The sequence below is a fragment of the Micrococcus antarcticus genome (assembly GCF_044872765.1).
Lineage (GTDB): Bacteria > Actinomycetota > Actinomycetes > Actinomycetales > Micrococcaceae > Micrococcus.
On the sequence record NZ_CP085253.1, the window covers coordinates 171,940 to 227,651 of the forward strand.

Annotated in this window: 55 protein-coding genes, 1 tRNA gene and 1 other RNA gene (2 of these 57 only partly in view); 36 read left to right on the top strand and 21 right to left on the bottom strand. The window is 73.5% G+C overall.

The genetic code is table 11. The annotated features are described in order from the left end of the window. The 3 genes from LG274_RS00805 to LG274_RS00815 form a co-directional block, all read right to left on the bottom strand. On the bottom strand, positions 1–295 hold the 5' portion of the coding sequence (locus LG274_RS00805) for a hypothetical protein (protein WP_343282376.1). 1,046 nt of this gene lie to the left of the window's left edge; the window shows 295 of its 1,341 coding nt (coding positions 1–295); it begins with the start codon at positions 293–295; the stop codon falls past the left edge of the window. A 446-nt stretch (positions 296–741) separates the two neighbouring features. Continuing rightward, a complete protein-coding gene (locus tag LG274_RS00810; protein WP_404464861.1) occupies positions 742–1,614 on the bottom strand; it encodes an ABC transporter ATP-binding protein in 873 nt (290 codons plus the stop codon). An 80-nt stretch (positions 1,615–1,694) separates the two neighbouring features. After that, entirely contained in the window at positions 1,695–2,576 is an 882-nt protein-coding gene (locus tag LG274_RS00815) for an ABC transporter permease (RefSeq protein WP_343282378.1), read from the bottom strand. A gap of 166 nt (positions 2,577–2,742) precedes the next feature. Between LG274_RS00815 and wecB the strand changes: the two genes are divergently transcribed. Then, entirely contained in the window at positions 2,743–3,888 is a 1,146-nt protein-coding gene (gene wecB, locus LG274_RS00820) for a non-hydrolyzing UDP-N-acetylglucosamine 2-epimerase (RefSeq protein ID WP_343282379.1), read from the top strand. A gap of 42 nt (positions 3,889–3,930) precedes the next feature. On the opposite strand, the gene LG274_RS00825 is transcribed toward wecB, so the two are convergent. Next, positions 3,931–5,238: an MFS transporter gene (locus LG274_RS00825; RefSeq protein ID WP_404464864.1), complete on the bottom strand. Its 1,308-nt coding sequence runs from the start codon at positions 5,236–5,238 to the stop codon at positions 3,931–3,933. A gap of 39 nt (positions 5,239–5,277) precedes the next feature. On the opposite strand from LG274_RS00825, the gene ftsY reads away from it, so the two are divergent. The 5 genes from ftsY (at position 5,278) to LG274_RS00850 (ending at position 10,661) form a co-directional block, all read left to right on the top strand. After that, entirely contained in the window at positions 5,278–6,519 is a 1,242-nt protein-coding gene (gene ftsY / locus LG274_RS00830; protein ID WP_298984562.1) for a signal recognition particle-docking protein FtsY, read from the top strand. A gap of 235 nt (positions 6,520–6,754) precedes the next feature. Further along, positions 6,755–8,044, top strand: a complete 1,290-nt coding sequence (locus LG274_RS00835; protein ID WP_298984559.1) for an ammonium transporter — start codon at positions 6,755–6,757, stop codon at positions 8,042–8,044. A gap of 107 nt (positions 8,045–8,151) precedes the next feature. Further along, complete coding sequence (gene ffh, locus LG274_RS00840) at positions 8,152–9,738, top strand: signal recognition particle protein (RefSeq protein ID WP_248115070.1); 1,587 nt, start codon at positions 8,152–8,154, stop codon at positions 9,736–9,738. Between the two features lie 237 nt (positions 9,739–9,975). Then, positions 9,976–10,419 (top strand): 30S ribosomal protein S16, encoded by a 444-nt coding sequence (gene rpsP, locus LG274_RS00845; protein ID WP_248115069.1) that lies wholly within the window; start codon positions 9,976–9,978, stop codon positions 10,417–10,419. Between the two features lie 2 nt (positions 10,420–10,421). Then, on the top strand, positions 10,422–10,661 hold the full coding sequence (locus LG274_RS00850; RefSeq protein WP_248115313.1) for an RNA-binding protein: 240 nt from the start codon (positions 10,422–10,424) through the stop codon (positions 10,659–10,661). An 88-nt stretch (positions 10,662–10,749) separates the two neighbouring features. Here LG274_RS00850 and LG274_RS00855 read toward each other — a convergent pair whose 3' ends face one another. From LG274_RS00855 to LG274_RS00865, 3 genes are read right to left on the bottom strand one after another with little or no spacing between them, the layout of a single operon-like run. After that, entirely contained in the window at positions 10,750–11,436 is a 687-nt protein-coding gene (locus LG274_RS00855) for a response regulator transcription factor (protein ID WP_248115067.1), read from the bottom strand. Then, the gene (locus LG274_RS00860; RefSeq protein ID WP_298984551.1) at positions 11,433–12,929 is read right to left on the bottom strand and encodes a cell wall metabolism sensor histidine kinase WalK; all 1,497 of its coding nucleotides are present in this window, start codon (positions 12,927–12,929) and stop codon (positions 11,433–11,435) included. Before LG274_RS00860 ends, LG274_RS00855 begins: the two co-directional genes overlap by 4 nt. A gap of 35 nt (positions 12,930–12,964) precedes the next feature. Further along, positions 12,965–13,558 carry a hypothetical protein gene (locus tag LG274_RS00865; protein WP_404464868.1) on the bottom strand — a complete coding sequence of 198 codons (594 nt, stop codon included), beginning with the start codon at positions 13,556–13,558 and terminating at the stop codon, positions 12,965–12,967. A gap of 164 nt (positions 13,559–13,722) precedes the next feature. Between LG274_RS00865 and LG274_RS00870 the strand changes: the two genes are divergently transcribed. The 17 genes from LG274_RS00870 (at position 13,723) to LG274_RS00950 (ending at position 29,697) form a co-directional block, all read left to right on the top strand. Continuing rightward, the gene (locus tag LG274_RS00870; RefSeq protein ID WP_404464870.1) at positions 13,723–14,925 is read left to right on the top strand and encodes a DUF1611 domain-containing protein; all 1,203 of its coding nucleotides are present in this window, start codon (positions 13,723–13,725) and stop codon (positions 14,923–14,925) included. Between the two features lie 8 nt (positions 14,926–14,933). Next, positions 14,934–16,724 (top strand): ABC transporter ATP-binding protein, encoded by a 1,791-nt coding sequence (locus LG274_RS00875; RefSeq protein WP_298984543.1) that lies wholly within the window; start codon positions 14,934–14,936, stop codon positions 16,722–16,724. Next, positions 16,721–18,229, top strand: coding sequence for a sensor histidine kinase (locus tag LG274_RS00880; RefSeq protein WP_404464872.1), 1,509 nt, complete (start codon positions 16,721–16,723; stop codon positions 18,227–18,229). Before LG274_RS00875 ends, LG274_RS00880 begins: the two co-directional genes overlap by 4 nt. Before the next feature lie 92 nt (positions 18,230–18,321). Further along, entirely contained in the window at positions 18,322–18,984 is a 663-nt protein-coding gene (locus LG274_RS00885) for a hypothetical protein (protein WP_298984537.1), read from the top strand. After that, positions 18,981–19,874, top strand: a complete 894-nt coding sequence (locus tag LG274_RS00890; RefSeq protein ID WP_298984534.1) for a hypothetical protein — start codon at positions 18,981–18,983, stop codon at positions 19,872–19,874. The genes LG274_RS00885 and LG274_RS00890 overlap by 4 nt, the downstream gene beginning before the upstream one ends. Before the next feature lie 34 nt (positions 19,875–19,908). After that, on the top strand, positions 19,909–20,493 hold the full coding sequence (gene rimM / locus LG274_RS00895) for a ribosome maturation factor RimM (RefSeq protein WP_298984531.1): 585 nt from the start codon (positions 19,909–19,911) through the stop codon (positions 20,491–20,493). A gap of 7 nt (positions 20,494–20,500) precedes the next feature. Continuing rightward, a complete protein-coding gene (gene trmD / locus LG274_RS00900; RefSeq protein WP_248115059.1) occupies positions 20,501–21,238 on the top strand; it encodes a tRNA (guanosine(37)-N1)-methyltransferase TrmD in 738 nt (245 codons plus the stop codon). Between the two features lie 209 nt (positions 21,239–21,447). After that, a complete protein-coding gene (gene rplS, locus LG274_RS00905; RefSeq protein ID WP_298984527.1) occupies positions 21,448–21,801 on the top strand; it encodes a 50S ribosomal protein L19 in 354 nt (117 codons plus the stop codon). A gap of 37 nt (positions 21,802–21,838) precedes the next feature. After that, positions 21,839–22,600: a signal peptidase I gene (gene lepB / locus LG274_RS00910; protein ID WP_298713255.1), complete on the top strand. Its 762-nt coding sequence runs from the start codon at positions 21,839–21,841 to the stop codon at positions 22,598–22,600. Then, positions 22,593–23,366, top strand: coding sequence for a signal peptidase I (gene lepB, locus LG274_RS00915; protein WP_298984524.1), 774 nt, complete (start codon positions 22,593–22,595; stop codon positions 23,364–23,366). Before lepB (LG274_RS00910) ends, lepB (LG274_RS00915) begins: the two co-directional genes overlap by 8 nt. Further along, entirely contained in the window at positions 23,363–24,121 is a 759-nt protein-coding gene (locus tag LG274_RS00920; RefSeq protein WP_298984521.1) for a ribonuclease HII, read from the top strand. Before lepB (LG274_RS00915) ends, LG274_RS00920 begins: the two co-directional genes overlap by 4 nt. Positions 24,122–24,250: 129 nt before the next feature. Next, positions 24,251–24,574 (top strand): DUF2469 domain-containing protein, encoded by a 324-nt coding sequence (locus tag LG274_RS00925; RefSeq protein ID WP_298713260.1) that lies wholly within the window; start codon positions 24,251–24,253, stop codon positions 24,572–24,574. 118 nt (positions 24,575–24,692) lie between these two features. Continuing rightward, on the top strand, positions 24,693–25,112 hold the full coding sequence (locus LG274_RS00930; protein WP_298984519.1) for a YraN family protein: 420 nt from the start codon (positions 24,693–24,695) through the stop codon (positions 25,110–25,112). Then, positions 25,109–26,725: a YifB family Mg chelatase-like AAA ATPase gene (locus LG274_RS00935; RefSeq protein WP_404464877.1), complete on the top strand. Its 1,617-nt coding sequence runs from the start codon at positions 25,109–25,111 to the stop codon at positions 26,723–26,725. Before LG274_RS00930 ends, LG274_RS00935 begins: the two co-directional genes overlap by 4 nt. Beyond that, positions 26,722–28,077, top strand: a complete 1,356-nt coding sequence (locus tag LG274_RS00940; protein ID WP_298984514.1) for a DNA-processing protein DprA — start codon at positions 26,722–26,724, stop codon at positions 28,075–28,077. Before LG274_RS00935 ends, LG274_RS00940 begins: the two co-directional genes overlap by 4 nt. Further along, positions 28,074–29,066, top strand: coding sequence for a tyrosine recombinase XerC (locus LG274_RS00945; RefSeq protein ID WP_298984511.1), 993 nt, complete (start codon positions 28,074–28,076; stop codon positions 29,064–29,066). The genes LG274_RS00940 and LG274_RS00945 overlap by 4 nt, the downstream gene beginning before the upstream one ends. 127 nt (positions 29,067–29,193) lie before the next feature. Then, positions 29,194–29,697 carry a DUF3145 domain-containing protein gene (locus tag LG274_RS00950; protein ID WP_298984508.1) on the top strand — a complete coding sequence of 168 codons (504 nt, stop codon included), beginning with the start codon at positions 29,194–29,196 and terminating at the stop codon, positions 29,695–29,697. Positions 29,698–29,774: 77 nt separating this feature from the next. On the opposite strand, the gene fabF is transcribed toward LG274_RS00950, so the two are convergent. The 6 genes from fabF to aceE form a co-directional block, all read right to left on the bottom strand. After that, positions 29,775–31,019, bottom strand: a complete 1,245-nt coding sequence (fabF, locus tag LG274_RS00955; protein ID WP_298984506.1) for a beta-ketoacyl-ACP synthase II — start codon at positions 31,017–31,019, stop codon at positions 29,775–29,777. 143 nt (positions 31,020–31,162) lie between these two features. Beyond that, positions 31,163–31,408: an acyl carrier protein gene (locus LG274_RS00960; RefSeq protein WP_248115047.1), complete on the bottom strand. Its 246-nt coding sequence runs from the start codon at positions 31,406–31,408 to the stop codon at positions 31,163–31,165. A 61-nt stretch (positions 31,409–31,469) separates the two neighbouring features. Next, the gene (locus tag LG274_RS00965) at positions 31,470–32,522 is read right to left on the bottom strand and encodes a beta-ketoacyl-ACP synthase III (protein ID WP_248115046.1); all 1,053 of its coding nucleotides are present in this window, start codon (positions 32,520–32,522) and stop codon (positions 31,470–31,472) included. A 52-nt stretch (positions 32,523–32,574) separates the two neighbouring features. Next, positions 32,575–33,492, bottom strand: a complete 918-nt coding sequence (locus LG274_RS00970) for an ACP S-malonyltransferase (RefSeq protein WP_298984503.1) — start codon at positions 33,490–33,492, stop codon at positions 32,575–32,577. 79 nt (positions 33,493–33,571) lie between these two features. After that, a complete protein-coding gene (locus LG274_RS00975; protein ID WP_298713281.1) occupies positions 33,572–34,762 on the bottom strand; it encodes a CdaR family transcriptional regulator in 1,191 nt (396 codons plus the stop codon). Between the two features lie 139 nt (positions 34,763–34,901). Further along, positions 34,902–37,652, bottom strand: coding sequence for a pyruvate dehydrogenase (acetyl-transferring), homodimeric type (aceE, locus tag LG274_RS00980; RefSeq protein WP_298713284.1), 2,751 nt, complete (start codon positions 37,650–37,652; stop codon positions 34,902–34,904). Between the two features lie 268 nt (positions 37,653–37,920). Here aceE and LG274_RS00985 point away from each other — a divergent pair, with 268 nt between their 5' ends. From LG274_RS00985 to LG274_RS00995, 3 genes are all read left to right on the top strand, one after another. Next, a complete protein-coding gene (locus tag LG274_RS00985; protein WP_298713285.1) occupies positions 37,921–38,352 on the top strand; it encodes a DUF3052 domain-containing protein in 432 nt (143 codons plus the stop codon). Next, positions 38,345–38,890 carry a redoxin domain-containing protein gene (locus tag LG274_RS00990; protein ID WP_298713288.1) on the top strand — a complete coding sequence of 182 codons (546 nt, stop codon included), beginning with the start codon at positions 38,345–38,347 and terminating at the stop codon, positions 38,888–38,890. The genes LG274_RS00985 and LG274_RS00990 overlap by 8 nt, the downstream gene beginning before the upstream one ends. Beyond that, positions 38,881–38,954 (top strand) — tRNA-Val (locus tag LG274_RS00995). The genes LG274_RS00990 and LG274_RS00995 overlap by 10 nt, the downstream gene beginning before the upstream one ends. A gap of 69 nt (positions 38,955–39,023) precedes the next feature. Here the strand turns inward: LG274_RS00995 and LG274_RS01000 are convergent. After that, positions 39,024–40,148 (bottom strand): C40 family peptidase, encoded by a 1,125-nt coding sequence (locus LG274_RS01000; protein WP_404464882.1) that lies wholly within the window; start codon positions 40,146–40,148, stop codon positions 39,024–39,026. Between the two features lie 280 nt (positions 40,149–40,428). Here LG274_RS01000 and LG274_RS01005 point away from each other — a divergent pair, with 280 nt between their 5' ends. Further along, complete coding sequence (locus tag LG274_RS01005) at positions 40,429–41,262, top strand: AzlC family ABC transporter permease (protein WP_298713296.1); 834 nt, start codon at positions 40,429–40,431, stop codon at positions 41,260–41,262. Beyond that, entirely contained in the window at positions 41,259–41,618 is a 360-nt protein-coding gene (locus tag LG274_RS01010; protein ID WP_248115038.1) for a branched-chain amino acid transporter permease, read from the top strand. The genes LG274_RS01005 and LG274_RS01010 overlap by 4 nt, the downstream gene beginning before the upstream one ends. Positions 41,619–41,709: 91 nt before the next feature. Here LG274_RS01010 and LG274_RS01015 read toward each other — a convergent pair whose 3' ends face one another. Then, entirely contained in the window at positions 41,710–43,098 is a 1,389-nt protein-coding gene (locus LG274_RS01015) for a YncE family protein (RefSeq protein WP_298713299.1), read from the bottom strand. Positions 43,099–43,387: 289 nt separating this feature from the next. Here LG274_RS01015 and LG274_RS01020 point away from each other — a divergent pair, with 289 nt between their 5' ends. The 3 genes from LG274_RS01020 (at position 43,388) to gndA (ending at position 46,646) form a co-directional block, all read left to right on the top strand. Next, positions 43,388–43,891, top strand: coding sequence for a hypothetical protein (locus LG274_RS01020; protein ID WP_298713304.1), 504 nt, complete (start codon positions 43,388–43,390; stop codon positions 43,889–43,891). Positions 43,892–44,094: 203 nt separating this feature from the next. Then, complete coding sequence (gene ppk2, locus LG274_RS01025; RefSeq protein ID WP_298713307.1) at positions 44,095–45,009, top strand: polyphosphate kinase 2; 915 nt, start codon at positions 44,095–44,097, stop codon at positions 45,007–45,009. A gap of 80 nt (positions 45,010–45,089) precedes the next feature. Continuing rightward, the gene (gene gndA, locus LG274_RS01030) at positions 45,090–46,646 is read left to right on the top strand and encodes an NADP-dependent phosphogluconate dehydrogenase (protein ID WP_298713310.1); all 1,557 of its coding nucleotides are present in this window, start codon (positions 45,090–45,092) and stop codon (positions 46,644–46,646) included. A 72-nt stretch (positions 46,647–46,718) separates the two neighbouring features. Here the strand turns inward: gndA and epsC are convergent, their stop codons facing one another. From epsC to msrA, 3 genes are all read right to left on the bottom strand, one after another. Next, positions 46,719–47,306: a serine O-acetyltransferase EpsC gene (epsC, locus tag LG274_RS01035; RefSeq protein WP_298713313.1), complete on the bottom strand. Its 588-nt coding sequence runs from the start codon at positions 47,304–47,306 to the stop codon at positions 46,719–46,721. Positions 47,307–47,367: 61 nt separating this feature from the next. Beyond that, positions 47,368–48,303: a cysteine synthase A gene (gene cysK / locus LG274_RS01040; RefSeq protein WP_298713316.1), complete on the bottom strand. Its 936-nt coding sequence runs from the start codon at positions 48,301–48,303 to the stop codon at positions 47,368–47,370. A gap of 70 nt (positions 48,304–48,373) precedes the next feature. Then, positions 48,374–48,952, bottom strand: coding sequence for a peptide-methionine (S)-S-oxide reductase MsrA (gene msrA, locus LG274_RS01045; RefSeq protein ID WP_298713319.1), 579 nt, complete (start codon positions 48,950–48,952; stop codon positions 48,374–48,376). A gap of 103 nt (positions 48,953–49,055) precedes the next feature. Here msrA and LG274_RS01050 point away from each other — a divergent pair, with 103 nt between their 5' ends. From LG274_RS01050 to LG274_RS01060, 3 genes are all read left to right on the top strand, one after another. Beyond that, a complete protein-coding gene (locus LG274_RS01050) occupies positions 49,056–49,997 on the top strand; it encodes a Nif3-like dinuclear metal center hexameric protein (protein ID WP_298713321.1) in 942 nt (313 codons plus the stop codon). Continuing rightward, complete coding sequence (locus tag LG274_RS01055) at positions 49,994–50,728, top strand: zinc ribbon domain-containing protein (protein ID WP_298713324.1); 735 nt, start codon at positions 49,994–49,996, stop codon at positions 50,726–50,728. The genes LG274_RS01050 and LG274_RS01055 overlap by 4 nt, the downstream gene beginning before the upstream one ends. Before the next feature lie 127 nt (positions 50,729–50,855). After that, the gene (locus LG274_RS01060) at positions 50,856–51,803 is read left to right on the top strand and encodes a reverse transcriptase-like protein (RefSeq protein WP_298713327.1); all 948 of its coding nucleotides are present in this window, start codon (positions 50,856–50,858) and stop codon (positions 51,801–51,803) included. A 7-nt stretch (positions 51,804–51,810) separates the two neighbouring features. On the opposite strand, the gene LG274_RS01065 is transcribed toward LG274_RS01060, so the two are convergent. Next, a complete protein-coding gene (locus tag LG274_RS01065) occupies positions 51,811–52,617 on the bottom strand; it encodes a YaaA family protein (protein ID WP_298713333.1) in 807 nt (268 codons plus the stop codon). A 152-nt stretch (positions 52,618–52,769) separates the two neighbouring features. Here LG274_RS01065 and LG274_RS01070 point away from each other — a divergent pair, with 152 nt between their 5' ends. Next, entirely contained in the window at positions 52,770–53,084 is a 315-nt protein-coding gene (locus LG274_RS01070) for a hypothetical protein (protein ID WP_248115017.1), read from the top strand. A 162-nt stretch (positions 53,085–53,246) separates the two neighbouring features. Here the strand turns inward: LG274_RS01070 and rnpB are convergent. After that, positions 53,247–53,630, bottom strand: an RNA gene (rnpB, locus tag LG274_RS01075) — RNase P RNA component class A. 143 nt (positions 53,631–53,773) lie between these two features. On the opposite strand from rnpB, the gene LG274_RS01080 reads away from it, so the two are divergent. Next, positions 53,774–55,219 carry a glyceraldehyde-3-phosphate dehydrogenase gene (locus LG274_RS01080; protein ID WP_298713336.1) on the top strand — a complete coding sequence of 482 codons (1,446 nt, stop codon included), beginning with the start codon at positions 53,774–53,776 and terminating at the stop codon, positions 55,217–55,219. A gap of 90 nt (positions 55,220–55,309) precedes the next feature. Here the strand turns inward: LG274_RS01080 and def are convergent, their stop codons facing one another. Continuing rightward, positions 55,310–55,712: the 3' portion of a peptide deformylase gene (def, locus tag LG274_RS01085; RefSeq protein ID WP_298713339.1), read on the bottom strand. The gene runs 233 nt beyond the window's last position; only the last 403 of its 636 coding nucleotides appear in the window; the start codon falls outside the window, past its right edge — the gene reads right to left on this strand; it ends in the stop codon at positions 55,310–55,312.

Sequence of the window (55,712 nt, forward strand, 5' to 3'; positions counted from 1 at the left end):
GTGGGGTGAGCGGAGTCCCTCTCCGGACCAGCTCGAGCCGTGCCGCGCGTCCGCGGGCTGCCAGGACGGCGGGCGGAGCGGCGGCGTCCGCAGGGCTCAGGAGCGCGCGCCCGGCCGCGGCTGCGAGGTCTCGCAGTGCAGGGGACGACCGTTCCGGGTGCGGCACCACCACGGCGTCGACCAGCGAGAGCGCCTCGGTCCAGCGTCCCGGCGCGTCCGTGCCGGCGACGGCTCCGGGGACCACGAGGACGCCGGGAACCTGCCGGCCGTGGGCTCGGTGGAGCAGCCGCGCCATCCGCGGACCGCAACGCCGCGTGTCAGTCACCACGGTGTGCAGGCCCCCACCCTTCAGAGACCGGGCACGGGAGGCGGCCAGCGCGACGGCGTCTTCGGGCCGCCACGTTCCGGGCTCGGCGGGGTCCACGGGCAAGAGCAGGACACCGGGGGACCGGGGTGTCCTCGGTCCCAGGGGGTTCCACGCGTCGAGCGAGAGTCGACGGGCTCCGGTGACCGCGCGCGTGAGCCGGGCGGAGGCGGGGAGCGGGAGGATGCGGTGCGCCAGCGGATCCCCGTCTATGGCTTCGCCGGTGGTGGGAGACGCGGTCCATGCGGACGAGGGCAAAGTGAGGCTGCCGACGAGCCTGCGTCCCTGGCGGGCGGCGGAGTTCCAGACGTCCGCGACCCGGACCTGAGTGCGGTCGGCCAGGAGACGGGCCAGGCGGAGAGGACGGCCGCCGGGGGTCAAGGGGCCGAGACTCTGTCGGGACGGGCGCCGTCAGGCCAGGTGACATGGGTCCGCTTCAGGACGCCGCGTTCGGCCTCCAGGAGGGCCAGGGCGCCCTCATGGTCACCGCGCGCCTTCTTCCGCGTGTAGCGCGCATAAGTCTTCGTGACCGACTTGGCCCCGGAGTCCATCGTCAGTACGCCCTGCTCGATCCAGATGGCCCGCGTGCACATCTCCTGGATGGTGCTCATGGAGTGGCTGACCAGGAACACGCATCCCGCCTGTTCGCGTAGCTGGTCGATCCGACTGCGCGTCCGTGCGCGGAACTGGGCGTCGCCGGTGTTCAGCGCCTCGTCGATGACCAGGATGTCGGGGTCCACCGCCGTGGCGATCGCGAACTGCAGGCGGGATGCCATGCCCGAGGAGTACGCCTTCAGCGGCAGCTGAAGCGCCTTCGGCTCCAGTCCGGAGAGCTCGACGATCGAGTCGTACTTGGCTTCGGCCTCGACCTGGGACATGCCCATGGCCAGGCATCCGAGCATGATGTTGTCCTCGCCGGACACCTGGCGCACCAGGGCGGCGTTGACGCCCAGCATCACGGGGGTGGTCGCAGCGAACACATGGCCGGTCGTGGGATGGAGCTGACCGGTGACGAGCTTCATGAGCGTGGACTTGCCCGAGCCGTTGGTGCCGATTACACCGACTGACTCTCCGCGGCGAACGACCAGGGACAGAGGCTGCAGGGCTTCCACGGTGTTGGTGCGCAGGCCGGACGCGCCCCCGCGGAGGCGAGCTCGCAAGGAGCGTGTTCCGATGGCCTCCGCCGAGCGGACGGTGTAGGTCATCCCTGCCTGGTCGAGGACGACGGCGGCATCGTCCACCCGCTTCACCGGCGCCGGTGAAGCGACTGATGGTGCGAGGGCGTGACGAGGGACGTAGGAGTTGGTCGAAGATGCCGAACTAGAAGGAGTCATCGCTCCTCCCCGTATGTCTCCTCGGCCTTCCAGAAGAAGACGAGTCCGATCACGAGCAGCGCGGCGGTCCAGGCGAGCAGCACTGCCCAGCGCGCTGGGTCGGCCGACTGGCCGTAGACCATCGACTGCCGCGCGATGTCCAGGACGCAGAACATGGGGTTCAGGTGCATGACGGTCATCATCGTGGGGCTGTTCTCGAAACGATGGGCGCTGAAGAAGACGGCGGACAGATAGAGCCAGATGCGCATACCGAACCCGATGAGGTTGGCGAAGTCGACCCAGTGGGCCACGATCCGTGCCAGCACAAGCGAGAGGCCGACGTTGAACAGGGTCTGGACGGCCAGGAGGGGGATCATCAACAGCCATCGCCAGGTGATGGCTTCCAGGGGCGGGATCACCAGGACGAGTGCCACCATCACGGCCAAGGTGGGTCCGAACTGCAGGAGTTCACGGATGTTGGTGGCGATGGGCAGAGTGGCGCGGGGGAACTGGAAGGCGCGCACGATCGAGGCATTGCTCGAGATGGACCGGGAGCCGCTCGTGACGGCCTGGGTCGTGAAGCGGAAGAGGAACACGCCGACGATGAGGTAGGCGATGAAATTCTCGATCCCCCGCCCGGTTCCCAGGAGCAGTCCAAACACAAGGAAGTACGCCAGACCGTCCAGGATCGGGTTGAGCACCATCCACAGGCGGCCCAGCGTGTTCGTCGAGTTGGCCCCGGCGATACGGGAGCGAGAGTCGAACAGGATGAATGACCGGTAGGACCAGAGCGAGGCGATATACGCTCCCAGCTGAGGGCGAGCGCCGACGCGGTGCAGCCCAGATCCGTCCACTTCGAGCACGATTTCCGTCCCTGTGGCTGCCGTGGATTCGGCCATGCGGAACAACCCTCTCTTGCGCATCTCGCGGGCGAACGTGCCGGTGGGGGCGACGCGAGTCGTCAGTCTAGCCCGCGTCCCACTCGGCCCGATCAGTAGACTCAGGTGAACCGGAGGGCGGGTCACGGCACTCCCCGGTACCCCGCAGTCAACCCTGGAGGATCTCTTGCCCATCGTCATGCCCATCTACGGAACCCGACCGGAGGCCATCAAGGTGGCGCCCATCGTGAAGGCGCTCCAGGCGGACGACCGCTTCGACTGCGTCGTCACGGTCACGGGACAGCACCGCGAGATGCTGGACCAGGTCAATGAGCTCTTCGGGATCGTCCCCGACCATGACCTCAACATCATCCAGCCGCGCCAGACCCTCAACGGCGTCTTCGCCCGCACCCTCGCCGGCCTCGACGCCGTGCTGGAGGAGGTCGGCCCTGACGCCGTCCTCGTGCAGGGGGACACCACCACCTCGACGGCGGCCGCCGTCGCCGCGTTCAACCGCCAGATCCCCGTGGTCCACGCCGAGGCGGGCCTGCGAAGCTTCGACATCATGTCCCCGTTCCCGGAGGAGGCGAACCGGAAGATCACCAGCCAGATCGCCGCGCTGCACCTGCCGCCCACCTCGGTCAGTCGGGACAACCTGCTGCGCGAGGCTGTCGCGGAGGAGGACGTCTACGTCACCGGGAACACCGTGATCGACGCCCTCCTGGAGGCCGTGCGGGCCCAGGTGCCGTTCGAGGACGAGCGCCTCGCCGCCCTCGAGTCGTCCGGGCGCCGCATCGTGCTCATCACCACGCACCGCCGCGAGAACCAGGGTGATGCGATGCGCGGGGTCGGTCGAGCACTGGCCCGGCTCGCGGCCCGCTTCCCGGACGTGTCGTTCGTCCTGCCGGCGCACCGCAACCCCGTGGTGCGCGAGGCGATCCTGCCCCACCTCGAGGGCCTGGAGAACGTGCTCGTCACCGAGCCGCTGGCGTACGGCGAGTTCACCCACCTGCTCTCGGCGGCCACCGTGGTGCTCACCGACTCGGGCGGGGTGCAGGAGGAGGCGCCCTCGCTGGGCAAGCCCGTCCTCGTGATGCGGGAGAACACCGAACGCCCCGAGGCCGTGAGCGCCGGGACCGTCCGGCTGATCGGCACGGACGAGGAGCTCGTGGTCTCCGAGGTCTCCCGCCTCCTCGAGGACCCCCAGGCCTACACCGCCATGAGCACGGCGGTGAATCCCTACGGCGACGGCCGCGCGGCCGAGAGGACGGTGTCCGGGATCGCGCAGCTGCTGGGTGTGGGGGAGCGGCTGCCCGCCTTCGACGGCGCCTGAGCCCCGGCGGTCTGCCGCCCGACGCCGACGGCGTCTGGGCGGTCAGAAGTGGTCGCGCGGCGCCGGAGTCACGTCCGGCGGGATGATCGTGGGCAGCGAGCCCGTGCGCGGTCCGCCCGGGGCGACCGGCACGTTGGTCTCGGGGGCGCGGGTCCAGGCCAGCGCACCGAGCAGGATCACACCGCCGGTGAGCACGAACGCCCAGCCGTAGCCGGCGTGGTCCACCACGAGGCCGGCCAGCAGCGGACCGGCGATCGCACCGAGGTCCGCGGACATCTGCGCCGCGGACATCACCGGCCCGGCCTTGCGGCCCTGGCCCACCAAGTCCGCGATGGCGGCCTGCTGCGGGGCGTTGAGCACGCCGGTGCCGGCTCCGGAGAGCAGGCACGCGACCAGGAACAGCAGGGGCGACTGCATCCACCCGATCACGCCGGTGGTGGCGGCCATGGTGAGCAGGCCGGTGAGGATCAGCGGCTTGCGGCCGTGCACGTCGGACAGTCGCGAGGAGAAGGTCACGGCGACCACGTTGCCCAGCGCGAACACGGAGAGGGCGAGGCCGGCCATGAAGGCCCCGTCCACCGGCCACCCCAGCAGCGCCGTGCCCGCGAACGCGGTGCCGGCGAACAGCGGCATCACCGAGTTGCGCACGCCGAACGTGGCCCAGCCGTTCGCGAAGAACGAGGCGAGCGCCGCACGGTAGGACGGCAGGCCGAATGCCTCCTTCAGGGGCATCGTCGGGCGGGGATCGTCGGTGCCACGGTCCGCGCGCCGCGTGTCCCGCAGCAGGACGAACACCATCCCCGCGGCGATCACCAGCGACGTGCCGTAGATCAGGAACGGCGCACGGAAGCCGAAGACCGCCAGGGCGGAGCCCACGATCGGCCCCACGATGTTGCCGATCAGGAAGGCGGAGGCGTACGCACCGGAGACGCGCCCGCGCATCGTCGGCGGTGACTTCGCCGCCAGGAACGCCATGGCGGACACCGTGAACAGCGTGGAGCCGACGCCGCCGAGGGCGCGGAAGAGCAGCAGCTGCTCGAACGTCTGAGCGAAGGCGATGAGGAACATGGACGCGGCCACGATCAGCACACCGGTCATGTACACGGGCGTCTCGCCGAGGCGGTTCGTCAGGCGCCCGGAGAGCGGGGCGAACAGGAGCCGCGTCAGCCCGAACGCGGAGACGACGGCGGCCACGGCCGTCGCGGACGCGTTGAAGGAGCTCGCGTACTGCGGCAGGAGCGGGGCGATGATGCCGAACCCGATGGCGATCACGAACGCCGCCGCGACCAGCACCTTCACGTCCCGGGGGAGCGGTGGTCGGGACGGTCGGCGGTCACGGGAGGGCGGCATGCCCGTCATCATCCCACGCCCCTGTGACAGACTGGCCTCGTGGAAATCGCCCTCATCATCTCAGTCGTGATCGCCCTGCTGGTGGGCACCGTCCTCGTCGGATTCCTCGATCGTCGCCCCGCGCCGCCGAAGGGCGCCTACCCGGGGTTGCGTGACGCGGACGACCCCGCGCCCGGCGTCGCCTCCGGCGGCTCCCACGGTTCGACCGCGGTGCTCGAGCGCCCCGAGGCCCCCGACGCCGAGCTGCTCGCCCCGGCGCCCAAGCACGCCGCGCCTCCGGTCGTCGAGGCCGCCCCGGTTGAGACCGCGCCGGTCGAGGTCGAGCCGGAGACCACGCGCCAGCTCGAGCGCCCCGAGGCCGCCGGCACGCGCCTGGCCCGCCTGCGGGCGCGCCTGCTGAAGTCCAACAACGTCTTCGGCAAGTCCCTCCTCGCCCTGCTGTCCCAGGACCGCATCGACGACGACGTGTGGGACGAGATCGAGGAGACGCTGCTCATGGCGGACCTCGGCACGGACGCCACCATGGAGCTCGTGGACCGTCTCAAGGCCCGCGTGACCGTGGCCGGCACCCGTGACCCGCAGGAGCTGCGCGGCCTGCTGCGCGAGGAGCTCGTGGCCATGCTCGATCCCTCGCTGGACCGCCGCATCGCCGCCACCCGCAAGAACGACCTCCCGGCCGTGACCATGGTCGTGGGCGTCAACGGTGTCGGCAAGACCACCACCGTGGGCAAGCTGGCCCGCGTGCTCGTGGCCGAGGACCGCACCGTGGTGCTCGGCGCGGCCGACACCTTCCGCGCCGCCGCCGCCGAGCAGCTCGCCACGTGGGGCGCCCGCGTGGGCGTGGAGACCGTCAAGTCCGACGTCGAGGGCGCGGACCCCGCCTCCGTCGCCTTCGAGGCCGTGAAGACCGGCATCGAGCAGGAGGTGGACTGCGTCCTGGTGGACACCGCGGGCCGCCTGCAGAACAAGGCCAACCTCATGGACGAGCTCGGCAAGATCAAGCGCGTCATCGAGAAGCAGGCCGCCGTGGACGAGGTCCTCCTCGTGCTGGACGCCACCACGGGCCAGAACGGCCTCACCCAGGCGAAGGTGTTCGCCGAGGTCGTGGACGTCACCGGCATCGTGCTCACCAAGCTGGACGGCACCGCCAAGGGCGGCATCGTCGTGGCGATCCAGCGCACGCTCGGCGTGCCGGTCAAGCTGATCGGCCTGGGTGAGGGCGCGGACGACCTCGCGCCCTTCACCGCCGAAGGCTTCGTGGACGCGCTGCTCGCCGACTGAGCAGCGCCGCCCGAGGACGGGGCCCGGACCGCACGCGCGGTCCGGGCCCCGTCGCCGTTCGGCCGGGCATGCGTGGCGTCACAGAGGCGTGTGTGGCGTCACAAAACGGCAGGGTCGGGCGGTGCGCCGTCCCTGCGCCTAGGATCACGGCATCGGCCCGACAGGGCCGGGCGACGACGCCTCCGGGCATCGGTCGCCGCACTGCCGTCCGGGGGCCCGACCGGAAGGTGCAGCGATGAACGACCCGACCACCCTGGATGCCGGAACGGTATGGACCGTCACGAGCGCGGGCCTCGTCCTCTTGATGACGCCGGGTCTGGCGCTCTTCTACGGCGGCATGACGCGCGCGAAGTCCGCCCTCAACATGATGATGATGTCCTTCGTCTCGATGGGGCTCATCGGCGTCGTCTGGGTCCTGTGGGGCTACGGCATGACCCATGAGCCGGGCTGGCTGGGACTCGTGGGCAACCCCCTCTCCGACCTCGGCCTGAGCGATGCGATGGCCGAGGGGAACCTGATCCCCGCGGCCTACGCGGCCACCTTCGCCGTCATCGCGGTGGCCCTCATCTCCGGCGCCGTGGCCGACCGGGCGCGCTTCGCCACATGGTGCGTGTTCGTGCCCGTGTGGGTCAGCCTCGTCTACGCGCCGCTCGCCTACATGGTGTGGGGCGGCGGGCTGCTCTCCGAGGAGGGCGCGATCGGCTCTCGCCTCGGGGAGGCCCTCGACTTCGCCGGCGGCCTCGTGGTGCACATCAGCGCCGGCGTGGCCGCGCTCGTGCTGGCGCTGTTCATGGGCAAGCGGAAGGGCTTCGGCGTGGACCCGGCGCACCGCCCGCACAACGTGCCCTTCGTGATGCTGGGCGCCGCAATCCTGTGGTTCGGCTGGTTCGGCTTCAACGGCGGCGCCGCCCAGGACGGGCACCAGCTCGGGCTCGTGTGGATCACCACCCTGGCCGCCGGCTCGGCCGGCATGCTCGGGTGGATCGTCGTCGAGTGGCTGCGCCGCGGCCGGCCGACCTCGATCGGCACGGCCTCCGGCATCGTGTCCGGGCTCGTGGCCATCACCCCGGCCTGCGCGTACGTGAGCCCCGTCGGCGCGATCGTGATCGGCCTCGTCTCCGGCGCGGCGTCCGCGCTCGCCGTCAACCTCAAGTACCGGCTCGGCTTCGACGACTCGCTCGACGTGGTCGGCGTCCACCTCACCGCGGGCATCCTCGGCACCGTGCTGATCGGCTTCTTCGCCCTGCCCTCTGAAGGACCCGCGGGCCTCTTCTACGGGGGTGACGCGTCCCTGCTGCTCACCCAGGCGGTCGCCGTCGTGGTGGCCGTGGTGTTCACGGCGGTCGTGACCGCCGTGATCGCCCTCGTGCTGCGGGCCACCCTCGGCCTGCGCGTGAGCGCCGAGGACGAGGAGCGGGGCGTGGACGTCACGCTGCACTCCGAGACCGCCTACGACGTGGGCTTCGGCGCCGTGCCCGTCCCGGCCGACGCGCTCACCCACACCGGGGAGCGGTCAGCGGGCTGAGCGGCCACGGTTGCTAGGCTTGCCGGGCGACGTCGTCGGATGACGGCGTCGCCCGGCGGTCTTCACGACGCCGACACCCCTGACGCCTGCGAAGGATCCCACCCGCCGTGTTCACCTCCCTGTCCGACCGCCTCTCCGCCACGTTCCGCAACCTCAAGGGCAAGGGGCGGCTGACCGAGGCGGACATCGACGCCACCGCGCGCGAGATCCGGCGCGCCCTCCTGGACGCCGACGTCGCCGTCCCCGTGGTGCGCCAGTTCATCTCCCAGGTGAAGGAGCGCGCCCTCGGCTCCGAGGTGGCCCAGGCGCTGAACCCGGGCCAGCAGATCGTGAAGATCGTCAACGAGGAGCTCGTGACCATCCTGGGCGGGGAGACCCGCCGCATCCGGCACGCCAAGACCGGCACCACCGTGATCATGCTCGTGGGCCTGCAGGGCGCCGGCAAGACCACCCTCGCGGGCAAGCTCGCGCATCTGCTCAAGTCCCAGGGCCACACCCCGCTCCTCGTGGCGTGCGACCTGCAGCGCCCCAACGCGGTGAAGCAGCTCCAGGTGGGCGGCCAGCGCGCCGGCGTGCCCGTGTACGCCCCGCACCCGGGCGTCTCCTCCGAGTTCGAGGCCGCCACGGGCGACCCCGTGCAGGTGGCCCGGGAGGGCGTGGCCGAGGCCAACGCCAAGTACCACGACGTGGTCATCATCGACACCGCCGGCCGTCTCGGCGTGGACGCCGAGCTCATGCGCCAGGCCGCGGACATCCGCGCCGCCGTGCAGCCGGACGAGGTCCTCTTCGTCATCGACGCGATGATCGGCCAGGACGCCGTGGCCACCGCACAGGCCTTCAACGAGGGCGTCGGCTTCACCGGCGTGGTCCTCACCAAGCTCGACGGCGATGCCCGCGGCGGCGCCGCGCTGTCGGTCCGCCAGGTGACCGGTCAGCCCATCATGTTCGCCTCCACGGGCGAGGGGCTGAAGGACTTCGAGGTCTTCCACCCGGACCGCATGGCATCCCGCATCCTCGACATGGGCGACGTCATGTCGCTCATCGAGCAGGCCGAGCAGAACTGGGACCGCGCCGAGGCCGAGAAGATGGCCAAGAAGTTCGCGGACCAGGAGGACTTCACCCTCGACGACTTCCTGCAGCAGATGCAGCAGCTCAAGAAGATGGGCTCGCTGAAGAAGATGCTCATGATGATGCCGGGTGCCCAGGGCATGCGGCAGCAGCTCGAGCAGTTCGACGAGTCCTCCATCGGCCGCGTGGAGGCGATCATCCACTCGATGACCCCGCACGAGCGCGTGGCCCCGAAGATCATCAACGGCTCGCGCCGCGCGCGCATCGCCCGCGGCTCCGGATCCCAGGTCTCCGAGGTGAACGCCCTCCTGGAGCGCTTCGCCGAGGCGCAGAAGATGATGAAGAAGATGGCCTCGGGCGGCGGCCTGCCGGGCATGCCCGGCATGGGCCACGGCGGCACCTCTCGCAAGGCCAAGGGCAAGAACGCCAAGAACAGGGTGAAGTCCGGCAACCCGGCCAAGGCCGCGGCCGAGCGCAAGGCCCTCGAGGAGCGCCAGGCGCGTTCCGCGCAGGCCGGCGCGGGCTCCATGTTCGGCCAGGGCGCCGGCGGCATGGACCTCGAGAACTTCGACCCGTCGAGCCTGAACCTGCCCGCCGGCTTCGAGAAGTACCTCAAGGACCGCTGAGCCCCGGGTCCACGACGACGGCGGCGCCCGCCCGGCGCGGCCGTCGTCGTCCTCCCCCGCGCGTCGAGGTGCGCGAGCCGGGGGAGTCTGGCAGAATGGCCCGGTACTGAGCGTGAGCCCGGACGACCCTCTATCCTCCGCGCGCTCCGTTCCGTTTAGCCCGGTCGCATGCCCCGCTGCCCCCACGCGGAGAACCGATCGCGGCCCCCTGATCTCTACCAAGGAGTGACCACACACGTGGCTGTCAAGATTCGTCTGAAGCGGTTCGGCAAGATCCGCGCCCCGTACTACCGCATCGTCGTCGCCGACTCCCGCACCCGCCGTGACGGCCGTGCGATCGAGGAGATCGGCAAGTACCACCCCACCGAGGAGCCCTCGTTCATCGAGGTCGACTCGGAGCGCGCGCAGTACTGGCTCTCCGTGGGCGCACAGCCCACCGAGCAGGTCGCCGCCCTCCTGAAGATCACCGGTGACTGGCAGAAGTTCAAGGGCGAGGCCGGCGCCGAGGGCACCCTGCGGACCAAGGCTGAGAAGGAGGCCTTCGTGGCCCCCTCCAAGGGCTCGGTCATCATCCCCGAGGAGCCCAAGAAGGAGGAGGCCCCGGCCGAGGCTGAGACCCCGGCCGAGGCTCCTGCCGCGGAGGCCGAGGCCCCGGCCGAGGACGCCGAGAAGTCCGAGTGACCATGCTGACCGAGGCCCTCGAACACCTGGTGCGAGGCATCGTGGACACGCCGGACGCCGTCCGGGTGGACGCGCGTGCCCAGCGCCGCGGTGACATGCTGGAGGTCCGTGTGGCCCCGGAGGACCTCGGTCGCGTGATCGGCCGTCAGGGCCGCACCGCCACCGCGCTGCGCACCGTGCTGGATGGCCTGGCCGGACACCCGGTCCGCGTGGACGTCGTGGAGACGGACCGCGCCCGCTGACCACTCCGCCGGGTCCACCCGGCACCACGATCCCCGCAGACCCTGACGTGCAGGAGCTGCGGGGATCGTCGCGTCCGGGGCCGTCGTGTCAGCCGGCTGACTCCTGCACGGTGGCGAGGCGGTAGCCGAGGCCGCGCACCGTGAGGATCCGGGACGCCCCGATCTTGGTCCGCAGGTACCGCACGTACACGTCCACGACGTTCGATCCGGACTCGAAGTCAGCTCCCCACACGCCGTCGAGGAGCTGCTCCCGGCTGAGCACCTGGCCCGGATGGCGCAGGAACTCCTCGGCCAGGGCGAACTCCCGGGCCGAGAGGTTCACCGGCTCCCCGCTCAGGGTGAGCAGGTGGGCGGCCGGGTCCAGCTCCAGGTCGCCGTGCCGGAGCACGGCGTCCACGGGCGCGGGAGCGGGAGTGCCGGGACGCAGGCGCAGGCGCACGCGGGCGAGGAGCTCGGCGAACCGGAAGGGCTTGGGCATGTAGTCGTCCGCCCCGGAGCTGAGTCCCTCCACGGTGTCCTCCGCCGAGGAGCGCGCCGTGAGGATGATGACCGGCAGCTCCCCGTCCTGGGCGCGGATCCGGGACAGGACCTCGAAGCCGTCGACGTCGGGGAGCCCCAGGTCGAGGATCACGAGGTCGAACGCGCCCGTCATGGCCAGGGCGATGCCCTCGGCGCCGGTGCCCGCCGTCGTCACGGCGTACCCCTCCGCGGCGAAGCCCTTGGTGACGAAGCCGGCGATCCGCTCCTCGTCCTCGATCAGCAGCAGGGGGATCATGGGCGGTCCTCTCGGTCGTCGATGCCGCCCGCCGGTCTCGGCGGGGGCGTGCCCTCCAGGGGCAGGCTCATGGTGAAGACGGACCCCCGGCGGGGCGCGGGGTCCACGGTGATCCGGCCGCCGTGGCCCTCCACGATCGTGCGGACGATCGCGAGGCCCAGGCCGGATCCCTCCGTCCGCCGGCCGTGGGCGCCGCGGCCGAATCGCTCGAAGATCACGTCGCGGTCCTCGGGGCGCACGCCCACGCCCGCGTCCTGCACCCACAGCCGCAGCATGCCTGCCCGCACCGCGGAGCCGATGCCCACGGGCGTCCCTGGCTCCGAGTAGCGCACGGCGTTCGCGGCCAGCTGCAGCCACGCCTGCGTCAGACGCTGTCCGTCCACCTGCGCGCTCACGGGGGCGGCGGCGTCCAGGCTCCACTGCCGGTCACCGAGGGCGCGGGCCCGTTCGAGCACCGCCTCGGTCAGCTCGGCCACGTCCGTGGGCGCGGGACGCAGGAAGCCCGGGCGCTCCGCCTTGGCGAGGGTGAGCAGGTCGTCGACGAGCCGGCCCATGAGCGCGAGCTCGTCCAGAGTCAGGCGCGTGCTCTCCCGTACGTCGTCGGGGTCCACGGGGTCCATGACCTCGAGGTGGCCCTGCACGATGGTGAGCGGTGTGCGCATCTCGTGCCCGACGTCGTCGAGGAGGCGCCGCTGGGACGCGAAGGAGTCTTCGAGACGGTCCAGCATCGCGTTGAAGCTGTGTCCCAGGTCCGCCACGTCGTCGTGGCCGAGCACCGTCACCCGGCGGTGCAGGTCATGCTCGGAGACCTCGGCGGCGGTGTCCCTCAGCGCCTCGAGGGGGGCGAAGACCCGGTGCAGCAGGGGCACGCCCAACAGGAGCGCGAGCACGGTGGACAGCAGCGCGGACGCCGCGTATCCCACGAACGTGCGGTTGAGCCGATCCGTCTCGGCGTCCATGTCGAAGGCCAGCAGCAGGGCGCCCATGTCCTCGGGGCCTCGTCCGCCCACGGGGACCAGGGCGACCCGGTAGGTGGCCGTGTCCGTCTCGACGGTCTCCAGCGTCACGACCTCCTCGTGCACCCGCTCCAGGGTCCACGCCACGAGCTCCGCGTCCTCCTCCAGGCGCAGTTCGACGGCGTCGGAGGCGGCGAGCGCGGCACGCTCGGCGTCGAATCCGAGCATCCCCTCGTTCTCGAGCGGCCGCACGCGCAGCATGGCCAGCCGGATGAGCTCGGCGGCGTTGGCGACGGGCTGCCCGGTCTCCGGGACGAGGCCGGTGGAGGAGAGCAGGCCGACCTCCTCGACCGTGCGCTCGAGGTTGTCGTCCACCCGTTCGTTCATGCTCACGCGCTGGAAGGCATAGGCGGCGATCCCGGAGAGCGTCAGGGCCAGGACCACGACCAGGGCGAGGAGGAGGGACAGACGCCGCCGCACCGGCAGGCGGGACCAGGAGTCCGCCGCCGGGGCCTGTCGGGTCGCGACCGAGGCCACCGGGTCAGAGATCGGCCGCGGGGCGGCGCCCGGAGTCAGTCGTCGCCATGGTCGTCAACCTCGTCAACCTCGTCAACCTCGTCAACCTCGTCGTCATCAGCGTCCTCGTCGTCATGGGCGTCCTCGTCGTCGTCATCCTCGTCGTCGTCGTCGTCCTCGTCCAGGGCGGACGGCGTCGGCGGCGGGAGCCGGGTGGGCGAGGCCGCTGCCGCGGGCGCGAGGGAGGAGGCGCTGCGCTTCGACGGCGCGTCCCGGGGCGACGTCGCCGCGGCGGAGGGCGCCGATGCGGGGGGCGCCGTCGCACGCGTCGTGGGGGAGGGGTCGGACGGGCGCGGGGCCGCCGCGGGGACCGAGGCCGTCCCCGTCCCCGTGGCCGTGGCCGGGCGCGGCGTCGTGGACCCGCCGTCCGAGGCGTGCGGGCCGGCCACGTCCGTCGACGGCGGGCTGGACGCCATGGGGCTCGACGCGGACGCGGAGGGCACGGCCGACCCGGTCGGACTCCCGAGGGTGATCTGGGGTCCCAGCACGGTCTCGGACTGACGGGAGGAGCCCACCACGAGGGCGAGCGCGCTGATCGCAAGCGCCAGGATGAGGGCGAAGGCGACGACGGGGCCGGATCTGCGGAGCATGCCGGACAGCATCGCCCACCCGCATGAGGGACCGATGAGATCGGCCCCCGGCGGCTCGGACGGCGTCTTCTCATCCCGGCTTCACGAAGCGCTGGTGTGCTTCACCTTGACCCGCCCGGCGACGCGTCGTCGAGCGACTCCACCCCCTGAGAACGAGGTACACCATGCAGTCCGAGGCCACTGACCTGATCAGCGCCATCTCCCTCGAGATGGAGCAGCGCTACCGCCACCTGTCCGACAGCCCAGCCGAGGGGCACGCCGTGGACGGCGTGGAGGATGTGGAGCTGGCGCCGCGCCGCCTGCGCCGGGCGAAGACCTCCTACACGGCCCGGGCGTTCCGCACCGTGGCCCGGGAGAACGGGCACACCGGCTACGGACTGCGCCGGGGCCGTGGCGTGGCCCCCGCCGCGGGCGATCTCGTCCTGGCCCGCGTGGCCGCGATCGGCCAGCACAAGAGGCTCGAGGCCTACAACTCGCGCCGCCGCCATCTGTTCATGGGCGACGAGGTGATCGTGGCCTACGGCGACCGCTACGCCCCCGACCAGTTCCTCGCCGAGGTGCCCCACAACCTCGACTACACGAACCTCGTGGCCGCCGGCGGCATGGCCTCACGGGTCATCGAGAAGCACGAGGAGATCGATCCGGCCACCGTCCTCGAGCCCGTGGGCCTCATCACCCGCGATGGCGAGGTCCTCACCCTCGCCGACCTGTCCGGCCACCGCATCCGTCCCTGGCAGGAGGCCCGGGCGGCGATGTCGGCGGACGGCCCCACGGTCGTGATGGTCTTCGGCTCCTCCATGAACTCCGGCAAGTCCACGACCGTCGGCTGCCTCGTCAACGGCCTCGACCGAGCCGGGCTCCGAGTCCACGCGGGCAAGGCCACCGGCACGGGCGCCGGCAACGACGCGGGCCTCTTCCGCGACGGCGGCGCGGACCGTGTCGTGGACTTCACCGACTTCGGGCTCGCCTCGACCTTCAAGCTCTCCGTCGAACGGATCAAGGACGTCGTCTTCTCGATGGCGGCCGTGCTCGCCGAGGGCGGGCCCGACGTCGTCGTGATCGAGATCGCCGACGGCATCTACCAGGGGGAGACCGCGGCCCTCGTCGCGGACGAGGACTTCCGCGCCCTCACGGATCGGGTCCTGTTCGCGTGCGGGGAGGCACTCTCCGCGGCGGCCGGTGCGACCCTCCTGCAGGGTGCGGGCCTGCCCCTCGTGGCCGTCTCCGGTCGCCTGACCTCGGCCCCGCTGATCGCGCGGGAGGCCGCCGCGGTGGTCTCCGTGCCGATCGTCCCGACCTTCGACCTCTGCGAGGCCGACGTGGCCTGCCGAACGCTCGGCCTGCCCGCGGAGGTCGCGGTCGCGTGAGTGCGGCCATGCCGACGCTCTTCACCGGTCGACGGCGGCGCCTCTTCCTCTGGCTCGCCGGCCTGGGCCTCCTCCAGGCGGCGCTCTCCCTCCTGGTCGCGGTCCTCACCCCGCGCCTGCTCACGTCCGGCCCGGCGGCGTGGGGGCTGGCCCTCGCGCTCCTGACGGCGGCCCTCGGCGTGGGCGGCGCCCGCATCGGAGAGCGCGTCATCGCCGAGGACCTCGGCCAGGACTACGTCCGGGAGGTCCGCCGGCTCCTCGTGACGAGCGCCCTCGTGCCGGAGCGCAGCGCCAATCTGGGCAGCACGATCGCCCGCACCACGAACGACTTGACCGCGGTGAAGAACTGGGTCTCCCTGGGCATCAGCCCGATCGTGGTGGGCGTGCCCCTCGTGTTCGGGGTCGTCGGGGGGCTCGTGATCCTCCTGCCCGTGCTCGGCATGGTGGTCCTGGGCGTCCTCGCCGTGTTCGGTGTGGCCATGTGGCTGCTCTCCCGGGTGTTCTTCCGCCGTGCCGTGGCGCTGCGGCGCGTGCGTGGGAAGATGGCCGGGCACGTCGCGGACGCCGTCACCGCAGCCGAGGGGATCCGCACCTCGGGCGGCGTGCGCCGCGAGGTCGGACGCGTGGACAGGATCTCCGGACAGATCCAGGAGGCCGCTCACCGGCGTGCCCTGGTCTCGGGCACGATGCGCGGCTCGGCCGCCTCCATCACCACGCTCCTCGGCGTGCTCGTGGCGATCACGGGCAGCCTCGCCGGGTCCACCGGCGCCGCGGTCACCACCTCCGTGTTCATCGCCGGCATGCTGGGTGCGCCCGTCACCGATCTGGGACGCGTGGGGGAGTACCGGCAGAACTACAACGCGGCCACCCGCATCCTGCTGCCCCTCGTGGAGAACGCGCGTCGACACCGTGAGCGGGAGCGCCTCCAGGAGCGGGCCCAGCGGCGGATGCGCCACCGGGCGGCCCGGGGCGGCGCCGCCCGCGGCTCGGTCCATGTGGCGGACCTGCGGGACGACGTCGGGAGCATCCCTGCGCTCGTGGCGGCCCCGGGGGCGCGCGTGCTGCTGACGGGCGGCTCGCCCGAACGGCTGCACCGCGTGACCCGGGAGATCACCGGGGACGTGCCCGGCTCGGAGGCCTGGATCACCGTGGACGGGCGCCACCTGAACGCGATGACGGCCAAGGAGCGGCGCGGCCTCCTCGGGATCGCCTCCCGGGACGTGCCCCTCGAGCGCGGCTCCATCTCCCGCGTCCTGCGCTACCGGGTGCCCGACGCCGGCGACGAGGCCGTGCGGTCGTTGCTGGGGCGCGTGGGCATGGCGGAGCGGATCGCCCGGCTGCCGGATGGGGAGCGCACGCGCTTGACCCGCGGCGGCGAGCCCCTCAGCGTGAACGAGCGGGCGCTGCTGAAGATCGCGCGCGCCGTGGCAGGCGAGCCGCCCCTGCTCCTGCTCCTGCACATCGAGGACCAGCTGGACACCGTGGACCGCCCGATCCTCGCGCGGATCCTGCGTGACTACCCCGGCTGCGTGATCCTGCGCAGCGCGAACCCCCACCACCTGCTCGAGCACTACGACGTGTGGAACGTGGACGAGACGGCCCCCGCGGTCGTGGCCGCCCTTCCGCACGAGCAGACCCGCGCGCGGGGCCCACGCCCCACCACCTACCTCGCCGGCACGGACCGCGACCCGTTCGGTCCTCCCGTCCGCTGCTCCGCCGCGGAGCTGGCCGACCTGCGCCGCACCGGCGCCTCCGTCCGGGACCAGCCCGGTGACGACCTCGAAGGGGACGACGAATGACACGCACACGGCCCACGGGCAGCCTCTCCGCACCCGCGCGCATCCGCGTCGTCGCGTGGATCGTGCTCATCTCCGGGCTCGGCATGGCGCTGCTGCTCGGCTCCCTCGTGTTCGCACTGCGCTGGATGGCCGAGGACGGCATCCGCACCTCCATCACGCAGGAGGTCGAGGAGGTCGGGGTGTTCGCCGCCAACGGACTCGACCCGGCCACCGGCGAGCAGGTCACCGGCCCCGACCGCTTCGTGGAGCTCTACCTCGAACGCCAGCGCGCCGAGCCCTCGGAGCTCATCGTCGGAGGTTCCGACGCCGTCCCCGTGATCGGCCAGCGCGCCGGGGAGCGGGCCGTCGGCTTCGAGGCCCTCGATGCCGCGACCCGCGAGGCCCTGCTCGTCCCCGACCGCTCGGGCCGCATGACCGACCCGGTGCAGGGGACCGTCTCCTGGGCGAACGTCACGATCCGGGCCGGAGAGCAGACGGGGCACATCGTCGTCGCCGTGCTCCACCGCCATGTGGAGGAGCAGGTGGCCGTGCAGGCTCTGCTGCTCGGGCTGCTCGCGCTCGCGGGCCTGGCGGCGACGGGCCTGGCCGCGTGGATCCTGGCCGGGCGCATCCTGGGGCACACCGCCGAGTTCGACGCGGCGGTGCGCCGTGCGGCACGGGGACGCGGGGTGCCCCGCCTCCCGGAGGAGGGCTCGGACGAGTACGCGGCGCTGGCGAAGGGCGCCAACCGGCTGCTGCGCCGGGCCGATCGCGCCCTCGCGCGGGAACGCTCCTTCGCGCAGGACATCACCCTGACACTGCGGACCTCCTCCGCGATGCTCGAGGCGGGCCTGCGCAGCCCCGGGGGCACCGCGGCGCATTGGCGGACGACGGCGGACGAGCTGGCGGCCGAGGCCACACGGGCCCGGGAGCTGCTCGACGACCTCGCGCTGCTCACGCGCCTCGGCAGTGCCGACCTGGCCGTCGAGTCCGTGGCCGTGGATCCCGCCGACATCGTCGCGGTCGCCGCCCGGGGCTGGCGGGAGCGGGCGGACCAGGACGGCAGCGGCGTCGAGGTGCGCGTCGAGGCCGACCCCTCCGTGCCGGCCGCACGGGCCGAGCCGGCACGCCTGGTGCAGGTCCTCGAGGAGGTCCTCGACAACGCCCGCGACGCAGTGCACATCCCGGCGGATGCGCCGGGCGGCGTCGACGTCTCCTCCCTCCACCCCACGGATCGGACGATCCTCGTGCGGGTCCACGCCCTCGCCACGCAGGAGGGCGAGCGGGTGGCGATCGACGTCACGGACCGGGGGCGGGGCGTGCCCGAGGAGGAGCGCGCCGGCCTGACGGCGCGCCTCGCGGTCGCCTCGAACGACCCCGCGCCGGGCAACGGCCTGGGCCTCGCCGTCGCGCACGGGCTCATGGGCGCCATGGGCGGGGAGCTGCGCATCCACGGGGGGGACGAGGTGGAGGCGGAGGGCACGACCGTGCGCCTGCTGCTGGAGCCGGCCCCGGCCTCATCCTGATCTCATCGCGCTCGCCCACGCTGGAGGTGCGGGCCGGCCGCCCCGACCCGCCCGCACCGAGCAGCACCGCCCGCATCGACAGGAGCCACCCCGTGTCCCGACCGCATCCCTTCGCCCCCGCCGCCCGGCCGCCTCTGCGCGTGCGCGAGCCGGCCCCCGCCCCGACGGCCCGGGACGCCTGGGGGATCGCGGCGGGGGCGGCCGGCGTCGCGGTGCTCCTGTGGCCCCTGCGCGCCTACGCGGGGCCGCAGCTCTCCGGCAACGACGCGCCGAAGTTCCGCCTGGACTCCTTCCCGCTCTCCACCTACCCGATGTTCTCCGAGCACCGCGGCCGCTCCACCTACGTGCCGCACGTGATCGGCCTCACCGAGGGGGGAGAGCGCGTCATCCCGGACACGCGCCATTTCGGCGGCGGCGGGCTGAATCAAGTCCGCAAGCAGGTCTCCCGGGCCATCCGGCGCGGCGACGCGGCGCTGGTGGCGCAGACGTACGCCGACTCCCTCGCGGAGCAGCGGGCCGCCCTCGGAGACCGGCTTCCGAGCGGCAGCGGTCAGGGGGCAGCGCGGCGCCGCCGCGAGGCGGCCGTCCAGCGGGTGGAGGTGGTGCGCTCGCGCTTCCGGTTCGACGACTACTACAGCGGGCACCGCCTCCCGCATCGGGAGACGGTGCTGGCCCGCTGTGAGCTGGGCGGGACCGCCGTCGCGGTGCGCGAGGAGCGCACGGCGGACGAGATCGCGAACGGGGTGGCCCGGTGAACGGCGCGCGGATCCGGCAGTGGGCGGTGGACACGCTGCGTCCCGCGGCCACCCCGGCGCGCCCCGCGGTGCTGCGGATCGGCGTGGGCCTGTGCGCGGCACGGCACCACTCGCGCCGCCGCGCCCTCCTGCGCGGCGTGCACGCCCAGGATCCCCAACGCTTCGCGCCCGTCGGCGTGGTCCGCGTCCTGCGGCGTCCGCTGCGCCCGGAGGTGGCCGACCGGATCCACGACGCCGCGCAGGCCGTCAACGTGCTGGCCACGCTGGGGGTCGCCCACCGTGTCACGGGGCCGCTCAACGCGGCCCTGCAGCTGTGGACCCTCACCTACCGCAACTCGTGGGGCATGATCTACCACAACGACAACATGCTCGTGCTCCACCAGATGGTGCTGGGCACGAGCCCGAGCGCGGACGCCCTCAGCGTGGACGCCCTCGTGATGCGGCGGCGCCTGGCGCCCGCGGTCTTCGGGCGCCGCTACGGCGCGGTGCCCGTGATGCTCAACGCGGTCACCAGCGCGGTGTACTTCATCTCCGGCGTGGCCAAGGTGCGCAGCACGGTGGGATTCGGCTGGGCCTCCGGGGACGTCCTGCGCGGGCAGATCGCGATCGACGGCCTGCGCAAGGACCTGTTCGGCTCGCAGAAGCCCGCCGCGGGCACGGCGCTGTACCACCGGGAACGGCTGTTCGCCCTGATGGCGGTCGTCTCCCTCGCGGTGGAGCTGGGCGCGCCGCTGAGCCTGCTGGACCGACGGCTCGGCCTGGCCTTCGCCGCGGCCGCCTGGGGCATGCACACCGGCATCCGTGAAATCATGGGGATCTCGTTCCCGTACAACATCAGCGGCGTCAGCTACCTGGCCCACCTCCCGGTGGGCCCACAGCTGCCTCGCTGAGCGGCCGACGCCGCGCCACCGCGAAGGACACCGCATGAGCCCCACCCCCGTCACGCCCGCCGAGGACGCCCTGGTCCGCGTCGCCCGGATCGGCAAGCCCCACGGCATCCGCGGCGAGGTGACGGTCCAGGTCTTCACGGACGACCCGGACGCCCGCTTCGCCCCCGGCGAGGTCCTCGAGGTGCGCGGCGCCGGCGCCGGCATGCCCGCGCATCTCACGGTGGTCAGGGCCCGGTGGAACAAGCAGATCCTCGTCGTCGCCTTCGAGGAGTGCCCGGACCGGAACACGGCCGAGGCGTGGCGCGGCCTCCAGCTCTTCGCCTCGCCCCTGGAGGCCGAGCAGTCGGACGAGTGGTACGAGGACGACCTCGTGGACCTCGCCGTGCTCGTGGACGGCGCCCGCGTGGGCGTGGTGACGGGACTGATCACCGGAGACGCCCAGGACCTGCTTCAGGTGGCCCTCGACGACGCGGACGCCGAGGCGCTCGTGCCGTTCGTCGAGGAGATCGTCCCCGAGGTCGACCTCGAGGCCGGCACCCTCATGCTCACCCCGCCGCCCGGGCTCCTCGAGCTCGCGCTGGGCGACGATGCCGCGGCCGCCGCGGACGAGGAGCGCTGAGCCGCCCGTGCGCTTCGACGTCGTCACGATCTTCCCCGAGTACCTGGCCGTCCTGGACGTCTCCCTCCTGGGGAAGGCGCGCCGCGAGGGCCTCGTGGACGTGCACGTCCACCACCTGCGCGACTTCACGTTCGACCGGCACCGCACGGTGGACGACACCCCCTACGGAGGCGGTGCCGGCATGGTGATGAAGGCCGAGCCGTGGGCGCTGGCCCTCGAGCACGTGGCCGCGGCGAGCCCCGCACCCGCGGTGGGGGAGCGGCCCGTCCTCGTCGTCCCCACCCCGTCCGGCCGCCCGTTCACGCAGGCCACCGCCCGCGAGCTCGCCCGGCGGGAGCACGTGTCCTTCGCGTGCGGGCGCTACGAGGGCATCGACGAGCGGGTGTTCGGCTGGGCCGAGGAGCGCTTCGAGGTCCGCCTGGTCTCTCTGGGCGACTACGTCCTCAACGGCGGAGAGGTGGCCGCGCTGGCCATGATCGAGGCCATCGGGCGGCTCGTGCCGGGCGTGGTGGGCAACCCGGAGTCCCTCGTTGAGGAGTCCCATGAGGACGGGCTGCTCGAGTATCCCGTGTACACGAAGCCCTCGGTGTGGCGGGACCGTGAGGTGCCCCCCGTGCTGCTCTCGGGCGACCACGGCAAGGTGGCCGCGTGGCGCCGCTCCCAGCAGGAGGAGCGGACGCGGGACCGCCGCCCGGACCTGTGGGGCGCGTTCACGGCGCCGGGCCCGGACGGTTCCGAGCGCTGAGCCCGGCTGTGGCATAATCGACTGTCGGTCCACCGGACGCCCGACCTGCCACAGGGGGCGGACGTCGACGGCAGGACCACCGGGAGCCCAACAGGCGCGCCCGGACCAGGCTCACGGGATCCGGCATCCCGACCGCGCGACGCGCGGCGGACAGCCGCAGACCCGAGTACCACGTGGATGACCTGTGGCGTCCACCAGGAGAGATGAACATGCACATCCTTGATTCCTTCGACAAGTCCACGCTGCGCACCGACATCCCGGAGTTCGGCCCCGGCGACACCGTCAAGGTCCACGTCAACATCATCGAGGGCAAGACCGCCCGCGTGCAGGTCTTCCAGGGCTACGTCATGGGCCGCCAGGGCGAGGGCGTCCGCGAGACCTTCCGCGTCCGCAAGGTGACCTTCGGCGTCGGCGTGGAGCGCGTCTTCCCGGTGCACTCCCCGGTCATCGACAAGATCGAGCTCGTCACCAAGGGCGACGTGCGCCGCGCGAAGCTCTACTACATGCGCGACCGCCACGGCAAGGCCGCCCGCATCCGCGAGAAGCGCGCCGACGTCAAGTGATCCGCTTCGGCCGCGTTCGCGCGGCCTGAGCACACCCATGTCGCATCCGGAGCCCCGTGACCCGTCTCGGTCGCGGGGCTCCCGCGCATCCGGATCCGGCGCGCCGGCCGCCCGGGATGCCCGGTCCGCGGACGCCGCTGGGGCGGCCGGCTGGTGGCCCTGGGTCGCGCTCACCGTGGTGGCCGGGGTCGTGCTGGCCGCCGTGCTGCGCGCCGTGACCGGTGCCGTGCTGCTCATTCCGTCCGCCTCGATGGAGCCGACCCTGCTGCCGGGCGACCGGGTGCGGATCGACGCGTCCGCGGCCGGCGGGGCGGGCCTGGAGCGCGGGGACGTGGTGGTGTTCGACGGCGGCGGCAGCCTGGCGCCGTACCGCTCCCGCGGCTCGCTCGAGGCCGGCCTCGAGGACGTGGCCCAGTGGTGGGGCACCGCCGCGAGGGAGGACGTGTTCGTCAAGCGCGTCGCCGGCCTGCCCGGGGACACGGTGCAGTGCTGCGCCGCCGACGGCCGCCTCACGGTGAACGGCACTCCGCTCGACGAGCCCTACCTCGGGCGTGCCGTCACCGCCGCCGAGCCGGCCTCGGAGCGTCCGTGGCGCTTCGAGGTGCCGGCGGGCCGGATGGTCGTGCTCGGCGACAACCGGGCGGACTCCCGCGACTCCCGTGCCCTCCTCGGCGCCCCCGGCGGGGGGCTCATCCCCCTCGATTCGGTGCTCGGCACGGCCGAGGAGGTCGTGTGGCCGCTGGACCGCCGCGGCCCCGTGGACGGCGCCGCTGCTCCGGGGGAGGCCGCGCATGGGTGACCCCGTCCCGCCGCGTGCCGATCCGGCCGCGCCCGAGTCCGTCCCGGCCGTGCCCTCCGGCGCGGGCGCGCATCGCGCCGAGACCCGCCCCTCCCGGCGCCCGCGGTGGGGCCCCTTGGCGCGGCGGGTGCTCCTCGTCGTGCTCCTGACCCTGGGCGCGCTCCTGCTGGTCAAGACGTTCGTGCTGCGCATGTTCTTCATCCCCTCGGGCTCGATGGCGCCCACGCTCGAGCAGGGGGACCGCGTGGCCGTGGACCTGCGCGTGCCTGACGCGTCCCCCCTCGAGCGCGGCGACGTCGTCGTGTTCCGCGACACGAAGGGCTGGCTGCCGCCGGCCGCCGGCCCGGGCGATCCGCTGGGCGAGGCGGCGCGCTTCGTGGGGCTCGCCCCGGAGGACGCCCGGTCGCACGTGGCCAAGCGCGTGGTGGGCCTGCCGGGGGACACGGTGGCCTGGCAGCCCGGGGACGAGCACGTCAGCGTCAACGGGGAGCCCGTGGAGGAGCCCTACCTGGCGCCGGGCGTGGCGGCCTCCGAGGTCCCGTTCGAGGTCACCGTGCCCGCCGGGCAGCTGTGGGTGCTCGGGGACAACCGGCAGGCCTCCGCCGACTCGCGCTACCACCGGGACGGCCCGGGCGGAGGGTTCGTGGCCGCGGACGACGTCGTGGGGCGCGCCGTCGCGATCGTATGGCCCCTCGAGCGGATCGGCCCGGCGGGCTCGGACCCGGCGCCGTTCGCGGACGTCCCCGAGCCGGGACGGCACGCATGAGCCCCGCCGCGCAGCGCGCGGGGAGCTCGCCGCGCACGGCGGTGCGCGCCGGGCTGCACCTCGAGGTCGCGCTGGCGGCCGAGGTCGCCGGGGACGGGTCCACCTCCGCCCCCGCGGGCCCCTGGCTCGTGGCCGGCATGGACGAGGTCGGCCGGGGTGCGCTGGCCGGGCCCGTCGTCGTCGGGGCGTGCGCCGCGTGGGCCCCGGCCTCCGGGACGATCCCCGCGGTGCGGGACTCCAAGGCACTGACCGATCGGCGGCGCCGCGCGCTCGTCCCCGAGATCACCGCGTGGGCCGCGGGCGTGAGCCTCGGCGAGGCGAGCCCCGCCGAGATCGACGCCCTGGGGCTCAGCGCGGCCCTCAGCCTCGCCGGGCACCGGGCGTGGGCCGGGCTGTGCTCCGCGCTCGACGCCGAGCCGGTCGCCCTGATCCTGGACGGCCGGGACGACTGGCTCACGCGCGGTGCCCCCGCCGACGCACCCGCCCCGGTGCCGCCCGTGCCCCGCATGGTGGTCCGCGCGGAGGACCAGTCCGCCACCGTGGCGGCGGCCTCGATCGCGGCCAAGGTCGGCCGCGACGACACCATGACCATGCTCCACGCCGAGCACCCCGCCTACGGCTGGTCGGGCAACAAGGGCTACGGCGCGGCCGCCCACCGCGCCGCGCTGCAGCGGCTCGGCGCCACCACGCACCACCGGCGCTCGTGGAACCTCGGCCTGCCCGACGGCGACCCCGCCCCCACGCTGTTCGACTGAGCCCGCGGGCGTCGACCGGGCTCGCCGCGTTCGACGCGAGTCCCGGCGCGAGGCAGGATGGACGGGTCTGCATCCGTCCGGCCCGCCCGGCCGCCCGGATGCCCTGCCGAGCATTGAGGAGGTCCTGCCATGAGCGCGGACGATGTGGAGGACTTCGAGGCCGAGGCGGAGCTCACGCTCTACCGCGAGTACCGGGACGTCGTGGGCCTCTTCCGCTACGTGGTGGAGACGGAGCGCCGCTTCTACCTCGCCAACGGCGTCACCCTCACGCCGCACCAGGCCGACGGAGACGTGTTCTTCGAGCTGGTCCTCGAGGACGCCTGGGTCTGGGACGTGTACCGCAGCGCGCGGTTCATCAAGCGTGTGCGGGTGCTCACCTTCAAGGACGTGAACATCGAGGAGCTGCCCGCCGAGGACCTCCAGGTCCCGCAGGACGGCCGGCTGCCGGGCTGAGTCGCGGGGGCCGGCGCGATCCCACCGCTCCTGCACAGGCGTCCCCTCCCTCACAGCAGGCCCGCGGCCCGGCGCAGGCCCATCCGCCTCCCGCACCCTGGTGGCGGAGGTGGTCACCATGACGAGGACCGGGGAGACGGCGCCGCCGGGCGGCGGCGCACAGGGGCGGGGCAGCAGCGCGCACACGGCGCTGGGCCGCTTCGGGGAGGACGCGGCCGCGCGCTGGCTCACGGAGCGCGGCTATGTCATCGCCGAGCGGAACTGGCGCGGCGGGGCGGGCGAGCTGGACATCGTGGCCCACCACGCCGGCTGGTGGGTGGGCGTGGAGGTGAAGACCCGCTCGGGGCTCGCCTTCGGCGATCCCCTCGAGGCCATCACCCGGCGCAAGCTCCTGCGCCTGCACCGCCTCATGGCCGAGTGGGTGCGCACCCACAGCGAGGGGCGGCATCCGGCCCCGTGGCGCGTGGATGCCGTCGCCGTCCTCGTGCCGCGCACCGGGGGCGTCCGCTTCGACCTCGTCACGGACGTGCGGCCGTGAGCCGTATCGGTCGCACGCGGTCGATCTCCCTGGCCGGGCTGCGCGGCGACGTGGTGGACGTGGAGGCCGACATCGCCCAGTCCCTTCCCGGCTTCACCCTGCTGGGACTGCCGGACCAGGCCCTGCAGGAGAGCCGTGACCGCATCCGCTCCGCCGCCCGCAACGCCGGCCTGCCGCTGACCCGCCGGCACCTGACCGTGAACCTGCTCCCGGCCGGCGTGCAGAAGCGCGGCGCGTGCCACGACCTCGCCATCGTGCTCGCCGCCTACGCCGCGGACGGGCGGGTGCGCGGTGTGGACGGGCCCGTGTTCCTGGCGGAGCTCGGCTTGGACGGAACGCTGCACCGGGCCCCGGAGACCGTGGCCATGGTGCTCGCCGCGGTGGACGCCGGCCATCGGGACATCGTGGTGGCGCAGGAGGCGGTCGCCGACGCCGAGCTCGTCCCCGGTGCCCGCGTCCGGGGCTACGCCCACCTGCACCACGTGATCCGAGCCTTCGGCGGCTCGCCCGAGGGGACTGTCCCGCCCGAGCCGGACGGGCACGTGCTCGGCGCCGGCCGCGCCGGATCCGGCGGAGAGGAGGGCTCCACCTCCCCGGAGGCCCGCGGGCCCGGGTGCACTCCGGCGCCCGACCTCGCGGAGGTGGCCGGTCAGGGCGAGGCGCGGTTCGCCCTCGAGGTGGCCGCCGCGGGTGGACACCACCTGCTCCTCATGGGCCCGCCCGGCGCGGGCAAGACGATGCTCGCCGAGCGGTTGCCCGGCATCCTCCCGCCCATGGACGACCGCACGGCGCTCGAGACCGCGGCCCTGCGCTCCCTGCGCGCCATCGGCGCCCACGCGGGCGGCCTCGACCGCCGCCCGCCGTTCGAGGCCCCGCACCACTCGGCCTCGGCCGCCTCCCTCGTGGGAGGCGGCGCCGGGCTGGCCCGGCCCGGCGCCGTGTCCCTGGCCCACGGCGGCGTGCTCTTCCTCGACGAGGCCCCCGAGTTCGACCGCCGGACGCTCGAGTCCCTGCGCCAGCCCCTCGAGTCGGGGGAGGTGGTGATCCACCGCTCCCGCGGCACGGTCGCCTACCCCGCCCGCTTCCAGCTCGTCCTCGCCGCGAACCCGTGCCCCTGCGGCTTCGGCGGCGGCAACGGCAGCCGCTGCCGGTGCTCCGTGCTCCAGCGCCGGCGCTACGCCGACCGGCTCTCCGGTCCGCTGCTGGACCGCGTGGACCTGCAGGTGACGGTCCGCCCCGTGAGCGCGCACCAGCTCACCGGAGCCCCTGCCGCGGAGGACTTCGTCACCGTGGCCGCCAGGGTGCACGCCGCCGTGGAGCGCCAGGACGCCCGCTGGAGGGAGGCCGGCGCGCGCGGTCTCGTGGCCTCCCACGTGCGCCGCAACGCCCGCGTGCCCGCCCCCGTGCTGCGACACGGACCGTTCGCGGTGCCCGCCGTCGCCCGGGAGCCGGCCGACGCGGCCGTGGACCGGGGCGAGCTCAGCGCTCGCGGCCACGCCCGGGTGCTTCGCCTCGCGTGGACCCTCGCGGACCTGCGCGGCCGCGAGCGGCCCGCCCCGGAGGACACGGACGTGGCCCTGAACCTGCGCAGCCGAGACGAGGAACAGCCGTGAATCCCTCCCACCCCACCCCCACCTCCGCCTCCGCCCGCCCCGACGGCGCCCGTGTGGCCCGCGCCGCGCTCACCCGGCTCGTGGAGCCCGGGGACGAGCTTCCGGCGCACGCCGTGGCAGCGTTCGGCCCCGAGCGGGCCCTCGCGCTCCTCACCGGCCGCGCGGCACTGCACCCCGCCGAGCGGGACCTCCTGGCGGAGCACACCGGCGCGCCGGACGGCCTGGCGCGCCGGTGGTCCGCCGGGCTGCAGCGATGGGCGCCCCGCGCCGCCCATCTGGACCCCGAGCGCGACCTCGTCGCCCTGCACCGTCTGGGCGGCGGCCTGCTCATCCCGGAGGACGACGCCTGGCCGGCCGCACTGGAGGACCTCGGCGAGAGCGCCCCGCTGGGGTTGTGGTTCCGCGGGACGGGCGCGCTGCCCGCTGCCGGCCGCACCCTCGCCGTGGTGGGCAGCCGCGAGGCCACCGCCTACGGCCGCGCGGTGACGCGCCAGTTCGTGGGCCACGCTGTCCGAGCCGGCCTGTGCGTCGTCTCGGGCGGGGCATACGGGATCGACGGCGCCGCGCACCGCGCAGCCCTCGACGCGGCCCAGGAGCGTGGCGGGGCCGGGGGAGCGGAGGCGTCCGCCCCGACCATGGCCGTGCTGGCCGGCGGCCTCGACCGCTTCTATCCGGCCGGCCACGAGGAGCTGCTCCGAGACGTCATGGAGGCCGGGCTGCTCCTCTCGGAGATGCCGCCCGGAGCGAGTCCGACGCGCCACCGCTTCCTCCAGCGCAACCGGCTGATCGCCGCGCTCTCCGGCGCCGTGCTCGTGGTCGAGGCGCGCTGGCGCTCCGGCGCGCAGAACACCGCCGGCCACGCGATGGGCCTCGGCCGGGAGCTCGGCGTCGTCCCGGGGCCCGTCACCGCGCCCAGCTCCGCCGGCTGCCATCGCCTGCTGAAGGAGACCCCGGCGCGGCTCGTGATGGACGAGGACGACGCCCTCGCCCTGCTGGACGGCGTACGCCGGCCCGCTGGGAGGGGCGCCCCTGGCGGGACGGCCGCGGACACGGGCACATCCCGGGCGCCCGAACCATCCGTGGCGCCCACGTCGGCGCCGGGGACGAGGGGGGAGCGCCGGCAGCGGCACGCCGAGCGGCCCACGGACGCCCTCACCGTGGAGGAGCTGCTCGTCGTCGACGCCCTCCCGCTGCGCAGCGCCGTGCCCGTGGACCGCCTCACCGTCACCGCGGGCCTGGCCCTGCCCACCGTGCTCGCCGTCCTCTCCCGCCTGCAGCGGGCCGGGCTGGCCGAGCGCGTGGAGGACCGATGGCGGCGCGCACCGGGCGGGGGTGGCACAGTGGAGGGATGAGCACCCGTCCTCGCGCCACAGGCCCGGCGGCCGAGCCGTCCGCGGCCGTGCCCGCGCCCTCGCCCCGGGACGCGGCGTGGCTTGAGGCGTACGCGGAGCACCTGACCCACGAGCGCAATCGCAGCCCCCGGACCGTGTCCGCCTACCGTGCGGACCTGCGCCACCTGGCCGCGCACGTGGGCCCCGGTCAGGATGTCTTCGCGGAGGTGGACGTGGAGGACCTGCGTGGCTGGCTCGCCGCCATGGCCCACGCCGGCCTGGCCCGCACCACGCTGGCCCGCCGCGTGGCCGCCGTGCGCACGTTCATGGCGTGGCTGCGCCGCGAGGGCCTGCGCCACGACGATCCGGCGCTGCGCCTGCGCTCTCCCCGGCCGGACTCCTCCCTGCCGCACGTGCTGCAGGACCTGCAGACACGCCGCCTGCTGGACTGGGCTGAGGCCCGCGTCGCCGAAGCGGAGGAGGGCGACGACGCCGTCGCCCGCGCTGTCGCCCTGCGCGATGCGGCCGTGCTCGAGCTCCTCTATGCGACGGGAGCCCGCGTCGCCGAGGTCGTGGCCCTCGACCGGGACGACGTGGACCTGGAGCGCCGCGTGGCCACCCTCACCGGCAAGGGCGACCGGCAGCGCACCGTCCCGTTCGGCGGTCCCGCCGCGCGGGCGGTCCACCTCTGGTCCTCCGCCGGACGCCCCGCCCTGCTCACGGGGGAGTCCGGCCCCGCCCTCTTCCTCGGCGCGCGTGGCGGGCGGCTCGGCGTGCGGCAGGTGCGGGCCGTCGTCGACCGCGGGCTCGAGGCGCTCGGCGACACGGCGGCCCGCGGCCCGCACACCCTTCGCCACACCGCCGCCACCCACCTGCTCGACGGCGGTGCCGACCTCCGCACCGTCCAGGAGCTGCTCGGCCACTCGTCCCTGCGGACCACGCAGGTGTACACCCACGTGTCCATCGACCGCCTGCGGGAGGGCTACCGCCAGGCGCACCCCCGCGCCTGAGCGCGACACGCCCTCAAGCCGGGACCATTGCCCGCCCCCGGACCCTCCGGCACAATGGCCACAGGAGTTCCGTCGTCCGCGGCGTGGTCGTAGGGGAAGACGCACCGCATCGCTCCCGGAGGAACCCATGGACACCATCACCACCCGCGGCGTGGTCCACATCCTCTCCGCACCCACCGCGCTGTGCCCCCACGTCGAGTGGGCCCTGAGCTCCGTGCTCGGCGGCCACACCGAGGTCGAGTGGCAGGCGCAGCCGGCCGCGCCCGAGCAGCACCGCACGGAGCTGCACTGGCGGGCCCCGCAGGGCGCCGGCGCGTCGCTGGCCTCGGCGCTGCGTGGCTGGCCGCACCTGCGCTTCGAGATCACCGAGGAGCCCTCCGCCGGCGCGGACGGGTCCCGGTGGTCCCACACCCCGGACCTGGGCATCTTCCACGCGGCCACCGACGTCTCGGGCAACATCATGGTCTCCGAGGACCGGATCCGCTTCGCCTACGAGCAGGGCGCGGGCGACCCCACGGTCGTGTTCCACGAGCTCTCACTCGCCCTGGGCGAGGCCTGGGACGAGGAGCTGGAGCCCTTCCGCCTCGCCGCCGCCGGTGCGCCGGTGCGCTGGCTGCACCGCGCGGGCTGACACCGCCCCCTCGCCCGCACCCCCTCACGACGACGGCGCCCGTCCCGCGTGGGGACGGGCGCCGTCGGGCGTGCGGGTCAGACCCCGCGGAACACGGCCACGGCATTGTGGCCGCCGAAGCCGAAGGAGTTGTTCAGCGCCACGCGGTCCCCCGCGGGCAGGCGGCCCGGCTCGCCGGTCACGACGTTGAGCGGGATCTCGGGGTCCTGGTGCTCCAGGTTGATGGTCACGGGAGCGGTGCCGTGGTGCACGGCGAGCACGGTGAGGATCGACTCGATCGCGCCGGACGCCCCCAGCAGGTGGCCGGTCTGGGACTTCGTGGCCGAGACCAGGACGTCGTCGAGGTGGTCTCCGAGGACTGCCTTCAGCGCGAGGTACTCGGGGGCGTCTCCCTTGGGGGTCGAGGTGGCGTGCGCGTTCACGTGGCTCACCTGGGAGGGGTCCACGCCGGCACCGCGGAGGGCGGAGCGCAGGGCCCGGGTGGCGCCGAGGCCCTCGGGCTCCGGGGCGGTGATGTGATGCGCGTCGGAGGAGACGGCGGCGCCGATCAGCTCGGCGTACACGCGGGCGCCGCGGGCCTTCGCGTGCTCCTCGGACTCCACCACCATGACGCCGGCACCCTCGCCGAGGACGAAGCCGTCGCGGTCCACGTCGTAGGGGCGGGAGGCGGCCTGCGGGTCGTCGTTGCGCTTGGACAGCGCCTGCATCGCGGCGAACGCGGCCATCGGCAGCGGGTGCACGGCGGCCTCGGCGGCCCCGCACAGCACGACGTCGGCCTGGCCGGAGCGGATGAGCAGCAGTGCGGTCTCGAGGGCCTCGGTGCCCGCGGCGCAGGCGGAGACCACGGTGCGGGCCCCGGCGCGGGCGCCGAACTCGAGGGAGAGGGCCCCGGCCGCGCCGTTGGGCATGAGCATGGGGACGGTCATGGGCAGCACACGGCGCGGCCCGCGCTCGCGCAGGGTGTCCCAGCCGTCGAGGAGGGTCCACACGCCGCCGATGCCCGTGCCGAAGGCGACGGCCAGGCGGTCGTGGTCGATCTCGGCGCCCTCGAGCCCGGAGTCCTTCCAGGCCTCGCGGGCGGCCACGGTGGCCATCTGCGTGCCGGGGTCCTGGCGCTTGGCCTCGACCCGGCTGAGCACCTCGGCGGTGGGCACCGCGAGCTCCGCGGCGAAGGTGACGGGCAGGTCGTACTGCTCCACCCAGTCGTGCTCCATGGTGGCGGCGCCCGAGACGCCCTTCAGCGCGTTGGCCCAGAACGTGGGCACGTCGCCGCCGATGGGGGTGGTGGCGCCGAGGCCGGTGATCACTGCGGTGCGGGTCATGGGTCTGCTGCCTTCGTCTCTCGGGGGCCGGGGTGCGGGTGCCCCGGGCGAGCGGGGGCCGGAGGCGCCCGGATCAGGCGCCTCCGGCACGGTCCTGCGAGGCACGGCGGGCCGAGAGGCCCTCCGCACGGGGTGGGCCTGGATCAGGCCTGGGCGCCGTCGATGAAGTCCACGGCGTCCTGGACGGTCTTGAGGTTCTTGACCTCCTCGTCCGGGATCTTCACCCCGAACCTGTCCTCGGCGTTGACCACGATGGTCATCATGGAGATCGAGTCGATGTCGAGGTCGTCGGTGAACGACTTCTCCGGCTGCACGTCGGCCGTGTCGAGGCCGGTCTCCTCGTTCACGATCTCGGCGAGGCCGGCGAGGATCTCTTCCTTGGAAGCCATGGGGCGTCTCCTTCAGGTAGGTGTTTCGGTGTACTGGGTCAGTGAATCAGATGCGCACGCCTCAGGGGAGGCGCACCACCTGGGCTCCGTAGACGAGGCCGGCGCCGAAGCCGATCTGGAGGGCGAGGCCGCCCGAGAGCTCGGGGTGCTCGGCGAGCAGGCGGTGCATGGCCAGCGGGATGGACGCGGCGGAGGTGTTGCCCGCGTCGGCGATGTCCCGGGCCACCACCACGGACTCGGGCAGCGCCAGCTGCTTGGCGAACTCGTCGATGATGCGCATGTTGGCCTGGTGCGGGATGAAGGCGGCCAGGTCGCCCGGCTCGACGCCGGCGCGGTCCAGCGCCTCGCGGGCCACCTTCGCCATGGACCACACGGCCCAGCGGAACACGGAGGGCCCGTCCTGGCGCAGGGTCGGCCAGAGCATCTCCTCGGCGCCGGTGATCGCGGAGGCGTCGCCGGTGGTGCGGGCGTGCTCGACGGCGTCGCGCACGTCCAGCTGTGAGCGGGTCATGGAGATGGTCTCCCAGCGCTCGCCGTCCGAGCCCCACACCGAGGGGGAGATGCCGGGCTCGTCCGAGGCGGAGACGATCACCGCGCCCGCGCCGTCGCCCAGCAGGAAGGAGATGGAGCGGTCCGTGGGGTCGATGACGTCGGAGAGGCGCTCCACGCCCACCACGAGCACGTGCTTCGCGGTGCCGGCCCGCACCAGCGCGTCGGCCTGGGCCACCCCGTAGCAGTAGCCCGCGCACGCGGCGGAGACGTCGTAGGCGGGGGCGGGGGTCGCGCCGATCTCGTGGGCCACCAGGGCTGCGGCCGAGGGGGTGGCGTGGGGGAAGGTCACGGTGGAGACGATGACGGCGTCGAGGTCCGAGCCCTCCAGTCCGGCGGAGGCGAGGGCCTCCCGGGCCGCGTCGACGGACATTGAGACCACGGTCTGGTCCGCGGTCGCGCGCTGGCGCGTGACGATGCCCGTGCGCTGCCGGATCCACTCGTCGGAGGAGTTGATGGGCCCCACGAGGTCCTCGTTCGGCACGAGGTTCGCGGGACGGCAGGCGCCGACGGCGACGATGCGGCTCGCCGCGGGGCGGTCCAGCTGCTTGAGGGTGACGGTCATGATGCTCTTCTCTGCGTCTGTTCGTCTCTGCGCGGGAGGGGGGCGGCGGTGCTCAGGCTGAGTGCTCGGCGAGGAACGCGCGGGCCGCGTCCAGGTCCTCGGGGCTCTTCAGCGCCAGCGTGGCGGTGCCCTTCAGGCCGCGCTTGGCCAGTCCCGTCAGCGTACCGCCGGGCAGGAGCTCGAGGACACCGGTGACGCCGCGCTCGGCGAGGGCGTCCATGCACCGGTCCCACCGCACCGGGCGCGTCACCTGGTCCACGATCCGCTCCAGGACCTCGGCGCCCGAGGCGACGGCGGCGCCGTCCCGGTTGGAGAGCAGGGGAAGCCGCGGATCGGCCGGGGAGAGCGTGCGCACGTGGGCCGCCAGGGCGTCCACGGCGGGGGACATGTGCTCGGTGTGGAACGCGCCGGCCACCTTCAGGGGGATCACGCGCGCCCGGGCCGGGGCGCTCAGGTCGGCGAGCGCCTCGAGGGTGCCCGCCGCCACCACCTGGCCGGCGCCGTTGACGTTGGCCGGGGTGAGGCCGGCGGCCTCGATGGCAGCCAGCACCTCCTCCTGGTCCCCGCCCACGACGGCGGCCATGCCGGTGGGCGTGGCGGCGGCGGCCTCGGCCATGCCCGTGGCGCGGACGCGGACGAGCGCGAGCGACTCTGCGGGGGAGAGGACGCCCGCCAGGCCGGAGGCGGTGATCTCGCCGACGGAGTGGCCGGCGAGGACGGTGGTGGCGGGGTCGGAGGCGTCCCCCTCGAGGATGGATCCGGCGACGAGCCCCGCCGCGACGATGAGCGGCTGGGCGACCGCGGTGTCCTTGATGGTCTCCTCGTCCGAGACCGTGCCGTGGCGGACCAGGTCCACACCGGCGGCGTCGGAGAGCTCCTCCAGGAGCTCACGGGTCCCGTCCATCTCGAGCCAGGGGGCGAGGAAGCCGGGGGTCTGGGAGCCCTGTCCGGGGCACACGATCGCGAGCATGCCCTCCATCGTGTCAGGCGGGCGCGCCTCCCGCCTCCCGCTGCAGGCACGAACCCGCACGGAGGCGTTTGGAGGGTTCCTACAAGAGTGGGCGGCCCTCGGCGAGGCGGGACACGGCGATCGCGGTCTGGAGCACGTAGGCGTCGCGCGGCACGAGCGGGTCCCACCCGGTCAGCTCGCTGACCCGCCGGAGCCGGTAGCGGACGGTGTTCGCGTGCACGTAGAGCTCGCGGGCGGTGGCCTCGAGGGACCGGCCGAGGGCCAGGTAGGTGTCCACGGTCTCGAGGAGCGAGGAGCCGGCGTCGGCGAGGGGTGCCCAGACACCGTCCACGAGCGCCTCGCGAGCGGAGGGGTCGCCCATCAGCACGCGCTCCGGCAGGAGGTCCCCGGACGGCGTCGGGCGGGGGGCGCGCGGGTGCGCCGCCGCGGCGCCGAGCCCGGCGAGCGTGTGGTGGGCGGAGACGTGCGCCTCCACGAGCGAGTCCACCGCGGGGCCCGCGATCACGGGTCCGGCGGCGAACCACGGGGTGAGCGCCTCGGCGGCGGCCCGGGGGTCGGTGACCGAGCCGAGGACGAGGACGAGACGCTCGGCCTGCACGCCCACCAGGAGGTCGCAGTCGAGGCGGGCCGCCGCGCGGCGCAGCCCGGGCACGTAGGCGGGCTGGTCCTCGCCCGGGGCGGAGCCGGCCATGACCATCACGCAGTGGTCGTCGTGCCAGCCGAGCGCGGTGGCGCGGTGGCGGATCTCGTCCGGGTCCTGGCCGCGCAGCACGGCGTCGAGCAGGACCGCCTCGAGCCGGGAGTCCATGGCCCCGCGCATCTCCGCGGCCCGCGCGTAGACGTCCGCGAGGGCGAAGGCGATCTCCCGCGAGTAGTGCAGGATGTGCTCGCGCATCGCGGCCTGGTCCCGCTCCGCGACGAGGTCCGGGACGGTGGATTCGACGACCTCCACCATGGTGCGGATGAGCTGGAGGGCATGCTGGAGGGACACGGCGCGGCTGAGGTCGGTGGGGGCTGGCCCGAAGACGTCCTGGAGGACGGTGTCCGCGCCGGCCGCCGGCCGTTCGCACCACACCACGAGGCCCTGCAGGGCCCGCTGGGCCACGAGTCCGAGCGCGCTGCGCTCGTCCGGGGTGAGCTCGCGGTACCAGGGCAGGGTCGCGTCGAGGCGCTGCAGGACGGTGGTGTTGAGGGCCCCCAGGTGGCGGCGCAGCCGATCGACACCCTCGGCGCTGACGGGGCGGGGCGCGGCGGCGCGGGGTTCGGGCATGCACAGCATCCTAGGGGCCCGCGACGCGCCCGGTTGTGGGGTTCCTACAGCGGGGACGACGACGGCCGGCCGACCTCCCCGCGTGGGGAGGACGACCGGCCGTCGGGGCGGGCCGACGAACGGGCGCCGGCCGGGGACCTCAGGCGTCGCCGCCGGCGTTGCCGGTGGTGCCCGCGTTGACGTCGCTGAGCCGGTACATCGAGTGCGCCTTCGCCGCGGTGCCCTCCTCGACCGTGCCCTCCTGCTCGAGGAGCTGCAGGGCGCGCACCACCATGGAGTGCGTGTCGATGTGGAAGTAGCGGCGCGCCGCCGAGCGGGTGTCGGCGAAGCCGAACTCGTCGGCGCCCAGCGCGCTGAAGCGCTGGGTCACGAACGGCCGGATCTGGTTGGCCCAGGACGTGGTGTAGTCCGAGGTGGCCACCACGGGGCCCTCGGCGCCCGCGAGCTTCTCCGTCACGAACGGGGTGCGCACCGGGGCGCTGGGGTCCTTGAGGGCGTCCTTCTCGGCCGCGACGGCGTCGCGGTAGAGCTCGTTGTACGAGGTCACGGACCACACGTCGGCGCTCACGCCCCAGTCCTCGGCGAGGATGCGCTGCGCGTCGACCGCCCACGGCAGGGCCACGCCGGAGCCCAGGAGCTGGACCTTCGGCCCGTCGCCCTGGCCCTCGGAGAGGCGGTAGATGCCCTTGAGCAGGCCGTCCACGTCCAGGTCCTCCGGCTCGTCGAGGTGAACGATCGGCTCGTTGTACACCGTGAGGTAGTAGATGACATTGCGCACCGCGTCGCCGCGGTCGTGGTCGCCGTACATGTCCTCGAGGCCCTGGCGCACGATGTGCGCGATCTCGTACGAGTACGCCGGGTCGTAGTGCTTCACGGCCGGGTTGGTGCCCGCCAGGACCGGCGAGTGGCCGTCCATGTGCTGGGTGCCCTCGCCCGCGAGCGTGGTGCGACCCGCGGTGGCGCCGATCATGAAGCCGCGAGCGAGCTGGTCGGCCGCCGCCCAGATGCTGTCCGCCGTCCGCTGGAACCCGAACATCGAGTAGAAGATGTAGATCGGGATCATGGGCTCGCCGTGCGTCGAGTACGCCGTGCCGAGGGCGTTGAAGGCCGCGGTGGCGCCGGCCTCGTTGATGCCCACGTGGTAGAGCTTGCCCTGCGGCGACTCCTTGTAGGAGAGGAACAGGTCGCGGTCCACGGACAGGTAGTTCTGGCCCTTGGGGTTGTAGATCTTCGCCGTGGGGAAGAACGAGTCCATGCCGAAGGTGCGGGCCTCGTCCGGGATGATCGGCACGAAGCGCGAGCCCAGGTTCTTGTCCCGCATCAGGTCCTTCAGCAGGCGCACGAAGGCCATGGTGGTGGCGGCCTGCTGCTTGCCCGAGCCCTTGCGGGCCTGCTTGTAGGCCGACTCCGGGGGCAGCGGGATGCGGTGGTAGTCCGCGCGGCGCTCGGGGACGAACCCTCCGAGCTCCTTGCGGCGCTCCATGAGGTACTTCATCTCCGGGGAGTCCGCGTCGGGCTTGTAGTACGGGATCTCGTACGGGTTCTTGTCGATGACCTCGTCGGAGACCGGGATGCGGTGACGGTCGCGGAAGACCTTGATGTCGTCCGCCGTCATCTTCTTCATCTGGTGGGTGGAGTTGCGGCCCTCGAAGGACTTGCCGAGGCCGTAGCCCTTGATGGTGTGGGCCAGGATGACGGTGGGCTGGCCCTTGTGCTCCATCGCGGCCTTGTAGGCGGCGTACACCTTCTTGTAGTCGTGCCCGCCCCGCTTGAGGCCCCAGATCTCGTCGTCGCTCATGTCCGCCACCAGCTCCTTGGTGGTGGAGGAGCGGCCGAAGAAGTGCTCGCGCACGAAGGCGCCCGACTCGGCCTTGTAGGTCTGGAAGTCGCCGTCGAGCGTCTCGTTCATGATGCGCACGAGCTCGCCCTCGTCGTCGGCCTCGAGCAGCGGATCCCACTCGCGGCCCCAGAGGACCTTGATGACGTTCCAGCCCGCGCCGCGGAAGTAGGACTCCAGCTCCTGGACGATCTTCCCGTTGCCGCGCACGGGCCCGTCGAGGCGCTGAAGGTTGCAGTTGACCACGAAGGTGAGGTTGTCCAGCTTGTCGTTGGCGGCGATGTGCAGCTGGCCGCGCGACTCCGGCTCGTCCATCTCGCCGTCGCCGAGGAACGCCCACACGTGCTGCTCGGACGTGTCCTTGATGCCGTGGTGGTGGAGGTAGCGGTTGGTCTGCGCCTGGAAGATGGCGTTCATCGGGCCGAGGCCCATGGAGACCGTCGGGAATTGCCAGAAGTCCGGCTTCATGCGCGGGTGCGGGTAGGAGGGGAGCGCGTGGCCCTCCTTGGACTTCTCCTGACGGAAGCCGTCCAGGTCCTCCTCGGCGAGGCGGCCCTCGAGGAAGGCACGCGCGTAGTTGCCCGGGGAGGAGTGCCCCTGGAAGAAGATGTGGTCGCCGCCGCCGGGGTGGTCCTGCCCGCGGAAGAAGTGGTTCAGGCCCACCTCGTACAGGGTGGCCTGGCCGGCGTAGGAGGAGATGTGGCCGCCCACGCCGATGCCCTCGCGCTGCGCGCGCTGCACGATCGCCGCGGCGTTCCAGCGCAGGTAGTTGCGGTACCGGCGCTCCAGCTCCTCGTCGCCCGGGTACTCGGGCTCCTGGTCGGCCGGGATGGTGTTCACGTAGTCCGTGGTGGTCACGTGGGGCAGGGCGACCGACTGGGCGCCGGCGCGCTGCATGAGGGTGCGCATGATGTACTGCGCCCGCTCCGTCCCGCGCTCCTCCACGAGCCCGTCGAAGGACTCGATCCACTCCGCGGTCTCCTGCGGGTCCTTGTCCGGGAGCTGGTTGGTCAGACCGCTCAGGATCTGGGAGCTCTCTTCGGCTGCGCTCACGGTGCCTCCTGGTGTTCGTGCGGAGGGATGCTCCGCGTCGGTGCTGCTGCACTGGCGGGATACGCCCGCACTGCCGCGCCGCGCCCCCGGACTCGCTCCGGCGGACGGGCGCCTGTCGCGCCCAGCCTAGCGCCGTCCGTGGGCTGCGCGCGTGGTCTGGGACCCGGAGGCCCCGGACGCACGGGCGTAGGGTGGGCCGTGTCACGCACACGCACGGCGCGCGCCCCGCACGGGGCGCATGTCCCGTCCCGGAGGAGGACCGCACACGATGGAGGCAGGGCCGCAGGAGACCCCGGCTGCTCAGGCACGGCTCGAGGAGCTCGGCCTGGCGCCGGGCGACCTGGTGCAGGAGTGGGGGTTCGAGGACGACGTCGACCACGGCTTCCGCGCCGCCCTCGAGGCGGCGCTCGGGGAGCAGCTGCTGACCGAGGAGGACCAGGAGCCCGCGGACGCCGTCCTCTTCTGGTGGCGCTCGGATGAGGGGGACGTCACAGACCTCGCCGACGCCCTGGTGGACGCCCAGCGCTCCCTCGACGCCGGCCCCCTCTGGATCATGACGCCCCGCACGGGCCGCCCGGGCCACGTGCCGCCGGCGGACGTGCAGGAGGCGGCCTCCACGGCCGGGCTGCACCCCACCACGGGCTCCGGCGTGAGCGCCGACTGGGCCGCCCAGAGGCTCGTGCAGAAGCGCGGTGGCTGAGCTGCGCAGAAGCGCGGTGGCTGCGGCCCCGGCGCTGCGGGACGACCACGGACAGTCCTGGTCGTTCCCCCCGCTCGCCACACCGGACGGCGTGCCGCATCCGGACGACGGAGTCGGCCGGCCCCGGGCGACCTGGCTGGCGTTCCTCCCCGGGGCGTTCACCCCGGTGTGCACCGGCGAGCTCGCCTGGCTCGCGGACCTCGCGCAGGAGCTCGCCGCGGTGGACGTCGGGGTGCGGGTGATCGCGTGCGACGCCGCTCCGGTGCTGCGCCGCGTGCGCGAGGACCTGGGCCTGGGGGAGCGGCTCACGCTGCTCTCCGACTTCTGGCCCCACGGGGCCGCGGCCGCTGCGTGCGATGCGTTCGACCCGGAGACGGGGCGGGCGCGACGGGTCTCCGTGCTCCTGGACGCGACCGGCGTCGAGGTTGCCAGGGTGGCCGCCGAGCCGGGCCGGGCGCGCTCGCGGAGCGCGCACGAGGCGGCGACGCGGGAGCACCTGCGCCGCACCGGTACCCTGGAGCGCAGCGCGGACCTATAGCTCAGTCGGCTAGAGCAGCTCGCTTACACCGAGCAGGTCGGGGGTTCAAGTCCCTCTGGGTCCACTCGTGTCGATGCCCCGGGACCATGCGCCTGGTCCCGGGGCCGTCGTCGTCGGCCGCGCGGGCCCGCCGTCAGGCCTCGGCGTACCGGGGACGCACCGCGCCGGCGTAGTCGCGCTTGATGTTGATCTCCTGCAGCGTCTCGATGCAGACCGGTCGCCCCACGAAGGGGGCGTGGATGCCGTGTCCCTTGCCGAGGTACAGGGCGACGTGGCGGATCTTCTCGCCGCCGGGCACGAGTGAGTAGAACAGCAGGTCGCCGGGGGTGAGGTCGTCGGCGGAGACCTTCGGCAGGCCCGAGTGGTTCAGCTGGGGGCCGGCGTCGCGGGGCAGCAGGATGCCGTGCGAGCGCAGCACCGTGTAGGTGAAGCCGGAGCAGTCGATGCCGAACGGGCTGATGCCGCCCCACAGATACGGCGTCCCGTCGAAGGAACGCGCGGTCTCGAAGACCTGCTCGACCGTGCCGAGGGCGGGCTGGCCCACCGCCACGTCTGCGCTGGCGATCCAGCCCTCGCGCTCGTTCGGCAGCAGGATCTTCGAGGCCTTCTCGCCCTGCTCCAGCAGCGGCAGACGGGTGTCGAAGGGCACGACCACGAGGGTCTGCTCCATGCCCTCGCCGTCGAACACGCCGGTGCTGTCCGCGGTCACGCGCACCACCTGGGCGCCGTCGGCCGTCTGGGCGGAGAGGAAGCCGAGATCACGCACGACGTGGGCGCGCGGCACCCAGCTGGTCTGATGGCCGTGATCGTTCGGCGCGGCCTGGTCCAGGAAGCTCACCTTCACCCAGTCCCCGGAGAGCTCTCGGACGGTGACGCGGGAGCCGAGGGCGGCCTGGGTGTCGGTGCGGCCGAGCAGCCCTCGCTGCTGGGCCACGTCCATGCGGGAGAGCCACTGGTCCGGCCGGGCGTCGGCCTTGATGACGGGCTCGTCCGTCCAGCCGCGGCCCTGGCCGGGCTTGAGCCAGGCGGTCGTCATGGAGGTGCGCACCACGGGGTCCTCGCCCACGGCGAGGTCCTTGATCCCCGTCTCCGCGACGGGGGACGCGGACGACGCCGCGGCCGACGAGGCGGTCTGCTGGGCGGAGGTCGTCGGCGCGGTGGCGCAGCCCGTCAGCCACAGGGCGCCGACGGCTCCGGCGCCGCCGAGCCCCCGCAGGGTGCGGCGGCGGGTGAGCGGGCGTTCTGAGATGGCTTCCACGCGGTGGTTCTCCTCGTCTGTGGGCCCCCTCCGGACGTGACAGGACCCCTCGGCGTTCGGCTCGCGAGAGGTCCAGGGTGGTGCGGCACGTCCGGTGGTGGAGGTCCGGCGGCGTGCTGCGCGGGCGGCCGGGTGTCATCAGCAAGCGTAGCGGGTGGTCCGCCCCACCGCGGATTCCTCGGGAGGTGGCCCTGCGGGGCATCACCCGCGCCGCGCCGTCTCGTCACCGTGCGTCGTCGCGGCGGAGGGAGCGCACGGGCTGTGGCACGCTGGGCCGACCATGAGTGAGGTCACACCGTCATCGTGCGCGGCGTCCGGCGCGCCGGACGCCCCGCCGTCCCGCCGCGCCGAGGTGGCTGAGGGGATCCGCCTGTCCGGGCCGGCGGGGCTGGGACTGGTGCCGCTGGGCGTGGCCTTCGGGATGCTCGTCGTGCAGGCCGGCCTGCCTGGGTGGACGGCCCCGCTGCTGTCCGTGGTGGTGTTCGCCGGCTCGGTGGAGCTGCTCATGGTGAGCCTGCTCGTCGCCGGGACGTCCCTGGTGGGGATCGCCGTGACCGTGTTCCTGCTCAACTTCCGGCACGTGTTCTATGCGTTCAGCTTCCCGCTGCGTGTGGTGCGGAACCCGTTGGCGCGGCTGTACTCGATGGGCGGGCTCATCGACGAGGCCTATGCCATCACCGCCGCCCATCCCCGCGGCTGGACGGCCCCGCGCCTGCTCGCCACCCAGATCAGCCTCCACCTGTACTGGGTGGCCGGCGGTCTCGTGGGTGTCGCGGCGGCGGGGCTGCTGCCGGCGCCGGTGGAGGGCCTCGAGTTCGCGCTCACCGCGCTGTTCATCGTCCTCGCCCTCGACGCCGCCCGCACCCGCCGCCACGTCCCGCTCGTGCTCGCTGCGGCGGCCGCCGTCGGGGTGGGGCTCGTCGTCGCGCCGGGCGCGCTGCTGGTCGCCTCGTTCCTCGGGTTCGCGGCGGCGCTGGTGGCGGCGCACGTCGCCGCCGAGAGCGGCGTGGCCCTGCCGCTGCCGGCGGTCCATGCGCTCGGCGCCCCGGCTCCCCGGGCCGCGGGCGGTGAGCCGGGCGGGCCCACAGGGGCGGACGGGGAGGGGGGACGATGATCGACGGGGCCGTGCACCCCGGGTACATCGTGGCGGCGGCCCTGGTGTCCGGCGGCGTGACCTTCCTGCTGCGAGCCCTGCCGTTCGCCCTGCTGCGCCCGCTTCGCGAGTCCGGACTCGTGGCGCGCCTGGCCGTGTGGATGCCCGCCGGGATCCTGACGATCCTCGCGGTCGTGATGATCCTCGACTCCGCCGCCCTCGCCCCCGGCGACCCGGTCGACTGGCCGCGCATCCGCTGCGCGCTCGCGGCGAGCGCCGTGACCGTGCTCGTCCACCTGCTCGGCGGGCGGCGCACCCTGCTGTCCATCGGGGCGGGGACGCTGGCCTACGTGCTGCTCGTGAACCTGGCCCTCTGAGACGCCCGCCGAGCGGGACGCCGCCGACGTCGCCTGCCCAAGGAGGCCTCTGCCCGGCCGGTCCTCTCCGGTGTGACCGGCCGGGTCGCGGTCAATTCCCTGCGGTGTCGGTCGAGGGCTGCGCGGAGCCGCCGGCACCCGGGCCGACGCCATCGGTGTCGTCGTAGACGTCGAGGGTGCCGCCGTAGTTGGCCACCCAGACCTGGCCGGTGGGCTTGTCGTAGGTGACGCCGACGGTGTTCTCGCCGGCCGGCTTCGTGTCGAGGATCTCGAGGGTCTCGGCATCGATCTTGGTCACCGTGGAGGCCTCGTAGTTGACGACGTACAGCGCCGTGCCGTCCGCGGAGATGTCCATGGAGCGCGGCTCATCCCCGGCCGACGCCGTGGCGAGGACCGTGCCGGTCGCGGCGTCCAGCTTCACGATCTGGTCGGCGCCGGCGACCGTCATGTAGAGGGTCTTCCCGTCCGGGGACAGGGTGAGGTGGCGCGGCTGGGGGCCGGTGTGCAGGACCACCTCGGCGGTGCCGGCCTCCAGGTCCACGCGGAAGAGCTTGTCCGCCCACATCGCGGTGACGTAGGCGGTCTTGTTGTCCGGCAGCACGACGGTGCCGCGAGGCATGGTGTCCAGGGGGATGGTGTGCTCGGTCTCCCCGGACCCGGTGTCGAGGACGGACAGGGTCGCGTCGCACCAGTTGGCGACCAGCAGGCGGGAATCGTCGGGGGACAGAGCCACGTACTTGGGCACCCGGCCCACCCGGTAGGCGGCGTCCCACTTCTTGTCCTTCACCGAGTACCGGTACACCAGGGAGGGGGCGATCGCCGAGCCGGCGGTGCAGTTGTCATCCGGCTTGGTGCCCGTGCCCACCCCGCCGGTCAGCTGGTAGTTGGTGACATAGGCGTACTGGCCGTCCTGGGTCCACGCTGCCTCCACCGGGGAGCCGCTGACCACGCCGGACAGACCGTCGATGCCCATCGTGTCCGTGTCCACGGTGTCCTCGAGGGTCTGGACCACCTCGCGGCTCCGGGTGTCGAGGAGCATGACGTTGTGCCGGTACATCATGTTGTTGGCGATCACGAGCCCGTGCTGGTTGGAGACCACCGACTTCGACGACAGGCCGGGGTCCTCGATGGTCTCCACGTGCGTCAGCGTGGTGGTGTTGGACGCCGGGAAGTCGGCCGGATCCTCGGAGACCGACTCCTCGGCCTGGCCCTGCGCCTCACTGGCCTGGCCACGGGTGGAGGCAGCTGCGCCGGCGTCACCCTTCCCGGAGCCGCCGTCCTGGGTGGCGGAGGCGCTGGCTCCCTGCCCGTTCTCCGTCTGCCCGCCGTCCGTGCCGGCGCAGCCGGTGAGCAGCAGGCCCACGGTGAGCAGTGCGGCGGCGGGCCGCAGCGCCCGGGGGCGGGCGGCGTCGACGCCGCGCGGAGCACGAGCGTCGGCGGCGATGTCGGCAGTCTCGTGGACGCGGTGCAGTCGAGGCATGGGGGGGTCTCCAAGGGTGAGGTGGTCGGTCGGCACGTCCGACGGCGTCGCCGAACACAGCTCAATCGTAGCGAGACGGCAGGGGCGAAGTGCCCTGGGTCTCGGTCCGACCCACGTCCTCCAGGAGGGTCGGACCATGCCCCAGGAGGGACAGTCCCGAGCTCAAGGCCCACGCGGGTGCGGACGATGCGCCAGGCGATGGCGGCGGCCGCCGGGGCGCCCGCCGGGGCGCCATCGTCCGCGTAGGGTGGGAGGCCCCACCCCGCACGTCCCCCTGAAGAGGTGCCCCATGTCCGCCACGCCCCTCGGTTTCTGGAAGCTGCCCGCCGACGCCCAGGGCCGCGCGCGCCATCTCGCCATCGTGAGCGCACCGGAGGCCGCGCAGACGCTCCTGCTCCTCAACGACGACGGCGGCTGGCGCCGCCTGGCCGTCTTCCAGGACGAGCTCGCCGGGCGGGCCGCCGCGCGCACGGTGGACGCCCTGCTGCAGTCGGTCACCTACCTGCGGATGGGCGGGACGGACGTGCTCGACGGCGCCGACACCGCCCGGCCCGGCGTCGAGTGGGTCGGCTATGAGAAGGACTTCGAGGAGGATGACCTCGCGCAGGGCCGCGAGGTGGACGCGCGGGCCCGGCTCTGGATCCTCCCCGCCGTGGACGGCGCGAGCGTCGGCCTCAAGCTCCCCGGTCACGCGCGCTACGACGACGCGGTGGCCGAGTTCGCGGACGTCGACGCGGCTCGGGCCGCCGTGGCGGCCGTGGACGAGCTCGTCGGAGCCGTGCGCCGGCGCTGACCCTGCCCGGGCCGGCCGCTGTCGCCCTTCGACGGAGCGGCAGGGTTCACCGGCTGTTCATCTCGCGGGACGACCCACTCCACGGCCGTGTCCGGGCTCCGGACCATAATGGGAGCCAGTACGGCCCGCGCGAACCCCGCGCCGGAGCCCCGGAGCGGCGGCGCCGCCGCTCCGCGACCTCACCCCACCGAAGGAGAAGGCCCATGGAGCTGCTGCAGCCCGACGCCCCCCGCGAGAACCTCCGTGAGTTCATCGACAAGCTGCGGGACGGCGGCTACACGGTCACCGACGGTCACACCAACGACCCGGACCTGATCGACCCCCAGGGCCGCGCCGTGGAGACGTGGAAGGAGGACTACCCGTACGGGGAGCGGATGTCCCGCGAGGAGTACGAGCTGGAGAAGTACCGCCTCCAGATCGAGCTGCTGAAGCTGCAGTACTGGTCCGAGGACACGGGCCAGCGCCACATCCTCGTGTTCGAGGGCCGGGACGCCGCCGGCAAGGGCGGCACCATCAAGCGCTTCACGGAGCACCTCAACCCCCGCATGGCCCGGGTCGTCGCGCTCAACAAGCCCTCGGACCGCGAGCAGGGCCAGTGGTACTTCCAGCGCTACATCCAGCACTTCCCCACGGTGGGCGAGATGGTGCTCTTCGACCGCTCCTGGTACAACCGGGCCGGCGTCGAGCGCGTCATGGGCTTCTCCACGGACGAGCAGTACCGCCGCTTCATGAACCAGGTGCCCCTCTTCGAGAAGATGCTGGTGGACGACGGCATCCACCTCACGAAGTTCTGGTTCTCCGTGACCCAGACCGAGCAGCGCACCCGCTTCGCGATCCGGCAGATCGACCCCGTCCGCCAGTGGAAGCTCTCGCCCATGGACCTCGAGTCCCTGGACCGCTGGGAGGCCTACACGGACGCCAAGGAGGCGATGTTCCTGCACACGGACACGGACCACGCCCCGTGGATCTCCATCCGCTCGAACGACAAGAAGCGCGCCCGGCTCAACGCCATGCGCTACTTCCTCACGCAGTTCGAGTACGAGGGCAAGGACCACGAGGTCGTCGGTGAGCCGGACCCGCTGATCATCCGCCGCGGCCGCGACGCCGTCGGGGACTGACCCTCGGCCGCTAGGCTGGCGGGGGCGGGCGGGACTCCGCCCCCGCACGCATCCACCCCCGCACAGGAGGCTCCTCAGGCATGACCGAGCAGACGACCACCGCCCTCGCCGGCACCGCGGACATCGGCGTCACCGGGCTCGCGGTGATGGGGGCCAACCTGGCCCGCAACTTCGCGCGCAACGGCTACACCGTGGCCCTCCACAACCGCAGCCGCGGCCGGACGGACCAGCTCGTGGCCGAGCACGGCCACGAGGGCGAGTTCGTGGCCACGGGCTCGCTCGAGGAGCTCGTCGCCTCCCTCGCCGTGCCGCGCCGCGTGCTGATCATGGTCAAGGCCGGCGCCCCCGTCGACGCGGTCATCGACCAGCTCGTGCCCCTCCTGGAGGAGGGCGACATCGTCATCGACGCCGGCAACTCCCATTACGAGGACACGCGCCGCCGCGAGGCCGCGCTCGCCGCCCAGGGGCTGCACTTCGTCGGCGTCGGGGTCTCCGGCGGCGAGGAGGGCGCGCTGAACGGGCCCGCCATCATGCCGGGCGGCCCGAAGGAGTCCTACGCCGCGGTCGGCCCCATGCTGGAGCGGATCGCCGCCCAGTACGGCGGCGAGCCCTGCTGCGCCTGGGTCGGCACGGACGGCGCCGGCCACTACGTGAAGATGGTCCACAACGGCATCGAGTACGCGGACATGCAGGTCATCGGCGAGGCCCACGACCTGCTGCGCCGCGTGGCCGGCATCGAGCCCGCCGCGCAGGCCGCCGTGTTCGACGCGTGGAACCGCACCGAGCTGTCCTCCTACCTCATCGAGATCACGGCCGAGGTGCTGCGCCAGACCGACGCCGCCACGGGCCGCCCGCTGATCGACGTGATCGTGGACGAGGCCGGCCAGAAGGGCACCGGCCGCTGGACCGCCATCTCGGGCCTCGACGTCGGCGCGCCCGTCGCGGCGATCGCCGAGTCGGTCTTCGCCCGCTCGCTCTCCTCGCAGCGAGAGGTCCGGGAGATCGCCCGCGAGACCCTCGTGGCGGGCGTCGACGGCGCGGGCGTGGCCGACGCCGACCGCGAGCAGTTCGTGGAGGACGTGCGCCAGGCGCTCTTCGCCTCCAAGCTCGTGGCCTACGCGCAGGGCCTGGACATGCTCTCCGCCGCCGCGGCCGAGTACGGCTGGTCGCTGGACCTCGGCACCATCGCCTCCCTGTGGCGCGACGGCTGCATCATCCGTGCCGACCTGCTGGACGTCATCATGACGGCGTTCGGCGGCCGGGACACCGACCGCCACCCCGAGCCGGGCACCCGCGCGGAGGGCCAGCCGCTGAACCTGCTGTTCGCCCCCGAGTTCACCCGCGCGATCGCCGACGCGCTGCCCGCGTGGCGCCGCGTGGTGGGCGCCGCGATCTCCGCCGGCGTGCCCGTGCCGGTCTTCTCCTCCGCCCTCGCGTACTACGACGGCCTGCGCGCCGACCGCCTGCCCGCCGCCCTCATCCAGGGCCAGCGCGACTTCTTCGGCGCCCACACCTACCGCCGCACGGACCGAGAGGGCTCGTTCCACACCCTGTGGTCCGGGGACCGCACGGAGGTGGACGGCGACGGCGTGCCCGTCGTCATGCCGCAGCCCGCCGAGGGCGACCCCACGGCCTGACGAGTCACGCCGCGGAATCGGCCGCGCCCTGCACCCCCGAGCCGGGGGTGCAGGGCGCCGTCATGAGCGGGCTCAGATGTAGAGGGCCGGCTCCACGAACTCGGCCGGGTCCACGAGGGGCGCCGTCTCCTCCTCGCATGAGCGCAGCCGGTACGTGGCCGGGATGCCCGTGGCGATGGCGTCCGCCGGGGTGTCCTTCACGACGACGGCGTTCGCGCCCACCGCGGTGCCCTCGCCGATCTCCACGGGGCCGAGGATCTTCGCCCCCGCGCCGACCACCACGCCGTCGCGCAGGGTGGGGTGGCGCTTCACCCTCTCGAGCGAGCGGCCGCCGAGGGTGACGCCGTGGTAGAGCATCACGTCGTCGCCCACCTCGGCGGTCTCGCCGATGACCACGCCCATGCCGTGGTCGACGAAGAAGCGTCGGCCGATGGTCGCACCCGGGTGGATCTCGATCCCCGTCAGGGCGCGCGTCGCCTGGGAGAGCAAGCGAGCCGGCGTCTTGAGGCGGTCGTGGCGCCACATCCGGTGGGCCACGCGGTGCGACCACACGGCGTGCAGCCCCGAGTACACGAGGGCCACCTCGAGATCGCCGCGCGCGGCCGGGTCGTGGCTGCGGACGGTGGCGATGTCTTCCTTCAAGCGGGAGATGAAGCCCAAGGGGTCAGGCCCTTTCGGTGACGGGGGAGCGGGGTGCGTGCGCAGAGGAGGGCGGCGGCGGTCAGCCGCGGATGTCCTCGAACAGGGGCGTGGAGATGTAGCGCTCGCCGAAGTCGCACACGACCGCGACGATCAGCTTGCCCTCGCTCTGCGGCTTGGCGGCCTCCTTCAGCGCGGCGGAGACGATCGCGCCGGTGGAGATGCCCCCGAGGATGCCCTCCTTGCGGCCCAGCTCGCGCGCGACCTCGAGGGACTCCTCGAAGGAGGCGGCATACACCTCGTCGTACAGCTCGGTGTCCAGGATCTCCGGGACGAAGTTGGCGCCGATCCCCTGGATCTTGTGGGGGCCGGCCTTGCCGCCGGAGAGGATGGGCGAGTCGGCCGGCTCGACCGCGATGAGCTTCACGTCCGACTTCTGCTCGCGCAGGTAGCGGCCGGCGCCGGTGATGGTGCCGCCCGTGCCCACGCCGGCGACGAACACGTCCACCGCGCCGTCCGAGGCGTCCCAGATCTCCGGGCCGGTGCCGGTGTAGTGCGCCTGCACGTTGGCCTCGTTGGCGAACTGCTGGGCCCAGATGGAGTTCGGGGTGGTGCGGACGATCTCCTGCGCGCGCTCGAGGGCGCCGCGCATCCCCTCGGCGCCGGGGGTGAGCACGATCTCCGCGCCGAAGGCCTTGAGCATCACGCGTCGCTCCGTGGACATCGTCTCGGGCATCGTGAGGATCACACGGTAGCCGCGGGCGGCTCCCACCATGGCCAGGGCGATGCCGGTGTTGCCGGAGGTGCCCTCCACGATGGTCCCCCCGGGCGCCAGCGCGCCGGACGCCTCGGCGGCGTCCACGATGGCGGTGCCGATGCGGTCCTTGACCGAGTTGGCCGGGTTGTAGAACTCCACCTTGACGGCCACGTCGCCGGGCAGGCCCTCCGTCAGCCGGTTGAGACGCACGAGCGGCGTGCTGCCGACCGCCTGGGTGATGTCGTCGAGGATGCGGGCCATGGGGGGACCTCCTGAGTGAGTGGTACGGGGTGGGAAGGGTCGGGGCCAGGCTATGCCGGGGGAGCGGGACTCAGCCCTCGGTGAGCCACGCGGCGTAGCGTCGGCGGACGCGCGCGAGCTTCGGGTCGATGACCACCTGGCAGTAGCCGTTGCCGGGGCGACGGGTGTAGAAGTCCTGGTGGACGTCCTCGGCGGGGAACCACGGACCCGCGGGCTCGACGGTGGTGACGATCGGGCGATCGTAGTTCTCCTGCGCGCGGGCGACCTCGCGCTCGTAGAAGCGGGCCTCCTCCTCGTCGCGGGCGAACACCGCGGAGCGGTACTGCGTGCCGACGTCGTGGCCCTGGCGGTTCAGCGAGGTCGGGTCATGGCCCGTGAAGAAGAGGTCCATGATCACCTCGGCGGGCACGACGGCGGCGTCGAACCGCACGCGCACGGCCTCGGCATGGCTGGTGGTCCCGGTGCACACGGCCTCGTAGTCCGGCGCGGGAACGTGGCCGCCCGTGTACCCGGACTCGACCTCCAGGACGCCCCGCACGCGGCGGTACACGGCGTCGAGGCACCAGAAGCACCCTCCGGCCAGCGTGAGCTCGCGGGGGTCGGCGGGCGCGGCGGTGGGCTCGGGCGAGGGCAGTTCGAACGCGGTCATGTCCGGAGACAGCAACCCCGCTCCCGGGTTCATTCCCGCGCCCGCCGACTCGAGCGGGCGGGAGGGAGTGCGGGAGGGGGCTGCGGTGGTCCATCATGACCCCATGACCGGTCAGCGCACAGCTTCCCACGGCCCCCTCTTCGGCGAGCGGCGCGGACCCGACCGGCGGGCCGCGGACGACGCGGCGCCCACGCTCGCGGAGGTGCTCGAGCACGTCGAGCGGCTCTGGCCCCGTTCCCTCGCCGAATCCTGGGACGCCGTGGGGCCGGTGGCCGGCCGACCCGAGGCGTCCGTGCGGCGCATCCTGTGGGCCGTGGACCCCGTGCGCACGGTGGTGGACGAGGCCGTGGAGGCCGGTGCCGACCTCGTCATCACGCACCACCCCCTCCTGCTGCGCGGGGTGACCAGCGTGGCCGCCACGGGGCATGGTGCGGCGTACAAGGGAGAGCTCCTCCACACCCTGATCGAGCACGGCATCGGGCTCGTGGCCGCCCACACCAACGCGGACTCGGCCGTGGGCGGAGTCTCCGACGTGCTCGCCCAGGCGATCGGCCTTGAGGACCTGCGGCCGCTGCAGCCGGCCGGGTCCGGCACGGACGCGGAGGGCATCGGCCGCGTCGGCGTGCTGCCCGCCCCCGTGAGCCTCGCGGAGCTGGCGGGCCGTGTGCACCGGGTGCTGCCCGGCGTCGCCGGCGGGGTGCGCGCAGCCGGGGACGCCGAGGGCGAGGTCCGCACCGTGGCGGTGTGCGGCGGTGCGGGGGACAGTCTGTTCGACGCCGTGCGCGCGAGCGGGGCAGACGCGTACGTGACCGCCGACCTGCGCCACCACCCGGCCTCCGAGGCGCGCGAGGCCGCCCGTCTCACGGGCGGCCGCCCGTTCCTCGTGGACGTCTCCCACTGGGCGAGCGAGTGGCTGTGGCTGCCCGTGGGCGCCCGCGCCCTCGAGGAGGCCCTGCGCGCGGCGGGCCGCACCGTCGAGTCGATCGTGTCCACCCGGGTGACCGACCCGTGGGACTACGTCATCACCGAGAGGAACGCACCGTGACCGCTCTGACAGCGCCCCCCGCCGTCCAGGCAAGGCTCCTGGAGCTGCAGGACCTGGACACCCGGATCCTCCAGGCCAGGACCGCGCTTGCGCGCCTGCGCACCGACGCCGAGCACGCAGACCGCCAGGAGGCGGACCGCGCCGCTGAGGCGGCGCTCGCGGACGCCACCGCCGCGGCCGAGGAGGCCGACCGGCAGGCGGCCTCCGCCTCGGAGAAGGCCGCGGCCACGCGCGCCCGCCGTGACCGCACCCGGGAGCGGCTCGCCGCATCCGGCACCTCCTCCCGCGACCTCGAGGGCCTGGCCCATGAGGAGCAGACGCTCGAGGCCCTCCTGGCGGAGCACGAGGAGGCCGCCCTCGTGGCGATGCAGTCCGCGGACGCCGCCGAGCAGGCCGTCCGCGCGGCGCAGGCGAGCCTGGCGGAGGCCCGTCACGCCGTCGGCGAGCGGGTGGCCCACCTGCGCGCCACGGGCCAGCAGGTCACCCTCGAGGGGCGCGAGCTCACGGCCCGCCGTGCCGCCCTCGCGGGCCTGCTCCCCGCCCCGCTCCTCGCCCTCTACGAGAAGGCCCGCGAGGCCAACGGGGGCATCGGGGCCGCGCGCCTCATGGGACGCTGCTCCAGCGCGACCGGCATGGAGCTCTCCCCGGCCGACATCGCCCGGATCACGGCGCTGCCGCCCGAGGCCGTGGCGCGCTGCCCGGAGTCGGGCGCGATCCTCGTGCGCGGCTGAGCTCGCCGACGTCGGCGGGGTTCTGCACGGTGCGGCGCAGCGCTGCCCGGCGCGTGCCGACGCGCCCATCAGTACAGTGGAGGGTCGGCGCGCCGCCCGGCGCGCCCGGTGAGACGAGGAGGCCGTGGTGGCGGAACGAGTCCTGCAGGTCGAGGCCGACGGCGGCTCCCGCGGCAACCCCGGCGTGGCCGGCTACGGCGCGCTCGTGCGCGACCCCGCCACCGGCGAGGTCCTCATGACGGACGCGGCGCCGCTCGGCAGGGCCTCCAACAACGTGGCCGAGTACTCGGGCCTCGTGGCCGGTCTGCGGATGGCGGCGATGATCGACCCCACCGCGCGCGTGCACGTGCTCATGGACTCCAAGCTCGTGGTCGAGCAGATGTCCGGGCGCTGGAAGATCAAGCACGAGGACATGCGCCGCCTCGCCGCCGACGCCCGGGCGATCGCCCCGGCGGGCCGCGTGACGTACGAGTGGATCCCGCGGGCCAAGAACAAGGACGCCGACCAGCTCTCGAACGAGGCCATGGACGCGGGCGCGCGCGGCGGGTCCTGGGACGCCGGCGCCTCGAAGATAGCGGTCGCCGCGCCGCGGGCCGACGACGACGAGCGCGCCGCCGCCCCGGAGGCCGCCGCGGACGAGCGTGCCGACGCCGCTCCCGCGACGGAATCGGGACCGCGTCCGACCGGCTCGCTGCACCACGTGGAGGTCTGGGTGGCGGACCTGGACGCCGCGACCCGGACCCTCGGCTGGCTGTTCACCCAGCTCGGCTACGTGCTGCACGGCGGCTGGGACGGGGGCCAGACCTACCAGGGCGCGGGCCACTACCTCGTGCTCGAGGCCGGGCCGGACGTGAGCGGCGGGGCGCACGAGCGCACCCGCCCGGGGCTGAACCACCTCGCCTTCCAGGCCGGGTCCCGCGCCCGCGTCGACGAGCTCACCGCCGCTGCGCGGGAACGGGGCTTCCGTCTCCTGTTCGCGGACCGCCACCCCCATGCCGGCGGGCCCGACCACTACGCCGCCTACCTCGAGACGGCCGACGGCTTCGAGGTGGAGCTCGTGGCCACGGGGGACTGAGCCGGCGTCAGGACTCGGGCAGCACCACCCGCAGGGAGCCGGCCCTCGCGTCCGTCGGGGCGTCGAGCTCCACCTCCCACTGCGGTCCGCCGTCGCCCGCCCCGGCCGCGGCCACCACGTCCGCCGCGCGCTCCGGCGTGGACGCGGCGCGGGGGCCCGCCTCGAGCAGCGCGCGGGCCACGAGGCCGCGGGTGTGCTTGGCGAAGTGGGAGACCACGGTGCGCCGACCCTCGCGCAGCTGCAGCACGTCCACGCCCACGGTCCGCGCGGCCGGGGCCTTCCAGAGGGCGGCGTAGCCCCCCGAGCGGCAGTCGACCACGGGGCCGCCGGCGCAGTCGGCCAGGGTGTCCAGGGCGGGCGTCAGCCGGGGCCGCCACCACGCGGCCAGGCCGGGCATCTCCGGCAGTCGCGCCCCGGCCGACAGGCGGTGGGCGGGGATGCGGTCCGCGAAGGAGGTGGCGCCGAAGAGCGCCGAGAACACCAGGACGTCCGTGCGGGCCCGCCGCTTGGCGGCGGGGGAGAGCGAGGCGTGGTCGAGGGCGTCGAAGAGCACGCCCGTGTACACGCGGTGCCCCGGCGCCGCGGGGGCATCCCGCAGGGTGCGGTTCGCGGCCACCTCCGCCGCGAGCGACGCCCCGACACCGAGCAGCTCCAGTGCGTCCGGACGTACGGACGCCGCGGCGACGCGGTCCAGCAGCTCCTCGCGTGCGCCCGAGACGTCCGGCGAATCGGCGAGCGCGAGGGAGGCGAGGTCCAGGGGCGCCCCCGAGCGGGGCGGGGTCTTGGCCTCGGAGGGCGGCAGCAGGATCAGCACCGGTCCAGCCTAGTCAGCAGGACCCGTCGCCGGCCCGTCCGCCCACGGCGATTCCCGCCCACCCGGGTGGGCTCCGTCGTCGCGGACTGGCAGAGTGGGGGCGGACGGTCCGCAGACGGCGGGCCGGCGCCGCGACGAGCCCGGGAGGCCCCATGGAGACGATGGCCGTCTATGCGTGGGTCTTCCCCGCCGCCCTGCTGGCCATGGCCGCCGCGATCGCCGTCGGCGTGCGCTCGAGCGGACGCACGCGCACCCGCTCTTCGGAGGTGGAGACCCGCCTGCGGGAGCGCACCTTCACGGGCGCGGACCGGGTGAGCCTGGAGTGGCCGCGGGACCGCCGTCGGCCCACGCTGGCCACGGTCGTCTCGCTGGGCGAGATGTACGGGTACGGACTCGTGGACCGCATCGAGCGCGAGCACGTCATCGAGCTCCGCTTCGAACGTCTCCGCGACGACGACGCCCTCTGAACCGCCGCCCCGTTCCCCGATTCCAGGAGCCCCCGTGGAGATCCTCATCGCCCTCGTCGGCGGACTGCTCGTGCTGTTCTTCCTCGCCGTCACGGTGTTCGGCGTGGCCAAGGCGCTGCAGCGTCGGACCCGGGCGCGCGCGGCGCGCCGGGGGATGGATGAGGGGACGGACCAGCTGTAAGCCGGGTTCTGTGTCCCCGCGCGGGTTGCCCCCCGCGGGGTGACGGCCATCCATCTGGGCCCGCCATTGCTGACGGGCTCGAGCGGCCAACCCGGACGCTGGGGCGAGCAGCCCTCGTGACGCGCCCTGTTCGGCCTTGCACCGGATGGGGTTTACCTAGCCGACCCCGTCACCGGGGCCGCTGGTGGTCTCTTACACCACCCTTTCACCCTCACCGCCGCGCCGAGGCGCGGAGGCGGTCTTCTCTCTGTGGCACTGGCCCGCGGGTCTCCCCGGGTGGGCGTTGCCCACCATCCTGCTCTGCGGTGCCCGGACTTTCCTCGCGCCCGCTCATGGAGCGGGCACGCGGCCGTCCGCTGATCCGTCCCGGCCTGCCACTCTACCCGGCCGGACGCCCCGGGCCCGTGCGCGCGGGCGGCTCCGCATAGAATGGGGGTGTCCGCGGACGACGAGGTCCCGGAGGGTCCGTGCCCGCACGTGCCCGCACAGGCTTGAAGGAAGGACTCCCGTGGCAGACACCGCCTCGACCCAGACCCCCGAGTGGAACACGCAGCAGGAGCTCGCCGAGAAGATGGTGCCGCTGCTGGGCAGCCTCTACCGCGAGCACAACGTGGTCACCAGCATCCACGGGCGCACCCTCGTGAACCGCGGCGTGATCGACATCATCAAGGCGCACCGCTTCGCCCGTCGGATCGACGAGACCGTGCTCCCCGTGGAGGAGACGTACGCGCTGGTCCAGGGCCTGTCCTCCATGGATCTCGGTGCCGCCTCCGTGGACCTGGCCAAGCTGGCCGCCAAGTTCAAGAAGCAGGGCGGTGACCTCCAGGCCTTCCTCGACGCCGAGTTCGCGGACGTCAAGGGCAAGGGGGGCGAGGGCCTCGGCCGCGCGCAGGACGTCGTGCTCTACGGCTTCGGCCGCATCGGGCGCCTGCTGGCCCGCATCATCCTCGGCCAGGCCGGGGGCGGCTCCGCGCTGCGCCTGCGCGCCGTCGTGGTCCGCAAGAACTCGGACGACGACCTGATCAAGCGCGCCTCCCTGCTGCGCCGCGACTCCATCCACGGCGCCTTCGAGGGCACCATCACCGTGGACGAGGCCCGCAACGTCATCGCCGCCAACGGCACCGAGATCCAGGTCATCTACTCGAACGACCCGACCACCGTGGACTACACGTCCTACGGCATCGAGGACGCGATCGTGGTGGACAACACCGGCCGCTGGCGCGACGACGAGGGGCTGTCCCAGCACCTCCAGGCCAAGGGCGTCAAGAAGGTCCTGCTCACCGCCCCGGGCAAGGGTGAGATGAAGAACATCGTCTATGGCGTGAACTCGGAGGCCATCCTCCCCGAGGACACCATCATCTCGGCGGCCTCCTGCACCACCAACGGCATCACCCCGGTGCTCAAGGTCATCCAGGACGAGTACGGCATCGACCACGGCCACGTGGAGACCGTGCACGCCTTCACCAACGACCAGAACCTGACGGACAACTTCCACAAGGGCTCTCGCCGCGGCCGCGCCGCCGGCCTGAACATGGTCATCACCGAGACGGGCGCCGCCAAGGCCGTGGCCAAGGCGCTGCCCGAGCTCAAGGGCAAGCTCTCCGGCAACGCCATCCGCGTCCCCACCCCGGACGTGTCCATGGCCATCCTGAACCTCGAACTGAAGACGCCCACCTCGGTGGACGAGCTGAACGACCGCCTGCGTCAGGAGTCCCTGACCGGCGAGCTGCACAGCCAGATCGACTACATCGACTCCCCGGAGGTCGTCTCCACGGACTTCGTGGGTTCCAACCGCGCCGGCATCGTCGACGGCCTCGCGACCCTCGTGAACAACGAGGGCAAGAACGCGATCCTCTACGTCTGGTACGACAACGAGTACGGCTACTCGCACCAGGTGGTGCGCTGCGTGAAGAAGATGGCGGGCCGGGACCTGCCGGTCTTCCCGCGGGCCTGACCGGCCCGGCCTGAGTCCTCAGGCCACCACGACGACGGCGCCGCCGCCTCCCGCGGGGAGGCGGCGGCGCCGCGGTCGTTCCGGAGGAGCTCAGTCCTGGGCGTGCTCGTGGGCGCAGTCAGGACCGTCGCACTCGTGGTCGATCTCGCCGTGGCCGAACGGGTCCGGATCCGTGCCAGGGAGCCACGTCACGCCGGGACGGTTCATGCGCTCGGCGCGCTGCGCGCGCTTCCAGCGCCGCGCCCACTTCCCCTCGAGGCGGTTCACGTAGAGGGTGCCGTTGAGATGGTCGTACTCGTGCTGCATCACGCGGGCGAACCAGCCCTCGGCCTCGAACTCGAACAGCTCGCCGTCCACGCGCTGGCCTGCCAGGCGCACGCGGGAGGAGCGCTGCAGCGGGTAGCCGTGGCCGGGCACGGACAGGCAGCCCTCGGTGTGCTCGTCCTCGTCGGGGGCCTCCTGGGGGGCCTTGTCCAGGTAGGTCAGGACGGGG

Excerpts from the sequence above, each read along its gene's own strand:
- LG274_RS00815 (WP_343282378.1), bottom strand. The coding sequence starts at position 2,576 with ATGGCCGAATCCACGGCAGCCACAGGGACGGAAATCGTGCTCGAAGTG.
- LG274_RS00825 (WP_404464864.1), bottom strand. The coding sequence starts at position 5,238 with ATGCCGCCCTCCCGTGACCGCCGACCGTCCCGACCACCGCTCCCCCGG.
- LG274_RS00835 (WP_298984559.1), top strand. The coding sequence starts at position 6,755 with ATGAACGACCCGACCACCCTGGATGCCGGAACGGTATGGACCGTCACG.
- LG274_RS00850 (WP_248115313.1), top strand. The coding sequence starts at position 10,422 with ATGCTGACCGAGGCCCTCGAACACCTGGTGCGAGGCATCGTGGACACG.
- LG274_RS00855 (WP_248115067.1), bottom strand. The coding sequence starts at position 11,436 with ATGATCCCCCTGCTGCTGATCGAGGACGAGGAGCGGATCGCCGGCTTC.
- LG274_RS00865 (WP_404464868.1), bottom strand. The coding sequence starts at position 13,558 with ATGCTCCGCAGATCCGGCCCCGTCGTCGCCTTCGCCCTCATCCTGGCG.
- LG274_RS00870 (WP_404464870.1), top strand. The coding sequence starts at position 13,723 with ATGCAGTCCGAGGCCACTGACCTGATCAGCGCCATCTCCCTCGAGATG.
- LG274_RS00875 (WP_298984543.1), top strand. The coding sequence starts at position 14,934 with ATGCCGACGCTCTTCACCGGTCGACGGCGGCGCCTCTTCCTCTGGCTC.
- LG274_RS00880 (WP_404464872.1), top strand. The coding sequence starts at position 16,721 with ATGACACGCACACGGCCCACGGGCAGCCTCTCCGCACCCGCGCGCATC.
- rimM (WP_298984531.1), top strand. The coding sequence starts at position 19,909 with ATGAGCCCCACCCCCGTCACGCCCGCCGAGGACGCCCTGGTCCGCGTC.
- rplS (WP_298984527.1), top strand. The coding sequence starts at position 21,448 with ATGCACATCCTTGATTCCTTCGACAAGTCCACGCTGCGCACCGACATC.
- lepB (WP_298713255.1), top strand. The coding sequence starts at position 21,839 with ATGTCGCATCCGGAGCCCCGTGACCCGTCTCGGTCGCGGGGCTCCCGC.
- lepB (WP_298984524.1), top strand. The coding sequence starts at position 22,593 with ATGGGTGACCCCGTCCCGCCGCGTGCCGATCCGGCCGCGCCCGAGTCC.
- LG274_RS00920 (WP_298984521.1), top strand. The coding sequence starts at position 23,363 with ATGAGCCCCGCCGCGCAGCGCGCGGGGAGCTCGCCGCGCACGGCGGTG.
- LG274_RS00925 (WP_298713260.1), top strand. The coding sequence starts at position 24,251 with ATGAGCGCGGACGATGTGGAGGACTTCGAGGCCGAGGCGGAGCTCACG.
- LG274_RS00930 (WP_298984519.1), top strand. The coding sequence starts at position 24,693 with ATGACGAGGACCGGGGAGACGGCGCCGCCGGGCGGCGGCGCACAGGGG.
- LG274_RS00945 (WP_298984511.1), top strand. The coding sequence starts at position 28,074 with ATGAGCACCCGTCCTCGCGCCACAGGCCCGGCGGCCGAGCCGTCCGCG.
- LG274_RS00950 (WP_298984508.1), top strand. The coding sequence starts at position 29,194 with ATGGACACCATCACCACCCGCGGCGTGGTCCACATCCTCTCCGCACCC.
- fabF (WP_298984506.1), bottom strand. The coding sequence starts at position 31,019 with ATGACCCGCACCGCAGTGATCACCGGCCTCGGCGCCACCACCCCCATC.
- LG274_RS00960 (WP_248115047.1), bottom strand. The coding sequence starts at position 31,408 with ATGGCTTCCAAGGAAGAGATCCTCGCCGGCCTCGCCGAGATCGTGAAC.
- LG274_RS00965 (WP_248115046.1), bottom strand. The coding sequence starts at position 32,522 with ATGACCGTCACCCTCAAGCAGCTGGACCGCCCCGCGGCGAGCCGCATC.
- LG274_RS00970 (WP_298984503.1), bottom strand. The coding sequence starts at position 33,492 with ATGCTCGCGATCGTGTGCCCCGGACAGGGCTCCCAGACCCCCGGCTTC.
- LG274_RS00975 (WP_298713281.1), bottom strand. The coding sequence starts at position 34,762 with ATGCCCGAACCCCGCGCCGCCGCGCCCCGCCCCGTCAGCGCCGAGGGT.
- LG274_RS00985 (WP_298713285.1), top strand. The coding sequence starts at position 37,921 with ATGGAGGCAGGGCCGCAGGAGACCCCGGCTGCTCAGGCACGGCTCGAG.
- LG274_RS01005 (WP_298713296.1), top strand. The coding sequence starts at position 40,429 with ATGAGTGAGGTCACACCGTCATCGTGCGCGGCGTCCGGCGCGCCGGAC.
- LG274_RS01010 (WP_248115038.1), top strand. The coding sequence starts at position 41,259 with ATGATCGACGGGGCCGTGCACCCCGGGTACATCGTGGCGGCGGCCCTG.
- LG274_RS01015 (WP_298713299.1), bottom strand. The coding sequence starts at position 43,098 with ATGCCTCGACTGCACCGCGTCCACGAGACTGCCGACATCGCCGCCGAC.
- LG274_RS01020 (WP_298713304.1), top strand. The coding sequence starts at position 43,388 with ATGTCCGCCACGCCCCTCGGTTTCTGGAAGCTGCCCGCCGACGCCCAG.
- ppk2 (WP_298713307.1), top strand. The coding sequence starts at position 44,095 with ATGGAGCTGCTGCAGCCCGACGCCCCCCGCGAGAACCTCCGTGAGTTC.
- gndA (WP_298713310.1), top strand. The coding sequence starts at position 45,090 with ATGACCGAGCAGACGACCACCGCCCTCGCCGGCACCGCGGACATCGGC.
- cysK (WP_298713316.1), bottom strand. The coding sequence starts at position 48,303 with ATGGCCCGCATCCTCGACGACATCACCCAGGCGGTCGGCAGCACGCCG.
- msrA (WP_298713319.1), bottom strand. The coding sequence starts at position 48,952 with ATGACCGCGTTCGAACTGCCCTCGCCCGAGCCCACCGCCGCGCCCGCC.
- LG274_RS01050 (WP_298713321.1), top strand. The coding sequence starts at position 49,056 with ATGACCGGTCAGCGCACAGCTTCCCACGGCCCCCTCTTCGGCGAGCGG.
- LG274_RS01070 (WP_248115017.1), top strand. The coding sequence starts at position 52,770 with ATGGAGACGATGGCCGTCTATGCGTGGGTCTTCCCCGCCGCCCTGCTG.